The 50,866-nt window shown below is 66.6% G+C and carries 41 protein-coding genes and 1 pseudogene (1 of these 42 running past the window's edge); 17 read left to right on the forward strand and 25 right to left on the reverse strand.

Annotated elements, in window-relative coordinates:
• The 4 genes from BLQ76_RS02525 to BLQ76_RS02540 all read right to left on the reverse strand — a co-directional run.
• Window positions 1-504: the 5' portion of an energy-coupling factor transporter transmembrane component T family protein gene (locus BLQ76_RS02525; RefSeq protein WP_090668360.1), read on the reverse strand. It extends 87 nt beyond the left edge of the window; the window shows 504 of its 591 coding nt (coding positions 1-504); the start codon lies at window positions 502-504; the stop codon falls past the left edge of the window.
• Window positions 501-1,178 carry an energy-coupling factor ABC transporter ATP-binding protein gene (locus BLQ76_RS02530; RefSeq protein ID WP_090668363.1) on the reverse strand — a complete coding sequence of 226 codons (678 nt, stop codon included), beginning with the start codon at window positions 1,176-1,178 and terminating at the stop codon, window positions 501-503. Before BLQ76_RS02530 ends, BLQ76_RS02525 begins: the two co-directional genes overlap by 4 nt.
• The gene (locus BLQ76_RS02535; RefSeq protein WP_090668366.1) at window positions 1,175-1,738 is read right to left on the reverse strand and encodes a biotin transporter BioY; all 564 of its coding nucleotides are present in this window, start codon (window positions 1,736-1,738) and stop codon (window positions 1,175-1,177) included. Before BLQ76_RS02535 ends, BLQ76_RS02530 begins: the two co-directional genes overlap by 4 nt.
• Before the next feature lie 70 nt (window positions 1,739-1,808).
• A complete protein-coding gene (locus tag BLQ76_RS02540; protein ID WP_090668369.1) occupies window positions 1,809-2,666 on the reverse strand; it encodes a D-amino-acid transaminase in 858 nt (285 codons plus the stop codon).
• Window positions 2,667-2,856: 190 nt separating this feature from the next.
• Here BLQ76_RS02540 and xylB point away from each other — a divergent pair, with 190 nt between their 5' ends.
• A complete protein-coding gene (gene xylB / locus BLQ76_RS02545) occupies window positions 2,857-4,317 on the forward strand; it encodes a xylulokinase (RefSeq protein WP_090668371.1) in 1,461 nt (486 codons plus the stop codon).
• A 101-nt stretch (window positions 4,318-4,418) separates the two neighbouring features.
• Here xylB and BLQ76_RS02550 read toward each other — a convergent pair whose 3' ends face one another.
• The 6 genes from BLQ76_RS02550 to BLQ76_RS02575 all read right to left on the reverse strand — a co-directional run bounded on the left by BLQ76_RS02550 (window position 4,419) and on the right by BLQ76_RS02575 (window position 10,170).
• Window positions 4,419-5,531: a branched-chain amino acid ABC transporter substrate-binding protein gene (locus tag BLQ76_RS02550; RefSeq protein ID WP_090668374.1), complete on the reverse strand. Its 1,113-nt coding sequence runs from the start codon at window positions 5,529-5,531 to the stop codon at window positions 4,419-4,421.
• A gap of 150 nt (window positions 5,532-5,681) precedes the next feature.
• Window positions 5,682-6,044 carry a DUF6867 family protein gene (locus BLQ76_RS02555; protein ID WP_090668377.1) on the reverse strand — a complete coding sequence of 121 codons (363 nt, stop codon included), beginning with the start codon at window positions 6,042-6,044 and terminating at the stop codon, window positions 5,682-5,684.
• The gene (locus tag BLQ76_RS02560) at window positions 6,044-6,802 is read right to left on the reverse strand and encodes an ABC transporter ATP-binding protein (protein ID WP_090668380.1); all 759 of its coding nucleotides are present in this window, start codon (window positions 6,800-6,802) and stop codon (window positions 6,044-6,046) included. Before BLQ76_RS02560 ends, BLQ76_RS02555 begins: the two co-directional genes overlap by 1 nt.
• On the reverse strand, window positions 6,799-7,794 hold the full coding sequence (locus tag BLQ76_RS02565; protein WP_090668383.1) for an ABC transporter ATP-binding protein: 996 nt from the start codon (window positions 7,792-7,794) through the stop codon (window positions 6,799-6,801). Before BLQ76_RS02565 ends, BLQ76_RS02560 begins: the two co-directional genes overlap by 4 nt.
• A 4-nt stretch (window positions 7,795-7,798) precedes the next feature.
• Window positions 7,799-9,259, reverse strand: a complete 1,461-nt coding sequence (livM, locus tag BLQ76_RS02570; protein WP_090668386.1) for a high-affinity branched-chain amino acid ABC transporter permease LivM — start codon at window positions 9,257-9,259, stop codon at window positions 7,799-7,801.
• Window positions 9,260-9,267: 8 nt separating this feature from the next.
• Window positions 9,268-10,170, reverse strand: a complete 903-nt coding sequence (locus BLQ76_RS02575; protein ID WP_090668389.1) for an ABC transporter permease subunit — start codon at window positions 10,168-10,170, stop codon at window positions 9,268-9,270.
• A 260-nt stretch (window positions 10,171-10,430) separates the two neighbouring features.
• On the opposite strand from BLQ76_RS02575, the gene rirA reads away from it, so the two are divergent.
• A complete protein-coding gene (rirA, locus tag BLQ76_RS02580) occupies window positions 10,431-10,895 on the forward strand; it encodes an iron-responsive transcriptional regulator RirA (RefSeq protein WP_090668392.1) in 465 nt (154 codons plus the stop codon).
• A gap of 4 nt (window positions 10,896-10,899) precedes the next feature.
• Here the strand turns inward: rirA and BLQ76_RS02585 are convergent, their stop codons facing one another.
• The 3 genes from BLQ76_RS02585 to BLQ76_RS02595 form a co-directional block, all read right to left on the reverse strand.
• The gene (locus BLQ76_RS02585) at window positions 10,900-12,120 is read right to left on the reverse strand and encodes a glycosyltransferase family 4 protein (RefSeq protein WP_090668394.1); all 1,221 of its coding nucleotides are present in this window, start codon (window positions 12,118-12,120) and stop codon (window positions 10,900-10,902) included.
• A 145-nt stretch (window positions 12,121-12,265) separates the two neighbouring features.
• Window positions 12,266-13,660 carry an HlyD family type I secretion periplasmic adaptor subunit gene (locus BLQ76_RS02590; protein ID WP_090668397.1) on the reverse strand — a complete coding sequence of 465 codons (1,395 nt, stop codon included), beginning with the start codon at window positions 13,658-13,660 and terminating at the stop codon, window positions 12,266-12,268.
• 21 nt (window positions 13,661-13,681) lie between these two features.
• Window positions 13,682-15,475, reverse strand: a complete 1,794-nt coding sequence (locus tag BLQ76_RS02595; protein WP_244519443.1) for a type I secretion system permease/ATPase — start codon at window positions 15,473-15,475, stop codon at window positions 13,682-13,684.
• 185 nt (window positions 15,476-15,660) lie between these two features.
• Between BLQ76_RS02595 and BLQ76_RS02600 the strand changes: the two genes are divergently transcribed.
• Window positions 15,661-17,646, forward strand: coding sequence for a M10 family metallopeptidase C-terminal domain-containing protein (locus BLQ76_RS02600; protein WP_090668400.1), 1,986 nt, complete (start codon window positions 15,661-15,663; stop codon window positions 17,644-17,646).
• Between the two features lie 3 nt (window positions 17,647-17,649).
• Here the strand turns inward: BLQ76_RS02600 and BLQ76_RS21925 are convergent, their stop codons facing one another.
• Together BLQ76_RS21925 and BLQ76_RS02610 are read right to left on the reverse strand one after the other, a co-directional pair.
• Window positions 17,650-18,033: a DapH/DapD/GlmU-related protein gene (locus BLQ76_RS21925; protein WP_170842435.1), complete on the reverse strand. Its 384-nt coding sequence runs from the start codon at window positions 18,031-18,033 to the stop codon at window positions 17,650-17,652.
• Window positions 18,034-18,432: 399 nt separating this feature from the next.
• The gene (locus tag BLQ76_RS02610; RefSeq protein WP_090668406.1) at window positions 18,433-21,243 is read right to left on the reverse strand and encodes a beta strand repeat-containing protein; all 2,811 of its coding nucleotides are present in this window, start codon (window positions 21,241-21,243) and stop codon (window positions 18,433-18,435) included.
• 1,028 nt (window positions 21,244-22,271) lie between these two features.
• Between BLQ76_RS02610 and BLQ76_RS02615 the strand changes: the two genes are divergently transcribed.
• The 13 genes from BLQ76_RS02615 to BLQ76_RS02675 all read left to right on the forward strand — a co-directional run bounded on the left by BLQ76_RS02615 (window position 22,272) and on the right by BLQ76_RS02675 (window position 38,480).
• On the forward strand, window positions 22,272-22,952 hold the full coding sequence (locus BLQ76_RS02615; RefSeq protein ID WP_090668409.1) for a class I SAM-dependent methyltransferase: 681 nt from the start codon (window positions 22,272-22,274) through the stop codon (window positions 22,950-22,952).
• Window positions 22,953-23,097: 145 nt separating this feature from the next.
• Window positions 23,098-25,728: a rhamnosyltransferase WsaF family glycosyltransferase gene (locus BLQ76_RS02620; RefSeq protein ID WP_090668411.1), complete on the forward strand. Its 2,631-nt coding sequence runs from the start codon at window positions 23,098-23,100 to the stop codon at window positions 25,726-25,728.
• A complete protein-coding gene (locus tag BLQ76_RS02625; protein ID WP_170842436.1) occupies window positions 25,718-26,899 on the forward strand; it encodes a glycosyltransferase in 1,182 nt (393 codons plus the stop codon). The genes BLQ76_RS02620 and BLQ76_RS02625 overlap by 11 nt, the downstream gene beginning before the upstream one ends.
• Before the next feature lie 54 nt (window positions 26,900-26,953).
• A complete protein-coding gene (locus tag BLQ76_RS02630; protein ID WP_090668417.1) occupies window positions 26,954-27,889 on the forward strand; it encodes a ring-cleaving dioxygenase in 936 nt (311 codons plus the stop codon).
• A 192-nt stretch (window positions 27,890-28,081) separates the two neighbouring features.
• Window positions 28,082-29,188, forward strand: a complete 1,107-nt coding sequence (locus BLQ76_RS02635) for a transporter substrate-binding protein (RefSeq protein ID WP_090668422.1) — start codon at window positions 28,082-28,084, stop codon at window positions 29,186-29,188.
• Complete coding sequence (locus BLQ76_RS02640) at window positions 29,185-29,796, forward strand: ANTAR domain-containing response regulator (RefSeq protein WP_090668424.1); 612 nt, start codon at window positions 29,185-29,187, stop codon at window positions 29,794-29,796. The genes BLQ76_RS02635 and BLQ76_RS02640 overlap by 4 nt, the downstream gene beginning before the upstream one ends.
• A complete protein-coding gene (locus BLQ76_RS02645) occupies window positions 29,777-30,682 on the forward strand; it encodes an ABC transporter permease (RefSeq protein WP_090668427.1) in 906 nt (301 codons plus the stop codon). The genes BLQ76_RS02640 and BLQ76_RS02645 overlap by 20 nt, the downstream gene beginning before the upstream one ends.
• The gene (locus tag BLQ76_RS02650; RefSeq protein WP_090668430.1) at window positions 30,682-31,602 is read left to right on the forward strand and encodes an ABC transporter permease; all 921 of its coding nucleotides are present in this window, start codon (window positions 30,682-30,684) and stop codon (window positions 31,600-31,602) included. Before BLQ76_RS02645 ends, BLQ76_RS02650 begins: the two co-directional genes overlap by 1 nt.
• Window positions 31,603-31,631: 29 nt before the next feature.
• Window positions 31,632-33,266, forward strand: a complete 1,635-nt coding sequence (locus BLQ76_RS02655) for an ABC transporter substrate-binding protein (RefSeq protein ID WP_090668433.1) — start codon at window positions 31,632-31,634, stop codon at window positions 33,264-33,266.
• Entirely contained in the window at window positions 33,256-34,200 is a 945-nt protein-coding gene (locus tag BLQ76_RS02660; RefSeq protein WP_090668436.1) for an acetamidase/formamidase family protein, read from the forward strand. Before BLQ76_RS02655 ends, BLQ76_RS02660 begins: the two co-directional genes overlap by 11 nt.
• On the forward strand, window positions 34,197-35,993 hold the full coding sequence (locus BLQ76_RS02665) for an ABC transporter ATP-binding protein (protein ID WP_090668439.1): 1,797 nt from the start codon (window positions 34,197-34,199) through the stop codon (window positions 35,991-35,993). The genes BLQ76_RS02660 and BLQ76_RS02665 overlap by 4 nt, the downstream gene beginning before the upstream one ends.
• 109 nt (window positions 35,994-36,102) lie before the next feature.
• On the forward strand, window positions 36,103-36,837 hold the full coding sequence (locus BLQ76_RS02670) for a FadR/GntR family transcriptional regulator (RefSeq protein ID WP_090668442.1): 735 nt from the start codon (window positions 36,103-36,105) through the stop codon (window positions 36,835-36,837).
• Between the two features lie 161 nt (window positions 36,838-36,998).
• Window positions 36,999-38,480, forward strand: coding sequence for a GGDEF domain-containing protein (locus BLQ76_RS02675; protein WP_170842437.1), 1,482 nt, complete (start codon window positions 36,999-37,001; stop codon window positions 38,478-38,480).
• 19 nt (window positions 38,481-38,499) lie between these two features.
• Here BLQ76_RS02675 and BLQ76_RS02680 read toward each other — a convergent pair whose 3' ends face one another.
• The 6 genes from BLQ76_RS02680 to BLQ76_RS02705 form a co-directional block, all read right to left on the reverse strand.
• Window positions 38,500-39,663: a Gfo/Idh/MocA family protein gene (locus tag BLQ76_RS02680; RefSeq protein ID WP_090668446.1), complete on the reverse strand. Its 1,164-nt coding sequence runs from the start codon at window positions 39,661-39,663 to the stop codon at window positions 38,500-38,502.
• A gap of 3 nt (window positions 39,664-39,666) precedes the next feature.
• Window positions 39,667-40,416, reverse strand: a complete 750-nt coding sequence (locus tag BLQ76_RS02685; protein WP_090668449.1) for a sugar phosphate isomerase/epimerase family protein — start codon at window positions 40,414-40,416, stop codon at window positions 39,667-39,669.
• A 22-nt stretch (window positions 40,417-40,438) separates the two neighbouring features.
• Window positions 40,439-41,548 (reverse strand): ABC transporter ATP-binding protein, encoded by a 1,110-nt coding sequence (locus tag BLQ76_RS02690; RefSeq protein WP_090669531.1) that lies wholly within the window; start codon window positions 41,546-41,548, stop codon window positions 40,439-40,441.
• Between the two features lie 5 nt (window positions 41,549-41,553).
• Window positions 41,554-42,483 carry a carbohydrate ABC transporter permease gene (locus tag BLQ76_RS02695; protein WP_090668452.1) on the reverse strand — a complete coding sequence of 310 codons (930 nt, stop codon included), beginning with the start codon at window positions 42,481-42,483 and terminating at the stop codon, window positions 41,554-41,556.
• Window positions 42,480-43,370, reverse strand: a complete 891-nt coding sequence (locus BLQ76_RS02700) for a carbohydrate ABC transporter permease (protein WP_210184133.1) — start codon at window positions 43,368-43,370, stop codon at window positions 42,480-42,482. Before BLQ76_RS02700 ends, BLQ76_RS02695 begins: the two co-directional genes overlap by 4 nt.
• A 112-nt stretch (window positions 43,371-43,482) precedes the next feature.
• On the reverse strand, window positions 43,483-44,733 hold the full coding sequence (locus BLQ76_RS02705) for an ABC transporter substrate-binding protein (protein WP_090668454.1): 1,251 nt from the start codon (window positions 44,731-44,733) through the stop codon (window positions 43,483-43,485).
• A 114-nt stretch (window positions 44,734-44,847) separates the two neighbouring features.
• Here BLQ76_RS02705 and BLQ76_RS21605 point away from each other — a divergent pair, with 114 nt between their 5' ends.
• Window positions 44,848-45,903: a LacI family DNA-binding transcriptional regulator gene (locus BLQ76_RS21605; RefSeq protein WP_170842438.1), complete on the forward strand. Its 1,056-nt coding sequence runs from the start codon at window positions 44,848-44,850 to the stop codon at window positions 45,901-45,903.
• Window positions 45,904-45,925: 22 nt separating this feature from the next.
• Here BLQ76_RS21605 and BLQ76_RS02720 read toward each other — a convergent pair whose 3' ends face one another.
• From BLQ76_RS02720 to BLQ76_RS02735, 4 genes and pseudogenes are all read right to left on the reverse strand, one after another.
• Window positions 45,926-47,104: a zinc-dependent alcohol dehydrogenase gene (locus BLQ76_RS02720; protein ID WP_090668460.1), complete on the reverse strand. Its 1,179-nt coding sequence runs from the start codon at window positions 47,102-47,104 to the stop codon at window positions 45,926-45,928.
• Window positions 47,105-47,214: 110 nt separating this feature from the next.
• On the reverse strand, window positions 47,215-47,826 hold the full coding sequence (locus tag BLQ76_RS02725; RefSeq protein ID WP_139183905.1) for a hypothetical protein: 612 nt from the start codon (window positions 47,824-47,826) through the stop codon (window positions 47,215-47,217).
• 214 nt (window positions 47,827-48,040) lie between these two features.
• Window positions 48,041-50,251 (reverse strand): putative bifunctional diguanylate cyclase/phosphodiesterase, encoded by a 2,211-nt coding sequence (locus BLQ76_RS02730; RefSeq protein ID WP_090668465.1) that lies wholly within the window; start codon window positions 50,249-50,251, stop codon window positions 48,041-48,043.
• 87 nt (window positions 50,252-50,338) lie between these two features.
• Window positions 50,339-50,866 (reverse strand): annotated as a pseudogene (locus BLQ76_RS02735) (methyl-accepting chemotaxis protein); the annotation flags it as partial.

Here is a 50,866-nt window from a genome sequence, read left to right on the forward strand (position 1 = left end):
GCGGTCGAGACCTCGAGCCGCCTGCGCCTCGCGGATCTCGCTCGCGAGCGACGCGAGCACCGGCACGAAGCGGATCGCCAGTGAGACGGCCAGGCCGACCCGTGCCGGGTCGATGCCGAACGGGCGCAGGCAGGGCGCGACCAGACGCTCGACCGCATCGGCGATATCGGACGGCCGCGTCGTGGCAGCGGCCAGCGCGGCCATGAGCAGCAACGCGGCCAGTCGCGAGCCGAAGAGCAGCGCGGCCATGGGCCCTGCGAACCAGAGCTGGAAACCCGCGACGAGAACGACGATCGGCAGGCTGGCTCGAAGGGTCCGCCCCGCCGAGCGCCGGCCCAGTGTCATGGCGGTGGCTGCTACCGACAGAACCAGCGCTCCCAGCGACAGCCATACGGACGGAATCAGGAAGAGAAGCGTGCCGGCGAGCGCGAGGCCGGCCAGCTTGGCACCGGCGGGCAAGCGGTGCGCCAGCGTCGATCCGGGTCGGTAGACGTCGGCGATCATGCGTCGGCCAGCCGGCGATAAGCGGCAAGGGCTTCGGCTGGGCCGGCGTCGCAGGCCAGACGTCCCCCGTCGAAGACGAGCACCCTGTCGAAGCCGTCCAGAAGCGCGAGGTCGTGCGTCGCGAGCACGATCGGTCGCCCCGCCGCTTCCACCGCCGCCATCACGCGGCGCGTATTGCGCCGGTCGAGCAGCGTCGTCGGCTCGTCGAGAACCAGAAGGCGGGGCTCCAGAACCAGGATGCCCGCCAGCGCCACGAGTTGCCGTTCGCCCCCCGACAACTCGTGCGTCAGGCGGTCTTCGAAGCCCGACAGTCCGAAGCGATCGAGCATTGCGGCAACCCTGGCGGCGATTTCCGGCTTCGGAACCCCCCGGTTTCGCAGGCCGAACGCCAGATCTTCGGCGACGCTGGGATAAACGATCTGATGGTCGGGGTTCTGGAACAGGAAGCCGACGCTCCGGCGCACCGCCTTCGTATCGGCGATGGTGTCGAGCCCGAAGACGCGCACCCGGCCCGCGCTCGGCAGCAGCAGCCCGTTCAGAAGGCGCGCGAAGCTGGACTTGCCGGAGCCGTTGGCGCCCACGATGCCGATGCGCGGCTCGACCAGATGCAGGTCGAGACCGCGCAGCACCTGTCGGCCGCCGCGCTCCACCGCGACACCGCTGAGTTCGATCATCCGATCCGGCGCGCCGACCGGCGACCGATCAACGGGTAGCTGTTCGATACGGCGACCATCACGGCGGCGGCGAGGGCGGCCTTGATCAGGTCTCCCGGCAGGAAGGCCACCGACCCCCAAGCGGCGGTCGCAAGGGGAGCGCCGGTGACCACGGAGATGCCGGGGATGCCGCAGGCGTAGAGAACCAGGATGCCGCCGGTCGCCGCCGCCAGAAAGGCGGACACGAAATGAAGCCGCGGCAGGAAGCGCTCGGTGACAAGTCCGGTCACGAAGGCCGCTGGCAGCCAGCCGAGGAAGAAGCCGACCGTCGGGCCGGCCAAGACCGCGATGCCGCCCCGTCCGCCCGACAGAAGCGGCAGGCCCGCGAGCACGATCACCATGAACAGAAGGATCGCCAGCGTACCGCGCCGTGCTCCGAGCAGCCCGCCCGCCAGCATCACGCCCATGGACTGGGCGGTGATGGGCACGTTGATGACCGGCACATTCAGAGCCGGAAAGACCCCGAGTACGGCCATCAGTGCGGCGAACAGGGCGATATGCACGATGTCGCGAGTGGTCACGCGGGACTCCCGAATGCGTTGAGGCGCGATCAGGGCTCTAGCTCGTGTCGCAAGCGGCGTCGAGCGTCGGTCAGATCGCGGTGCGCATCGCCTCGTCGAGATACACGCGGCGCAGACGACGAGCGAGGTCGCCCGGCCGCCCGTCGCCGACCCGCACGCCGTCGATCTCGACCACAGCGGTCACGAAGGCGCCCGCCGAGGTGATGAACGCTTCGCGCGCGCCCTGCGCCTCCTCCACCGTGAAGGGCCGCTCCTCGATCGCCAGACCGGCTTCCGCCGCGCCGTGCAGCACGGCGCTGCGGGTGATGCCGGGCAGGATCGAGCGCGACAGCGAAGGCGTCACGATCGTCCCGTCCTGTGTGAGGATATACGCGTTGTTCGAGGAGCCCTCCGTCACGAATCCGTTCTCGGTCATCCAGACATCGTCGAAACCATCGCGGCGAGCCTGCGACTTCGCCATCGACGCGTAGAGGAGCTGCGTGGTCTTGATGTCACGGCGGCCCCAGCGAAGATCGGGCGCGACCGCGACGCGCAGGCCACGCTCGGCCTCGGGCGATTCGAGCGAGGCACGGGTCTGCGTGAAGAGCACGAGGCCCGGACCCGTCTCCGCCGGTGGCCAGATGAAGTCGCGGTCCGCCGCTCCGCGCGACACCTGCAGGTAGACGCTGCCGAGATCGATGCCGTTGCGACGGACGAGCTCACGGTGCAGCGCGAGCAACTCGTCGTCGCCGGCGGGCGACGCCATGTCGAGTTCGGCAAGCGACCGGCGCAGCCGGGCCTGGTGCGCCGCATAGTCCACGAGCTTGCCGCCGATCACGGCGGTCACCTCGTAGACCGCGTCGGCAAACAGGAAGCCCCGGTCGAAGACCGAAATCCGGGCGTCCGCTTCCGGAACGAACTCGCCGTTGACGAAGACGGTGCGCGACATGACTTCTCCTTCAGGCCGACAGGACCTGCGGGAGCTTCTAGCGGTCCGGCCCAAAGACCGGAAGCAGCGAAAACCGGCGCCTCGACCCCGCTTGCTGGTTGCGAGGGCGTGGGGCGGCGGCTAGGCCAGGGGTGGGAGGGCCGGCGCGCATGCCGGGCCGCTTCGTTCTTGAAGGAGCTCCGGCGCTCGTATGGGCCATTACCTCGGACTTGATCTCGGCACCTCGTCGCTGAAGGCGCTGGTGATCGACCAGAACCAGAATCCTCTCGCGACAGCCAGCGTCCCGCTCACGGTCGAGCGCCCGCATTTCGGCTGGTCGGAGCAGTCGCCCGACAGCTGGCTCAAGGCCTGCGAGGACGTGATCGCCATCCTGCGCCGCGAGGCGCCGGACGCGCTGGCAGGCGTCGAGGGCATCGGCCTGTCGGGCCACATGCACGGGGCGACGCTGCTCGGCGACGACGACCAGGTGCTGCGCCCCTGCATCCTGTGGAACGACACGCGCTCCCATGCCGAGGCGGCCGAACTCGACGACGACGAGGCGCGCCGCATCACCGGGAACATCGTGTTCCCCGGTTTCACCGCGCCCAAGCTTCTCTGGGTGGCCCGCAACGAGCCCGAGATCTTCAGCAAGGTCCGGCGCGTTCTGCTGCCGAAGGACTACCTGCGTCTCTGGCTGACCGGCGAGGCGGTCTCGGAAATGTCGGACGCGGCCGGAACGAGCTGGCTCGATACCGGTCAGCGTCGCTGGTCGAACCGGATGCTGGAGCGCACCGGACTGCCGCTTTCCGCCATGCCGAGGCTGGTGGAAGGCACCGAAACCAGCGGGACGCTGCGCGGCGAACTCGCCTCGCGATGGGGTCTCAAGGCCGGCATCGCAGTGGCGGGCGGCGGCGGCGACAACGCGGCCTCGGCCTGCGGTGTCGGCGTCACGCGCCCCGGCACGGGCTTCCTGTCGCTCGGCACGTCGGGCGTCCTCTTCACGGCCAGCGCCGGCTACGATCCGGCGCCCGAAACAGCGCTCCATACGTTCTGCCATGCCATTCCCGGCCTTTGGCACCAGATGGGCGTGACGCTCTCGGCCGCAGGGTCGCTGGAATGGCTCTCGCAGCTCCTGCAGGAGAAGCCGGGCGACCTCGTCGCACAGGCCGGCGACAGGCTCGACGAGCCGGGACGGCTTCTGTTCCTTCCCTATCTCTCGGGCGAGCGCACGCCGCACAACGACGCGGCCGTGCGTGGCGCCTTCGTCGGGCTCTCGGCCGACACGAGCCGGGCCGACATGGTGCGGGCCGTGATGGAGGGCGTTGCGTTTTCGATGCGCGACTGCCTCGACGCCGCCCCGCATACGGGTTGGGTTCGCCAGCTCGTGGCGGTCGGCGCCGGCTCTCGCTCCAGCCTCTGGCTCCGCATCATGGCAAGCGTTCTGGAGACGCCGGTCGCGCTGCCGGCCGCGGGTGACTTTGGCGCCGCGTTCGGCGCGGCGCGGCTCGGCTTGTGCGCGGCGACGGGCGCCGACCCCGACGCGGTGATGACCGAGCCACCGATCGCCGCTCGCTACGAGCCGGACGCGAAGCTGACGGAAGCCTATGCAAGGGCGCATCAGCGCTATCAGGCGCTCTATCCCGCGCTGAAGGCCGCGGCGATCCGCGACTGAGCGAACCGACCAGCCAGTAAAAAGGCCCGGCCGAGAGATCGGCCGGGCCTTTTCGTTGCGGTGACCGACGGAAGAGGGACGCCCTTCCGCCGGACCGATGCTTACTTCGACGCGTCGGCGGTCAGGTAGTCGTACTTGCCGGCCTTCCACTCGTAGATGACGTAGCCCGGCAGCGTGACGTCGCCCTTGCCGTCGAACTTCAGGTCGCCCACGACGGTCGGCAGAGCCTCGGAGTCCAGAACCTTGGTGACGGCCTCGAACTCGGTCGACTGCGCCTTCTTGGCCGCCTCGGCCCAGGCCTGGATCGCGGCGTAGGTGTAGAGAACGTAGCCCTCGGCGGTCTTGCCGGACTTCTCGATCTCCGCGACGATCGGAGCCGCCTGCGGGTTCTTGCGAGGATCGGGCGAGAACGTCATGAGCGTGCCCTCGCCGGCGTCGCCGGTGATCGCCCAGTATTCGTCGGTGACAATGGCGTCGCCCGACATGACCTTGGCGTTCAGGCCCTGCTCCTTGGCCTGACGGGCGATGAGGCCCGCCTCGGTCTGGTAGCCGCCGATGTAGATCAGCTTCACGTCGGCCTGCTTCATGCGGGTGATGAGCGAGGAGAAGTCCTTCTCGCCGACCGTGTAGGACTCGGTCACAGCCGGCTTCACGCCGCCCGCTTCCATGAACTTCATGGTCTGGTCGGCAAGGCCCTTGCCGTAAGCCGACTTGTCGTCGAGCACGGCAACCGCCTGACCCTTGAACTTGTCGGCGATGTAGCCGCCCGCGACCTCGCCCTGCTGGTCGTCGCGACCGCAAACGCGGTAGATGCCGGGACCGGGGCGCTTGTCGGTGTAGTCCGGGTTGGTGGAGGCCGGCGAAATCTCGATGATGCCTTCCTCGGCATAGACCTGGCTGGCCGGGATCGAGGAGCCCGAGCAGAAGTGGCCGGCGACAAATGACACGCCCTGCGAGGCGAACTGGTTGGCGACCGCGACGGCCTGCTTCGGATCGCATGCGTCGTCGCCGATCGAGAGCTTCAGCATCTCGCCGTTGACGCCGCCGGCCTTGTTGATGTCGGCAATGGCCTGCTCGGCGCCGATGCGGAGCTGCTCGCCGAAGGCGGCGTTCTGGCCCGTCATCGGACCGGCGACGCCGATCGTGATGTCGGCGAGCGCGGCCCCGGACAGCATCATGTTGAGGGCCACACCGGCCAGAAGCAGTTTCTTCATCGAACGTTTCCCCTGTTGTCCGGCCGCTTCGGCCGTGCATGGCGGCAACCGGTTCAGGCCGGCGCTCGAAACCGAGTAAAGACGGATTCGCGCAATCCCGCCATAGGCTTCGTCGCTATCCCGGCAAGTTTCTGCACGCCTTCGCGCCGTTCAGGCAGAATGCCCACTGCTTGTGCTAAGGAACCGGTACTGCCCCCGCATCTGCGCGCTTCGCGTCGTCTGCCGACCCACGGCCGCCAGGGCCAATAGCGCGACGAAGTCGACGAGACCGTAGTGCAGCGCGGTGCCGACGGTGGAAAACGGCAGAAAGAACGTCCCGTTGAACAAGGAGAAGTGAAGGAAGCGAATCGCGGCCGTCAGGAGCAGGATGTAGAAGACCATAAGCCCCCAGCCGTCCCATCCGCGCGCCGTCGCCCGGCCGACCGCGAAGGCGAGCAGGCCACCGATCACGAGGGTCACGACCACGAACTCGACCGCTGAAACCTCCCACAGGAGGGCCATCTCGCGTTCCATCAGTGATGTCCTCCCTCGAGATAGGCGGAGCGTACTTCCTCGCGCGCCAGGAGCTCGCGGCCCGTGCCGCTCATGGTGATGCGGCCATTGACCATGACGTAGCCGCGATGGGCGAGGCGCAGCGCATGGAAGGCGTTCTGCTCGACCAGGAAGACGGTCAGCCCCTCGTTGCGGTTGAGCTCGCGGATCACCTCGAAAATCTGCTTCACGATGATCGGGGCAAGGCCGAGCGACGGCTCGTCCAGCAGCAGCAGGCGAGGGCGGCCCATCAGCGCCCGGGCGATCGCCAGCATCTGCTGCTCGCCGCCCGAAAGCGTTCCGCCGCGCTGCGTGGTGCGCTCCTTGAGGCGCGGGAACAGGTCGAAAATCCGGCGGATGTCCTCGTCGAAATGGTCCTGGCCGACGAGCGTCGTCCCCATCTGCAGGTTTTCCATGACCGTCATGCGTCCGAAGATACGCCGGCCCTCGGGGGACTGGGCGATCCGACGGGTCATGATGTCATGGGTCGGGAGCTGGGCGATGTCCTCGCCGGCATAGACGATGCGGCCGGCGCGCGCGCGCGGGTTGCCGCAAATCGTCATCATCAGCGTCGACTTGCCGGCGCCGTTGGCACCGATCAGCGTGACGATCTCGCCGTCGCCGACGTCAAGATCGACGCCCTTCAGCGCCTGGATCTTGCCGTAGAAGGTCTCGACGCCGCGGATCGACAGAAGCGGCTGGGCGGTCGCCGGAGCGACCGGCGTGGCGAGCGCGCTCATCGGGCATCTCCTTCCGCGACATGGGCCTCGGCGATCGCGCCATCGACGTCCCCGCGCTCCAGCTTCTCCTCGACCGCTTCGACCTCCTCATCGTCGACGCCGAGATAGGCCGCGATCACGCGTGGGTCGTTGCGAACCTCGTGGGCGGTGCCGTCCGAGATCTTCTTGCCGTAGTCGAGCACGACGATGTGGTCCGAGATCTCCATGACGACGCCCATGTCGTGCTCGATCAACAGGATCGAGGTGTCGAACTCGTCGCGGATCGAGCGCAGGAGCGCATTCAACTCGGCCGACTCCCGCGGGTTCAGGCCGGCGGCGGGCTCGTCGAGGCACAGAAGCACCGGATCGGTGCACATGGCGCGCGCGATCTCGAGGCGGCGCTGGTCGCCGTAGGACAGGTCGGCGGCCGGATCGTCGGCACGGTCCAGAAGCGCCGTGCGCCGAAGCCAGTCCACCGCGCGGTCCTGCGCGGCCTCCTTGGCGCGGCGATAGCCCGGAAGCCCGAGCAGGCCGGCGATCGTGAAGCCCGATGCCGCCATCAGCTTGTTGTGCTGGGCGACGAGGAGGTTCTCGAACACGGTCATGCCGCCGAAGAGGCGGATGTTCTGGAAGGTGCGCGCGACGCCCGCGACCTCGGTGATCTTGAAGTCCGGCATGCGCTCGAGAAGGAAGATTTCGCCTTCGCCGGTCTTCAGGCTCTTGGCGCCGCCGCGCGTCAGCTCGGCCAGCGCATCGTTGCCGATGCCCCGGCCACGCCGCAGGGCGATACGCCCCTCGGTCGGCTTGTAGAAGCCGGTGACGCAGTTGAAGACGGTGGTCTTGCCGGCGCCGTTCGGGCCGATCAGGGCGGTGATGTCGCCGCGTCCGACCGAGAAGCTCAGATCGTTGATGGCGACGAGGCCGCCGAAGCGCATCGTCAGATGCTCGACGGTGAGCACCGGGTCGCTGGTCCAGCGACCGGCGGCAAGGGGGGCGGAGGTCTGGATCGTCATGGGTTCAGTGGCCCTCGCCCTGTGCGACCATGTCGGCGCCGATGCTCTTGCGTTCCTTGTAGACGGCGGATGGCTGGCGCGAGGACACGAGGCCGCGCGGCTTCCACACCATGATCGCGACCATGGCGACGCCGAACAGCACCATGCGGTAGCGCGAGGGGTCGAAGTCCGATCCGAGGATGTCTTGGATGAAGGTCAGGTTTCGCATCAGCTCGATGCCGCCGATCATCACCAGCGACGCGAAGACGACACCGATCTGCGAGCCGAGACCGCCGAGCACGACGATGGCGAGAATGATCGCCGACTCGAGGAAGGTGAAGCTTTCCGGCGAGATGAAGCCCTGACGGGTGGCGAAGAACGAGCCGGCGAAGCCGCCGAACATGGCGCCCGTGGCAAACGCGGTGAGCTTCACGTTGGTGGTGTTGATGCCCAGCGCGCGGCAGGCGATCTCGTCCTCGCGCAGGGCTTCCCAGGCGCGCCCGACCGGCAGGCGGCGCAGGCGAAGCGTTACGAAGTTGGTCAGAAGGGCGAGTGCCAAGATGATGTAGTAGAGGAAGATGAAGCGATGGATGGCGTCGTAGGGGATGCCGAAGAAGTCGGAGAACGACCCTTCGCCGCGACCGAACTCCAAACCGAAGAGCGTCGGACGCGGAATGCCGAGAAGGCCGTTCGGACCGCCGGTGAACTCACCCCAGTTGAGCAGAACGACGCGGATGATTTCGCCGAAGGCGAGCGTCACGATCGCGAGGTAGTCGCCTCGCAAGCGCAGCACCGGGAAGCCGAGAACGATACCCCAGAGCGCCGCGAAGAGGCCCGCCATCGGCAGGCACACCCAGAAGCCGAGCTCGAAGTTGTTGGCGAGCAACGCGAAGGAGTAGGCGCCCACCGCGTAGAAGGCGACGTAGCCGAGGTCGAGAAGGCCCGCGAGGCCGACCACGATGTTCAGGCCCCACCCGAGCATGACGTAGGTCAGGATCAGGATCGCGAGATCGATCAGGTAGCGGTCGGACGCCGGGAAGAGCGCTTGGATGATGAAGGGCAGAAACAGCGCGACGCCGAGGAACAGGATGCCGAGCACCCGGCCGACCGTGATCTTGCGGCCCGGCGCGGCGACTTTCTTAGTCGTCGTGGCGGAGCGCAGCGACACCTTGCGCTGGAACAGGGCGAGGCTGAGTACGAAGCGAACAACGAAGGCGATGGCGACGAAGGTCAGCCACAGGTCCCAGCGCTGGTAGAGCAGCAGGCCGCCGGGCGCGATGTCGGAGCGGATCGCGACGAAGAAGAGCGTGAGGAGGCCCACGATCGCCGCCGTGATGGTCGCCTCTCGAAGCGCCTTCGGAACGCTGATGACGGTCGCAGGCTCCGGCGTGAACGGCGGCTCACCGCCGACAGCGGCTCGGCGCTCGTCCTGAAGCGCCTGCGCGCCCTCTGGGGTCTGAGTGGAGGTCGGCTGGATGGTCGACATGGATCGTCTCAGACCTTCTCGACTTCGGGACGGCCGAGCAGACCGGAGGGAAGGAAGATCAGCGTGATGGCGAGGATCGAGAAGGCGGCGACGTCCTTGTACTCGACCGAAAAGTAGCCGGCCCAGAAGGTCTCGATCAGGCCGATGGCGAGGCCGCCGAGCATGGCGCCGGGCAACGAGCCGATGCCGCCGAGAACCGCCGCCGTAAAGGCTTTAACGCCGGCAAGGAACCCGATGTAGAAGTCGATCACGCCGTAGTAGAGGAGATACATCGTGCCGGCGACCGCGGCGAGCGAGGCGCCCATGACAAAGGTCAGCGAGATCGTCCGGTCGACGTTGACGCCGAGCAGCGATGCCATCTTGGCGTCCTGCTCGCAGGCCCGCTGCTGGCGACCGAGCGGCGTGCGCGTGATCAGGAGCGAGAAGGCGACCATCAGCACGAGCGTCGTCGCGATGATCAGGATCTGCATGTACGAGATCTGCACGCCGTTCGTGATCATCACCGTTCCGGTGACCTGCGGCGGCAGCGGCTTCACGCGGGCGCCCTGCGTGAGCTGAACGAAATTCTGCAGGAAGATCGACATGCCGATGGCGGTGATCAGCGGGGCCAGGCGGAACGAGCCGCGCAACGGGCGATAGGCGATCCGTTCGATCGACCAGCCCCAGAGCGCGGTGAACAGCATCGCCACGACGAGCATCAGCAGGAGGACGATCGGAAGGAACGTCACGCCGATCGCGGCAAGGAGCAGGAAGACGGTCAGGGCTATGAACGACCCGATCATGAACACCTCGCCGTGCGCGAAGTTAATCATGCCGATGATGCCGTAAACCATCGTGTAGCCGATCGCGATCAACCCGTAGATCGACCCCAACGTCACGCCGTTGACGAGCTGCTGCAGAAAATAATCCATGAACCGCCTGTATCTTGCCGAGCATCGCGCGGCACAGACGGCCGGCTGAAGCGCGCCTGCTGGTGAGGCATGCCCGATTGCATAGCAACGGGTTAGGCGTTCGCCAATCCTTCACGTTGGCGAGAACGTGGATAAATCTTAACCTCTGCGCGATCGATGCCGCGATGCGCTCCCGCTTTCATTGAGTCTGGAATTCTTCTAAACGTGGCGACCACCGCGGTTCGGAGTCGCTTCCGCGTGCGGCCTTGGAGGAGAGCGCCATGCGCCTGACCCGTCAGACGAACTACGCCATTCGCATTCTGATGTACTGCGCGGCCAATCCGAACCGGTTGAGCCGGGTGGGCGAGATCGCGAGTGCCTACAACGTCTCGGAGCTCTTCCTCTTTAAGATCCTCCAGCCGCTCGTCGAGGCCGGCTTCGTGGAGACCGTGCGCGGCCGCAACGGCGGCGTGCGTCTCGGTCGCGCGGCCGATGCCATCACGCTCCGGCAGGTGGCCGAGGTGACGGAAGAAAGCTTTGCCATGGCGGAATGCTTCGAGACCGGCGCGACGGACTGCCCGTTGATCGACAGCTGCGCCTTGAACGCCGCCCTGCGGGCCGCGCTCGATGCATTCCTGGGAACGCTCGATCGCTTCACGGTCGCCAGCCTCGTGGAGGGATCAAGCTCGATCAAGTTGCGGCTCGGGCTTGACACGGTGACCGTGCCCGAGCGCGAGGTGGCCTGACGGGTCAGTTCATCATCCGTTGCATCAGCGCCAGCTGCCGGGGCAGGGTGATGCGTGTCAGATCGTAGTCCTCGACAACGGTGCGGCGCGCATTGCGCCGCATCTCACGGAACCGTTCCGGATACCGCAGCGCCTCGGTGATCGCCGACACCAAGGCCTCGCCGTCGAAGAAATCGACGAGCAGCCCGTTGCGGCCATGCTCGACGACCTCTTGAACCGGCGCCGTCGCCGAACCGATCAGGAGGCAGCCCGTCGACATCGCCTCCAGCATCGACCAGGACAGGACGAAGGGGTAGGTCAGGTAGACGTGCGCGTCCGAGACCTGCAACAGCTTCTTGAAGACGTCGTATTCCAGCCGGCCCACGAAGTGCACGCGCGATGCGTCGGCCACGGGGTTCTGCGCAAGCATGCGCGCCTTCCAGGTTTCGCCCTCGGGCAGCCGCGCGCCGTAGCTGACGCCGTCGCCGCCCACGAGCACCACGTGCGCGGTCGGGTTCTTCTCCAGGATGCGATTAAGCGAGCGCATGAAGACATGGAAGCCGCGATACGGCTCGAGGTTGCGCGCGACGTAGGTGACGAGCGGAACGGAGCCGTCGAACGTCAGCCCATCCGCGAGCGTCACGCTCGGTCTGTCGGCCGGGACGAGAGCGTCGGTGTCGACGCCGTCGTGGATGACCTTCACCTTCGGCCGGAAGATGGCCGGGATGCGACTGTGCTGCCAGGCCGTCGGCGACAGTCCGTAGTCGGTCGACTCGAGGCACGAGAGAATCATCTGGTTGCGCGAGCGCAGCTGGAACTTGAGTTCCGGATTGACCGGAAACTCCGGGTCGAAGCCGACGTCGGACCCCGACGCCGCATAGTAGAATTCGATGTAGCTGAGCAGCGGGACGTCGGGGAACACGTCCTTCACGAACTGCGTCTCGCCCCATCCGCTATGGCCGACGATGAGATCGGGGCGGATGTTCTCCTTCTGCATCTGGATCAGAAGCCGCGCGACCCCTTGTCCGTTCAGGATGCCGTCTTCCAGCGTGCGCAGATACAGGTGCGTCTGAGGGTTGGGCTCGCGATGCGGCTTGTACCCGATGACCTTCACGTCCTGGATGCGGTTGCGCGTCTCCTTCGTGATGAAGAAGAGGCGATTGGTCCCCGCCAGCGCCCGGCACAGATGGAGGAACTGCCCCGGGAAGTTCTGGTGCAGGAAAAGGATCGTCTTGTTCTGGATCATCGCGCGGACTGACTGAGGGACTCTTCGCGTCGGGGTAGCGGCGGGCGGCCCGGTCCGCAAGCGGAAGGTGGCCCGACAAGCGAAGGGCGGGCGAACCCGCCAGGTTCGCCCGCCCTTCGACATCGTTAGCGGGACTGGATCGCCGCTATTCCTCGCGGAAGGCGCGATCCATCGACTGGGAGATCGGGGACAGGATGTAGTCGAGCGCCGTGCGGCTGCCGGTCGGCACCACGATCTCCGCGGGCATGCCCGGGTAGAGGCGAACGTCGCCGGCCATGTGAGCCAGCGACGTGGGGCTCACCTCGACGTCGGCCGTGAAATAGGCGGTGCCGTTCTCGGTGGTCAGGCGGTCGGGCGAAACGCGCAGGATCTTGCCCTCCGCGGCGGGCGTGACGTGCTGGTTGTAGGCCGTCAGCTTGACGTTGGCGACCATGTTCGGCTCGATCTTGGCGATGTCCTCGGGCTTGATCATCGCCTGGACGATCAGCTGCGTGTCATCGGGCACGATATCGAGGATGCGCTCGCCGGCGCCCACGACGCCGCCGTTGGTGAACTGCGTCAGGCCGAGCACCGTGCCGGTGGCCGGCGCGCGCACCTCGGTCAACGCCAGCGTCGCGCGGGCCGACTGGAGGCGCGGGACGATGTTGGCCATCTCGGACTGCACGTCGCTAATGCCTTGATTGGCCTCCGACAGACGGTCCTGGCGCAGACGGTTGATCTGCATCTGCGCTTCGCCCTGCGTCTCGCGGGCCTCGGCGATCTGAGCCTTCAGGCTGCCGGTTTGGCCGCCGAGGTCCACCGAGGCACGCTCCAGGGCGAGAACCTGCGTCTTGGGAGCCAATCCCTTCTTGAGCAGCGAGGCGACGCCCTCCTTCTCCTCCTCGATCAACTCCTGCTGCCGGTTGATCGAGGCGATCTGCACCTCGTAGCCGCTGATGCGCGTGTTGAGCTGGCTGACGCGCTGCTGGAGGATCTCCACCTGCGTGTCGAGGCTCTGACGGCGCGTATCGAAGAGGATGGTCTGGTCGAGCATCAGCTGCTCGATCGACGGATCGTCGCGCCGCTCGGTCACCTCTGCCGGGAAGCTGATCTGGTCCAGCCCCTTGCTTTCCGCCGTGAAGCGCGCCCGGCGGGCCAGAAGGTTCATGTACTGGTTGTCGTAGACCTCATAGGCGGAGCGCGCCTGCACGTCGTCCATGCGCAGGAGAATGTCGCCCTGGTCGACATGCTGGCCATCGCGCACGAGAACCTGCGCGACGATGCCGCCGTCCCGGTTCTTCACGACCTTGCGGCTGTCCTCGACCTTCACGACGCCCGTGGCGAGCACGGCGCCCGAGAGCGGCGCGAAGGCCGCCCAGATGCCGAGACCGACGATAAAGACCGCGACGATCCCCGAACCCAGAAGGATCGGCTTGCGCAGTCCCATGTCGAAGTCGCCACCCTCCGGCTTTGCGGCACCGGGCGGCGGCAAGGCGGCAGTCGTATCGGCGTCGCCCGGTGTGGGCGACTTCGGCGTCTTCCTGAACGCGATCACGGACATGGGTGTCTTCCTTGAACTGGATCAGGAGGAGGCCGGAAGGGCCTTGGGCGCCTGCGCGGGCTGTCCCGCGCCTTGCGCGGCGACAGCCTGTTGCGGCGCCGGCTGGGGCGCCTGCGCGTTCGCGTTGGGTGCCGGGGCTAGGACCTTGGACAGAACCTCGTCGCGCGACCCGAACCGCTCGACCATGCCGTCACGCAGGAGCAGGATCTTGTTGGAGTAGTTCAGCGCCGACATGCGGTGCGAGATGACCACCACGGTCGAGCCCATCTTGCGCAGCTGCACGATCGCCGCGAGCAGAGCCTGCTCGCCCTCGGAATCCAGCGAGGCGTTGGGCTCGTCGAGCACGACGAAGGATGGCCGGTCGTAGACCGCGCGGGCAAGAGCCACACGCTGGCGCTGGCCCACCGAGAGCATCGCGCCGTTCTCGCCGAGCTCGGTATCGTAGCCATCCGGCAGGCGGAGAATGAGGTCGTGGACGCCGGCCATCTTCGCCGCTTCCAGAACGGCCTCGTCGCGGATCTGCGGATTGAAGCGAGCGATGTTCTCGCGCACCGTGCCGGAGAACAGCTCGACGTCCTGCGGCAGGTAGCCGATGTGGCGTCCGATGTTGTTGCGTGACCAGGCGTGCATCTCGGCGCCATCGAGGCGGACCGAGCCGGACGAGGGACGCGACACGCCGATCAGAAGGCGGGCGAGCGAGGACTTGCCGGCGCCCGACGGTCCGATCAGGCCGAGGCAGTCACCCGGCTCCAGCGCGAAGTTCAGGTTCTTCAAGAGCGCCTTGTTGGTGCCGGGGAAGGCGTAGAAGCAGGTCTCGACCGAGAGCTTGCCGGACGGGCGCGGCAGCTCCATGCCGCTTTCCGGCGCAGGGAACTCCTTGAGCAACGCGTTCAACCGATCGAACGCCTGGCGCGAGGCGACGATCGCCGACCACGAGCCGACAGCGCGCTCGACCGGAGCCAGCGCACGAGCCATCAGCATCATCGAGGCGAACATGACGCCGGGGCCCGTCAGGCCGTCGATCACCAGCAGCGCGCCGCCCGCCAGGATCGCGACCTGCAGGAACATGCGCGTGAAGCGGATCGTGGCCGAGATCGAGCCGCCGCGCTCCGAGGCCGTCTCCTGTGCATGGAGCATGGCCAGGCGATCGCGGTTCCAGCGCTGTGCGAGACCGGGCAGCATGCCCATGGCGTAGATGACCTCGGCGTTGCGAAGGCCCGAATCGGTCGCCGAGTAGGAGCGCTGGCCGGCGATGTTGGCCTCTTTCAGCGCCGGACGCGTCACATACTCGTTGGCGAGCGCGAGCCCGAATAGCGCCAGGGCGCCGATCAGCGACAACATGCCAAGGCGCCAGTCGATCGCGAAGATCACGATCAGGAAGATCGGCGCCCAGGGCGCGTCGAGCACGGCGTTCGTGACGTTGCCGGCAAGGCCCTGGCGGAAGGTGTCGAGGTCGCGCAACGCTTGGCTGCGCACGGGGCGGCCGGCGCGAAGGCCTGCGTTCACGACCGCGTCGAGCAGGCGAGGCGCCAGCTTTCGATCAAGCAGCGAGCCGATGCGGATCAGGATCCGCCCGCGCAACTCCTCGAGCGCCGTCATTACGATGAAGGCGCCGACCACCGCCAACGTGAGAAAAAGAAGTGTCGCGACGGACTGAGAGGTAACGACGCGGGAGTAAACCTGCGTCATATAGATGGGCAATGCTAGATAAAGGAGATTGGAGCCGAACGAGAACAGCGCGGCGAAGGCCATAGGTCGGATGCCGGCGTAAAGGGCCGTGCGCATCTCGGGCGCGAGCTGGTTCTGGTTTTGCATACGTCGCCTTCTTACGGTGCGGTCGGCCTTGGCACGGACGGGCTTGACCTTCCAAACACGGCTTCTTGAAGGCCGCGGGACGGTGGCGTGCCCGAGTTCGCAGACCATACAGGCAAAACGGGGAGTTTGGGTACTCTTCCGGTTCAGGAAACAGGCTGCGCCCACAGCGAGAACGAGGACGTGCCATGCCGGCCACCATTGCCACCAATGCCACGGGTCGCCCCGAGCTCGACAGCCTGATCACGGACAGGATCTGGGCGGTCAAGAACCTGACCTTCGGCTTCACCACCTCTGCGCCGGATTACCCGGCCGGCTACGGGCAGGGCGAGCCGAACGGCGCCGCCCCGCTGACGGCTGCCGGGCAGGATGCGTTCCGCGCCGCGCTGACGGAGTGGGCACGGGTCGCCCAACTCGGTTTCACCGAAACCGCTGGGGCAGCCGCGGACCTGCGCATCGGCTTCAATGCCTCGACGCCGACCGCGTTCGCCTACTTCCCGTCAACGCGCGGCGAGGGCGGTGACGTTTGGGTCGGCTCGTACGTGACGGACCGAGGCTTCGAGCGCGGCGGCTACGGCTACATGACGGCGATTCACGAGCTCGGCCACTCGCTGGGTCTCGAACATCCTCACGAGTCCGGCAATGCCGGTATCGCGGACCAGGTGGCTTATAGCGTGATGAGCTACCGCTCCTTTCCCGGCGCGTCGCTCGATGTGGGCTACACGATCGCCCCGACGTCGTTTGCCAGCTCGCCCATGCTCTACGACATTCTTGCCATGCAGACGCTGTATGGCGCGAACTATGCGAACCGCGCGGGCGACACGACCTACCGCTGGGCGCCGGGCTTCACGGACGCCGCGGTTCTCGACACGGCGGAGGGCGGAACCGGCGCGACGGCCCGCGCGGACGCGCGCGTCTTCGAGACGATCTGGGACGGCGGCGGCCGCGACACCTACGACTTCACGGCCTATGCGACGGCGCTGCGGGTCGATCTTTCCCCCGGCGGCTGGACCTATCTCGGCCAGCAGCTCGCTCAGCTCGGTGCGGGCCAGACGCCGCCCGGCAACATCGCCAGCGCCTTCCTGTTCAATGGCGACACGCGATCGCTGATCGAGAACGCGTTGGGCGGCGCCGGTGCCGACGAGATCCGCGGCAACATCGCCGACAACCGGTTGGACGGAAACCTCGGCAACGACACGATCTACGGCGCCGCGGGCTCCGACGTCGTGATCGGCAGCGACGGCAACGACCTCCTGTTCGGCGGCTCGGCCGTCAACGATCCCGGCGACGCGGCGGACATCCTCGATGGCGGTGCGGGCAACGACACGATCTACGGCAACGGCGGCAACGACACGATCTCGGCCTGGACCGGCAACGATCTCGTCTACGGCGGCTACGGGCAGGACGTGATCCGCGCGCAGATGGTGGCGGGCGCGCGAACCGACATCTACGCGGGCGGCGCCTTCGCGGACCCCGCCGACCTCGCGGACCGGGTCGAGGTGCTGGGCGACGTCGGCGGCGGGCAGATCCGCGTCTACGGCAACGGCGGCAACGATTCGCTCGACATTCGCGTCTCGGGCGCGGGCCGCATCGAGGTTTATGGCGGCGTCGGCGACAACGCCGTCCTCGTTCAGGCGAGCAACCTCGGCTCGCAGGTGCTGATCGTGGCCGGCACCGGCGGCGACCGGGTGGATTTGGCCGCCGCCGGCTCGGCCACCGTGATCGGGGGAGGGGGCGGAAACAACCCGGTCGACGGCAACGATACGGTGGACGCCGGCGGCTCCACGGGCCGCCTCACCCTCTATGGCGACGGCGGAGCCGACAGGCTCATCGGCGGCTCGGGCGACGACACGATCTCCGGCGGCATGGGAGCGGACACACTGACCGGCGGCGGCGGGGCGGACGTCTTCGTGTTCATGCGCGGCGAGACCGTGCAGTCCTCGGGCGACACGATCACCGACTTCGGCGCGGGCGACCGGCTGGACTTCGGGGGCGGGGCGGTGGCGGCGGCTTCCGGCACGGCCGCAGCGCAAGGGGTGGGGCCGAGCTATCTGACCACGCTGAGCGGCGCAAACACCTTGGTTCTGGCCGACCTCGACGGCGACGGGCTGCGCGAGACCGCCGTGACGCTGCTCGGCTTCGCCGGCGCGGTGTCGGTGGGAATGGTGGCGTGACGCTCAGCCGAGCTTTTCGAAGCTGAACTGCGTGCCGTTGCGCGTGATGCGGTGGCGGACGGGCGGGATCTCGTGGATCAAGCCCTTCGCCACGCCCTCCGCGATGGCGTCGAGTGCGGCCATGGGGTCGCGCCAGGGAATGGGATGGGTGGTGCGCACGAGATCGTAGCGCCACCAGGGCTCGGCCAGGAGGCGGGCGACGACCGCCGGCTTGAAGCGCGGGCGGATCAGCTTCGCAGGCGCCCCGCCCACGACCGAATAAGGTTCGACGTCACGCGTTACGACGCTGCCGTAGGCAACGATCGATCCGTCCCCGATCGTTACGCCGCCCATGACGGCAGCGGCTGTGCCGATCCAGACGTCGCTCCCGATCGTGACCGGCTTCATCTCATCGTGTTGCTCGAAGGGTCGGGCAGGATTTTGAACGTCGAAGACGTCCTTATAGGGAATGGGGCTGGTCGTCAGCCAGTCGACCGGGTGTTGGGTCGGACCAATCTGGCAGCTTGCACCAATGGAACAGTATCGACCGATGGTCGCTCGCGTCAGCGTGGTCTGCGGTGACGCATAGCTGAACGCCCCGATCGTGCATTCCCGCGCTGTGACACCGGCAATCAACCGAACCAAAGGCTCGTAGGTGAGGCCACCTGGTAGGTCGAGTACATTATCTACGATCAAGCCTCGGTCCCGAAGCCAAGGCAGAAGTGCGTCCACGCTCATGACCAAACCCTAAAGCAAAAGGGGCAGCCGAAGCCGCCCCTTCTAATCACGTACTATGTTCTTCGCAGATTAAGCGACGAAGTCGTCCGTGCTCAGCGTACCGGTGACGCCCGTGACGATGACCGCCAAGTCGTCCGTTGCCGAGAATGTGGTGGCCTCGGCCCCCTCTTCCTGCACGAGGACGATCTGGCCACCGATGTTGAAGAAGGCGGCACTGTCCGTGGTCAGAAGATTGATAGCAGCGTCCAAGCTCGCTACCGACTGTGCATTAGCCGCAGTCGTTCCAACGATCGCGCCACCCGAGGTATAACCGACCGCAGTCACAGTACCGAAGCCGATCGTGTCAACTGTCGAGCCGCCCGCGGTACCGCCGACGTTGAGGTCGGTGATGGTATCGAGCGTGGCAATCGTCGTGCCCTGGTTAGCCGATTCGAAGCGGAACAGGTCGTTTCCATCGCCACCGGTAAGCGTGTCGACACCAGCACCACCGGCAATGCTGTCGTTACCAGCACCACCGATCAGGCTGTCATTGCCAGCACCACCGACGATCGTGTCGTTACCGGCACCACCATTGATGGTGTCGGCAATTGCGCCACCGGTCAGAACGTCAGCACCAGCACCACCGATCAGATTGAACGAACCGTTGGTCTCAGCCGCACCGTTGAACGTCAGAGCGCTGGTTGCATCGAGCGCCGCACCGTTGAAGGTAAGCGTCGAGCCCGCCGAGACGAGAGCATCAGTTGTCGTGATCGCAACAGGCGTAGCAGCCGTCGGAGCAACGAGGTTGATGACCTCGATGTTCGTGACGTTGGTCAACGCATCGGTACCACCAACGCCGTTGTAGTTCAGAACGTCAGTGCCCGCACCACCGTCGATCGAGTCAGCGGTCGTCAGGTTTGCACCGGCAGTGATCGTGTCGTTGCCAGCGCCGGCCGACACGAAGTCGTTGCCAGTGTTGATGACGAACGTATCCGCAGCCGAGCCCGAGTACAGAACGTCGTTGCCCGTCGTGCCAGTCAGGGTCTGCGCCGTTGAACCGAAGTTCGCGAGCAAAAGGCTGGTAGCGGTGACGTTGGTGTTGGACAGGAAGGTATCGGTCGTCTGCGTGGCGTTGAAGCCAACATTGACCAACTGGTTCTGCGCACCCGTGAAGGTGATCGTACGCGCAGCAGTCGTGAGCGTGACGTCGCCAGCAGCATTCACGGCCGCACGGTAATCAGACGCGGATGTGCCGCCGTTAACGAACACCTGCTCGCCGGTCTCGAAGCCGCCGATGGTCTTATTGCCGGCCGTAAGGCCTGCACCACCGCCTGCGCCACCAAGCGCCTGTGCGCCGCCGCCGTCGTTGATCAAGATCCGATCAACGCCACCGCCACCAAAAATGGTGTCGTTGCCGAAGCCGGTCGTGATGACGTCGTTGCCACCGTTGCCGTAGATGAGATCGTTGCTGTTGCCAGCGCGGATCGTGTCAGCACCATCAGCAGAATCGTTCACCGAGTTGCCACCGAGAATGGTGGTCGCACCCAAGAACTGCTCTCCGTTGATGGAGTCGTTGCCCGAACCGCCCGTGATCGATGCGGAAGAGCCAACAACACCGTTGAGCGACGTCTGACCACCGACCAAAACGATCGTGTCGTTGCCAGCTCCACCGAGAACGGTGTTGGCGCCGAGATTGCCAGTCGCGCCGGCCGCACCACCGCTGACCGTGATCAGGTCATCGCCGCCGTTGCCGTAGACGAGGTTGTTGCCCGAACCCTCGATGCGGATGGTGTCCGCGAGGTCGGCCGAGTCGGTGACGCCCGAACCACCGTAAACGGTGTTGTTGCCGTTGCCGGTCACCGTGATGGTGTCGGTATCAGCCGTGCCGCCGAATACGAGGTTGTTGCCGCCGCCGGCGATCGAGACCTGATCGTTGCCGAGGCCGCCGTAGACCGAGTTGTTGCCGGCGCCGGTCACGGTGACGAGATCGTTGCCGCCGTTGCCGTAGATCAGGTTGTTGCCGGTGCCGGTGACGCGGATCGTGTCAGCCAGATCGGTCGTGTCGTTCAGCGAGGAACCACCGTAGATGGTGTTCGCGCCGTTGCCGGTCACCGTGATGGTGTCGGTGTCGGACGTGCCGCCAGCGATGAAGTTCGCGCCGTTGCCGGTCACGTTGATGGCGTCGTTGCCGAGGCCGCCGTAGATCGAGTTGGCGCCTGACGACACGACGTTGATGACGTCGTCGCCAGCGTTGGCGTAAATGGTCGCCGTACCGCCAGCCTCACCGCCGACGAAGCCGACGTTGATGGTGTCGTTGCCGCCGTCGACCGAGTCGGTCGCCGCACCGCCGCCGTAGACGACAGCCGACTGACCAGCAGTCGGGGCGAGCGCGATCGAGTCAGCACCGAGGCCGCCGTAGATCGTGTCCGAGCCAGCGCCCGAGTTGATCGTGTCGTTGCCGGCGTTGCCGTAGATGCGATCGTTGCCGGTGGTCGCGGTGATCGAATCGCCACCGTCGGTCGAGTCGGTGACGCCGTTGCCGCCGAAGATCAGGTTGTTGCCAGCGCCGCCCGTAATGGTGTCACCGCCCTGGAGGCCCAGGAGAATGTCGGCAGCCGCCGTGCCGGCGAGCGTGTTGCCATCGGCGTCGCCGCCGGTGGTCGAGGCGTTGTCGCCGGCGATGAACGTGCCGCCGCCCTGCAGGACGAAGTTGGCGGAAACCAGCTGGTTCAGCTGCACGCCCGTGATCGTCAGCGAGGTCGCGCCGGTCTGGATGACGACGTTGCCGTTCTGGTTCGAAACATTGGTAATCTGCGAAGGCGCGACGTTCAGCGTGTACACGTCTGCCGAGGTGTAGGCAGTCGTGGCGCTGGTCGAGCCGTTAAAGGTCGTGCTGGCCATTGGTTCTCCTGGAGCCCAAAAGTCGGTCAAGGTGCGAGCGTGCACACTGCGCACCCTCCCCTGCATGAAGGCACCTTACCTTTCGGTAACGCACCCATGCCGAAGGACGTATGCATAACGGCATCCTCTAGAGCAAGCGGGATCAAAGGAGAGTCACAGGGCACTACGTAGGGGTGAGGCACATCTGCCACACGAAACGTCAGCTCCGGACAAGGTTCTCCGGTTGCATCGCGTCGGCGGCAAAGCCCTGCGCTGCCGGACTTCCTGTCAGCCAGTAGGCCGGGACACTTCGCAACACGTTGCTGCGCAACGGATACGCCGCTTTGCAGCATCACGATCTGGCGGGATGTTAAATACAGTTTGAACGGATCGAGCTCGCGTCACCGCTGGCCAAGCGACCCTCGCGTTCCAGGATCGGTTGTGTGGCCTTGCTTCCACGCTCTCTGATCGCGCGACCATGCGGAGCGAGGACGCAATCGGTCCTGATTCTTCCTGGGGTGTAGCGGGACGCGCAAACCGACGCCGCAGACGCATTCGGAGGGACGCCCGTTCAAGCGGAGCGGGTAGGGTGCCTGACGCTCAACCGGCCGGACTAACGACGTTGGATCGGTCCTGCTTCCGGCGGCTGGTGTCGGCGAGGGTAACCCTATGGTCGGTCGATAGGCCGAAGCCTGCGGCTCGCTCCGCTTGTGTTCCCTGCATCGCGGCGGGCGCCCCGACGGTGCTCCGGCATGGTGGTGCGTGTCCGCAAGGCGATCTCTCAGGTGGGAAGTAGGATCGCCGCTCCTCGTCCTGCTGCCGCTCGTCCCAGGGTGCCGAAGCGTTGGCGACAGGTCGTGTCGGTGAGCCTCGTTGTTGACCCGCCAGCATCCCGCAAACCGTTCGCACATCGACAGAGCGGTCAGCGCAACGCATACATCGTGCAACCGACCGCTGCCCGTCCCGAACCCGGCGCCGAACGCTCCATGACGTTCCGCCGGAGCCGTGACCGGCAAGCGCTCACCTTCTGCCTTGCGTGCGAGAGACGGATGTCCCTGAACCCATACGACGACGACTTCTCCAAACGGCTGGCGGCGCCGGACGGGCACCGCAACATCATCGGCGGGTTGTGGGACGAGATGGGCGCGCTGCAGCGAGACTATCTCGTGCAGCACGGCTTGCGGCCTGCCGATCGGCTTCTCGACATCGGTTGCGGTTCGCTCCGGGCCGGCGTGGTGCTCGTCCCCTATCTCGAGCCGGCTCATTATTTCGGCATCGACTACCTCGGATCGTTGATCGAGGAGGGCTACGAGCGGGAGATCCGTCCGCTCGGCCTCGCGGATCGTCTGCCGCGCGACAACCTCGCTGAGGAACGTGCGTTTCTGATTCCCTTCGAGGGCATCACGTTCGATGTCGCTCTGGCGCAAAGTGTGTTCACGCACCTGCCCATCAACCACCTGCGCCTGTGCCTCTCGCGGCTGCGTCCGCGCATGAGGGATGGTGGTCTTTTCTTCTGCACCTTCTTCCTGGTGCCCGATCATCTTCAGGCGGGTGAGACCATGCGACAACCCCCGGGCGGCGAGGTCGAGACCTTTTCCTGGCGCGACCCGTTCCACGTCTGGCGGCGCGACATTCTCTTCGCGATGGAGGGGCTCGGCTGGCAGCTGGAGACCGTCGAATCATGGCGCCATCCCCGCGGGCAGGAGATGGCGCGCTTCCGGGCGGTCTAGTTGTTGCAAGTCCGCGGTCAGGATTGACACGTCGGAACTTTGGCGGAATGGACGCAGGGCTCGCGAGGGAACACGCCGTCCCAACCCAGGCCCGCCGTCATCCTTCGTCGCGGGCGGCAGCTCGTTCAGGAAGGCCATCGACGCTTTGACCGATCAGACCGATTCCCCGCAGCCCGCCGGCGTTCTCGTGCTCGGCATGCACCGCAGCGGCACCTCGGCGCTGACAGGTGCGCTCGACCTTCTCGGCATCCCGGCCGCCGGCGATCTGCTGCCGGCCGAGAGCTACAACGAGAAGGGCATCTTCGAGAACCGCGCGGTCAACCTGTTCCACAACCGGTTGCTCGAGGCGCTCGGCTCGCGCTGGGACGACCCGATGCCGGTATCGAACGCGTTTCTCGCAACGCAGGGCGGCGAGCGCTTCGTGGACGAGCTGGCGGGCATCATCCGCGTCGAGCTTCTCGCGCAGAGCCCGATCTTCACGGTCAAGGACCCGCGCATGTCGCGCTTCGTGCCGCTGTGGCGCGCGGCGCTGGACCGCGCGGGTGCGCGGCCGCTGGCGGTCCTGCCGTTCCGCCATCCGCTGGAGGTCGTCGGCTCGCTCGCGCGCCGCGACCGCTTTCCCCGCGCCAAGTCGCTTCTGCTCTGGCTCGACCATACGCTGGCCGCGGAACGCGAGACGCGCGGGATGCGGCGCAGCCTCGTGACCTATGACGGCTTGCTCGCCGACTGGCGCGGGACCGTGGATCGCATCGCGGGCGATCTCGACATCCGCTATCCCGTGGAGCGGTCGCGGGCCGAGTCGCGCCTCGACAGCTTCCTCACGAATGAACTCCGCCATCACGCGGCGCCGCCAGCGATCGGCAAGGCGACTCGTCTCGACCAGCTCACCGGCGAAAGCTGGGACGCCATTCTACGGCTGGTCGGCGACCCGGAGGACGCGGACGCGCTCGCGCGGCTCGATGCGGTGCGCGGCGAGATCGGCACCGCAACCGGCATTCTGACGCCCTACGTCGCCTGGGAGTTTCGCGAGCTGGCGGCCAAGACCTGGGATGCCGAGCGTCTCGCGTTCCAGCTCGAGGCCGAGCAGCGTAGCCGCGAGGAAAATGACCGCATGCGCCTCGAGGCCGAGGAGCGTAGCCGCGAGGAAAGCCACCGCATCCAGCTCGATCGCGAACGCCAGATGCGCTCGGCCCACAACGACGACCGCCGCGCGCTGGCCTTAGCCGAGCGACGTCTCGAACGCACCGAGAACGATCTGCGCGCGGCGATCGGCGAGACGGATCGGCTCCGGCCCTCCGTGCACATGGCCGAGTTGCTGCGCCATGAGATCGAGAATCTTCATCGCGAGGTGCATCGGCGCGACATCGCGCTGGCGGCCCTGCAAAACTCGACCTCGTGGCGCGCCCTGCAGCCGCTGCGCGCCTTCGGAGCCTATGTGCCGCCGGGCGCGCGCACGGCGCTGCGCCGCTCAGCCAAGGCGGCCTGGTGGCTCGCAACCCCCTGGCGCATGCCCGCGCGGCGCCGCGTGATCGAGGCCCTGGAGCGACAGCGCCAGGAAGCGCTCGTCGCTGCCCCGTCTCAGCCCGCAATGGCCCCGCCGCCCCCGCCCGAGCCGCCGCGCATCGTCCGCGAGCCCTCGCTTCTTCCCGAGCGCCCGCCCTTGCGCGTCTTCGAGGCACCGCTCGACCGTCCCCGCTTGTCGATGGTCACCGACAGCATCAACAGCGGCAGCCTCTTCGGCGGCGTCGCGACCGCTTTGATCTTCTGCGCGCTCGCGGCGCGCGCGACCGGGCGGACCTTGCGCATCGTGACGCGCATGCAGGCGCCGCATGCCGCGAACGTCGCGACGATCCTCGCCGAGCACGACATTCCGTTCGACGACAACGTCCAGTTCGCCTTCTGCAACCAGTACGACCCGGACTCGGCCGTGGATGCGGGCGCGGACGAAATCTTCGTGACGACCTCCTGGTGGACGACGCATGCGACGCGCAAGTCGATTCCAGCCGAGCGTATTCTCTACCTCCTGCAGGAGGACGAGCGGATGTTCTATCCGCTGGGCGACGAGCACCTTCTGGCCGGCGAGACGATGGGCGACCCGGCGGTGCGCAAGATCGTCAACACCGAGCTCCTTTTCAAACACCTCGAAGCGACCGGCATCGTCGGCGACCGCGACGCCTTCTTCGAGCCGGCCTTTCCGGAGCGAATCTATCACCCTGAGCCGGCGCCGGACGCGGAACGCAAGCGCTTCTTCTTCTACGCACGTCCCGGCCATGCGCGAAACCTCTTCGAGCGCGGTGTGGCGGTGATCGATCGGGCGATCGAGGAGAATATCCTCGACCCCGACGAGTGGGACATCCATTTCGTCGGCCGCAGCTTGCGCCCCATGCAACTCGCACGGTCGGTCGAGCCGGTCCTGATTCAGGATCTTGCCTGGGGCGACTACGCCGCCTTCGTGCGGGGCGTCGATCTCGGCCTGTCGCTGATGGACACGCCCCACCCGAGTTATCCCCCGCTCGACATTGCGGCTTCGGGCGGTGTGGTCGTCACCAACCGGTGCGGGATCAAGACCGACCTGTCGCGCTATTCCGATGCCATCCTTTGTGCCGACGTGTCGGTGGATGCCTTGGTAAAGGCCTTGCGCGACGGCGTGACGCTTGCGGGCGACCGGAGTGCCAGAGCCAGCGCCCATGCCCGGGCCGGGTTGGCGCGCTCTTGGAGCAAGAGCTTCGCCGGTCCCATGTCGACGCTGTTCCGGGACGGTACGCTTGTTCGTTGATCTGCCGCCGCCCGTCCACCACGTCGAGCCGTGGGGCGAGCCGTTCGACCGCCGGCTTGCGACGCTGCGCCGGGGACGACCACGTATCGCCTACTTCTACGCGGAGCCGGACAACAGCACGTTCCGCTACCGCGTGTTCAACATGATCGAGGCGATCGACCGTGAATGGCCGGACGCCTCGGCGGCCTACTTCACGTTGGCCGACGGCGAGGGGCTGGCGCGCGTCGCCGAAACCGCGGACATCCTCGTCATCTGCCGCGCTCGATACAGCTCTCTTATCGGCGATCTGGTGGCGCGCATCCGGCGCCGAGGCGCTCGTGTTCTGTTCGATGTCGACGACCTCGTGTTCGACACGCGTTATGTCGAACTCATGCTCCATACTCTGGCGCAGCCCGTGAATGAGCCGGCCTGGGACTGGTGGTTCGCCTACACCGCGCGCATCGGGCGCACGCTCGCGCTGTGCGACGGCGCCATCACGACCAACGCGTATCTGGCGGACCGCATCCGCGACGTCGCGCCGATCGACGTTCGGATCGTACCGAACTTCATGAATCCCGCGCAGATCGCGCACTCGCGCAGCATCATGCAGGCCAAGCGCCAGTCCGGCTTTCGACGCGATCACGCCCTGCATATCGGGTACTTCAGCGGCTCGCCGACACATGTCCACGACTTCGGTGTCGCGACCGCGAGCCTGGCCGATGTCCTGCATCGATATCCGGAGGTGCGGCTTCGCATGGTCGGTTATCTCGAGGTTCCGCCCGTGCTGGAGCCGTTTGCCGAGCGCCTCGACCGGCATGCCTTCACGGACTACGTCAACCTCCAAGGCCTCGTCGGGGCAACCGAGATCAACATCGCGCCGCTGCAGGACAATCGGTTCACGAACTGCAAGTCGGAACTGAAGTTCTTCGAGGCCAGCGCGGTCGGCACGGTCACGTGTGCCTCGCCGACCTATGCGTTCGCGCAGGCTATCCGGAGCGGCGAGAATGGCTATCTGGCTCGCGGCTACGAATGGACCGATGTGCTCGCCCAGATGGTCGAAGACCTGATCGAGGGAGGTCAGCGCTACCAGGAGATCGCTGGACGGACGTTCGAGGAGGCGACAGCCCATTATTCGGGGGCTGGCCAGATCGTGTCGATCCGCGACGCCATCCTGAGAGGCGACCAAGCCTGACGTCTGTCCCGACGAGACATGGCGCAAGACAGTGAAACCAACGAGGAGCGTCGCATGGAGCTGACCGGCATCCACCACCTGACCGCCGTGACCGCCGATGCGCCACGTAATCATCGCTTCTACACGCAGGTTCTGGGCATGCGCCTCGTAAAGAAGACGGTGAACCAGGACGATGTGTCCGCCTATCACCTCTTCTACGCCGACGGGCTCGCGAGCCCCGGCAGCGACCTCACCTTCTTCGACTGGCCCGTGCCGCGTGAGGAACGCGGCACGCACGCGATCGTCGAGACGGCCATGCGCGTTTCGGGCGACGCGGCGCTGGCGTCTTGGCGCGAGCGCCTCGTGCAGGCCGGGTATCAGCCAGACGACATTCGCGAGATCGATGGGCGCGCGACGCTGCGCTTCGAGGATTTCGAAGGCCAACGGCTCGCGTTGGTCGACGACGGTGGGCGAGGGGATGCGCATCCCTGGAGCCGAAGCCCCGTTCCGGCTGGCGAGCAGATCAGAGGATTGGGGCCGATCACGATCAGCGTGCCCCAACTCGGTCCGACGGACCGCGTTCTGCGGGAGGTTCTCGGCATGACGCCGGTCCGTCGTTACGCGGCGGACAAAGCCGAAGCGCAGGTCTACGAGATGGGCGAAGGCGGTCCCGCGGCTGAGTTGCATGTTCGCGTCGAGCCTGATGCGCCGCCGGCCCGGCAGGGGGCGGGAGGGGTTCACCACGTCGCCTTCCGCATTCCCGATGCCGACTACGACGCCTGGGCCGACCGGCTGAACGGTGTTCGCTTGCCCAAGAGCGGTCCGGTGGATCGCTTCTACTTCCGCTCGCTCTACTTCCGCGAGCCGGGCGGCATCCTGTTCGAGATCGCGACCGACGGACCGGGTTTTGCCACCGACGAGCCGCTGGATACGCTGGGCGAAGAGCTGTCCTTGCCACCATTTCTCGAGAACCGGCGAGTCGAGATTGAGCGGGGCCTTAAGCCGCTTTGACGGCGGCTGCACGGACCTCATTCAGCAACATGCACAAATCCAAGGCATTCTTGGTTCTCGCATAAAGGGCTTGCATCGTTGCCATTCCAGCCCTAGCCTCTCGTTAGATACCGGCCTCGCCGGATGGCATCAGCGCCCCGTGATCCGCTTGGCAATTCGCCATGGGGACGCGGGGTTTTTTGTTGGAGCGGCATGACGCGCTTGCGCATTCCCTTGGGGCTTCTGTTCTCGCAGAGCGGCGACTATGCGCGGCTTGCGCGCGAGGCGCGCGACGGGGCGGTGGCGGCGGTCGCCGAGGTGAACCACGACCCGGCGGCCGGCGTCGAGTTCGAGGTCTTCGAGGCTGATCCGGAAGGGCGTACGGACCGCTACGCCCCACTTTGCGCCGAGCTTCTGCGCGGCCCTGTTCGTCATATCGTCGGTTGCATCACGTCCTGGAGCCGCAAGGAGGTGATCCCGGTGCTCGAGCGATACGACGCCATGCTCTGGTATGCGCCGCCCTACGAAGGTTTCGAGGCGCACGAGCGGATCGTCTATCTCGGCGCCTGCCCCAACCAGCACATCGTTCCGCTCCTTGCGTATGCGATGCCACGCTTCGGCAGCGATGCCTACCTCGTCGGCTCGAACTATATCTGGGGGTGGGAAGTGAACCGGATCGCCCGCGAGATCGTGGGCGACGCCGGCGGGCGCATCCTGGGCGAGCGCTATCTGCCGATGGGCTATACCGACGTGACGCGGATCATCGAGGAGATTCGCGCGCTCCGGCCAGCCTTCGTCGTCAACAATCTGATCGGTCCGTCGAGCTACGCCTTTCTGGAGGCCTACCACCGCCTTGGTATCGCGGATGCGTCATTCGCGCCGGCCTGCCGACCCGTCCTGTCCTGCAACCTCGTGGAGGACGAGATCGCCGCATTGAACGGGATGGCCGATGGGGTGCTTGTCGCCGGACCTTATTTCCAAACTGAAGGCACACCGTCGTCCGGCGCTCGGTCCGCCTTCATGGCGAGCGCCGCCAGCGCGGTCCAGGTGCTGGCATCCGCTGCGCGGACGGCGGCAAGCCATGCTCCCGAGGCCGTCGCCGCAACGTTCGTCGCGCGGCGCTTTGCAACATCGCTCGGCGAGGTGGCTGTCAATCCTCAGACCCATCACCTTGATCTACCGGTCCGAATCGGCCGCGCTGCGGGCGCGCGGTTCGAGCCGGTCTGGCAGAGTCCGGCCGCGGTCACACCCGATCCGTATCTGTCGCGCTATGACCCACGGGCGACCTCTCGTCGGCCTGCTCTCAGGATCGTGTCATGAGACGCGAACGCATTCCCCATCTGGGCGGCGCGCGCGCTGTCGTCCTGCACAAACCACACCCGAGCTTGGCCGTATTGACCCGGCAACTCGCAGCGATCGGACTGCAGGTGACCGAGTGCTGGCCGGAACCGAACGCCGACGTGCTCGGTGCGGACTTCCTGTTCTTCGACGTCGACCTCGGCTTCGACGCGCAGTTTCCCTGGCAGGCAGGGGAGGCGCCGATGCCGACCATCGCCCTGATCGGCTCCGAAGCGCCGGGCCGGATCGAGTGGGCGCTTTCGCACCGGGCCGATGCGCATCTCGCCAAACCGCTCGGCCAGTCCGGTGTCTATGCCGCGCTTCTGATCGCGCGGCAGGGCTTCGAAGCGCGACGACGTCTTGCTCGCGAGCTCGAGGATTTGCGTGCGCAGGTCGCCGAGCGTCGCGTCGTGGTTGCCGCCGCCCTGATTCTGGCCGGGGCCGGTGCCAGCGAAAGCGAGGCCTTCGGTCGGTTGCGCGCGCTCGCGATGTCCTGGAGGGTCGGCGTAGAGGAAGCGGCAAGACGCGTTTGTGCTGCACGTTCGGCCGAGGTGAAGGGAGGAGAGGCCGATGGAGCCGCTCGCCGTTGACGGCCGGCCGGTGCCGAGCGTCGGCATCCCGCCAACTACCCATGCCCTCGGGCGTCTTCTGTCGCGTCCGCTGGCGGTGGTCGGTCTTGCCCTGATCGTCCTGATCGTCGGAGCAGCACTGCTCGCGCCTTGGATCGCGCCCTTCGACCCGAACGAGCAGTTCTTCGACGGACTGACGGTCGAAGGCGCACCGCTTGCGCCCAACGGCACGTACTGGCTTGGGACCGACCTCTTGGGGCGCGATCTTCTCAGCCGCATCCTCTATGGTGCGCGGACCTCGCTCGTGATCGGCGTCGTCGCCAATGGTGCCGCTCTGCTGATCGGAACGCTGGTCGGGGTCGTCGCGGGATATCGGCGCGGTTGGGTCGGCACGATCCTGATGCGCTTCACCGACCTGATGATGGCCTTTCCGGCCCTGCTTCTCGCGATCTGCCTCGCGGCGATCCTGCGACCGAGCCTTTGGATCGTCGCGCTCGTGATCGCGCTCGTGAACTGGGTTCAGGTGGCGCGCGTCATCTACACGGAAACGACGGCGCTGGCCGAGCGCGACTTCATCCAGGCCGAGCGTTCGCTCGGCGCGAGCGAGACACGCATCCTCCTGCGCCACATCCTGCCGCATCTTCTGTCGACCGTGATCGTCTGGGGCACGCTCGGCATCTCGACGACCGTTCTTCTCGAAGCGACGCTCTCGTATCTCGGCGTCGGTGTTCAGCCGCCCGAGCCCTCATGGGGCAACATCATCTTCGAGAACCAGACCTACTTCCAGGCCACGCCCTGGCTGGTGTTCTTTCCCGGCGCGGCGATCCTCGTCATGGCGCTTGCCTTCAACCTCGTGGGGGACGCGCTACGCGACGTGCTCGACCCGACCGAGCGGGGGCGCGACTGATGCTGCTCTACGTCCTGCGTCGGCTGGTCCAGGCTGCGCTGATCCTTCTCGGCGTCTCGGCCATCACCTTTGCGCTTCTCTACATCCTGCCTGCGGATCCCGTGCGCCAGATCGCCGGGCGCTCGGCCACGGCTCAGACAGTCGCCAACATCCGCGCGCAGCTCGGCTTGGATCAGCCCTTCCTCGTCCAGTACGGTCGCTATCTCGCCGGACTCCTGCAGGGCGATCTCGGCCGCTCCTACCTGCAGCGCACCGACGTCGCCTCGCTGATTGGATCGCGCCTACCGGCCAGCCTCCTTCTCATGGCGGCCGGTATCGCGGCCGAGCTTCTGATCGGTCTGACGATGGGCATGTTTGCGGCCGTGCGTCGGGGCGGCGCGGCCGATCGTGCACTGATGCTCGGCTCCTTCGTCGGCGTGTCGGCGCCGCAATTCGTGGTCGGGCTTCTGCTTCTCTACGTCTTCGGCGTGCAACTGCGCTGGCTGCCCATCTCGGGCTATGGCACGCCGGCGCACCTCGTCCTTCCGGCGTTGACTCTCGGCATCCTGGGTGCCGGCTGGTACTCGCGGATGATGCGGTCCTCGATGATCGAGGTGCTGCGGCAGGACTACATCCGCACCGCTCGCGCCAAGGGTCTGCCGCGCGCGACGATCCTGTTCCGCCACGCCCTGCCCAACGCGATCCTGCCGATCGTCGCGATGATCGGCATCGACATCGGCGTCTTCATGGGCGGCATCGTCGTGGTCGAGAGCGTCTTCGGCTGGCCAGGCATCGGCCAGCTGGCCTGGCAGGCGATCCAGCGGGTCGACATCCCCATCATCATGGGTGTCACGCTCGTATCCGCCCTCGCCATCGTTCTCGGCAACCTCGTTGCCGACCTGATCGCCCCCTTCATCGACCCGCGCATCAAGCTGCGTTGATGCGTTCGAACCCACGGAGACCGAGACCCATGACGCGCAACTGGAAGCAGACGGCGGCCGCGGTCGCCCTTCTCGCCGGCCTCGGTGCCGCGCCGGCCCTGGCGCAGGACGCGGCGCCCACCAACGGCGGCACGATCACCGTCACCTACAAGGACGACGTCGCGACCCTCGACCCGGCCATCGGCTACGACTGGCAGAACTGGTCGATGATCAAGTCGCTCTTCGACGGGCTGATGGACTACGAGCCGGGCACGACCAACCTCGTGCCGGGTCTCGCCGAGTCCTACGAGATTTCGCCGGACGGCAAGGTTTTCACCTTCCGACTGCGCGAGGGCGTCAAGTTCCACAATGGCCGCGCGATGACGGCCGAGGACGTGAAGTACTCGCTCGACCGCGTCACCAACCCGGAGACGCAGTCGCCGGGCGCCGGCTTCTTCGGCTCGATCATGGGCTACGAGGCGGTGTCGAAGGGCGAGGCGAAGGAACTGACGGGCGTCACCATTCCCGACCCGCGCACCATCCGCATCGAGCTGTCCCGGCCCGACGCGACCTTCCTGCACGTGATGGCGCTGAACTTCGCCTCGGTCGTGCCGAAGGAGGCGGTGGATGCGGCCGGTGGCGACTTCGGGCGGCAGCCGGTCGGCACCGGCGCCTTCAAGCTAGCCGAATGGACGCCTGGCCAGCGCGTCGTCTTCGAGCGCAACCCGGACTACTGGCGCCAGGGGCTGCCGCATCTCGACGGCGTCACCTTCGAGATCGGGCAGGAGCCGATCGTGGCTCTGCTGCGCCTTCAGCAGGGCGAGATCGACATTCCGGGTGACGGCATTCCGCCGGCCAAATTCCAGGAGGTGATGGGCAATCCCGAGACCGCCAAGGAAGTGGTCGAAGGTGGGCAGCTTCACACCGGCTACATCACCATGAACGTGAAGATGGCGCCCTTCGATGACGTTCGCGTGCGCCGCGCCGTCAACATGGCGATCAACAAGGACCGCATCGTCCAGATCATCAACGGCCGCGCCAAGCCCGCCAACCAGCCGCTGCCGCCCTCGATGCCTGGCTATGTCGAGGGGTACGAGGGCTACAAGTACGACGTGGCGGCCGCCAAGGCACTGCTGGCCGAGGCCGGCCACGCCGACGGGTTCGAGACCGAACTCTTCGTCATGAACACCGACCCGCAGCCCCGCATCGCGCAAGCCATCCAGCAGGATCTGGCGGCGATCGGCATCAAGGCATCGATCCAGAGCCTCGCGCAGGCCAACGTCATCGAGGCCGGCGGCACCGAGACCGGCGCGGCGATGATCTGGTCGGGTGGCATGGGCTGGATCGCCGACTTCCCCGATCCGTCCAACTTCTACGGACCGATCCTCGGCTGCGCCGGCGCGGTGCAGGGCGGCTGGAACTGGAGCTGGTACTGCAACCCCGAGCTCGACAAGCTGGCGGCGGAGGCCGATGCGATCGTGGATCCGGCCAAGGCCGCCGACCGCTACAAGGCCTGGGGCGCGATCTACACGAAGATCATGGAGGACGCGCCCTGGGTGCCGGTCTTCAACGAGCAGCGCTACACGATGAAGTCGCCGCGCATGGTGGGTGAGGACAAGCTCTTCGTGGATCCCGTCACGATCCCCGTGAACTACGACAACGTGAGCGTCTCCGATGTGCGGTAAGTGCGACTACACGATACACGGTCGCTCGTTCCACTACGGCTGGGACAACACGTTTCCGCCGGCCCAGCACGTCGCGCCGGGCTCGACGGTCTTCTTCGAGTGCCATGACTCCTCGGGCGGCCAGCTGACGGCCGCCTCCACCGTCGCGGATGTCTCGACACTCGACTTCGGCAAGATCAACCCGGTGACCGGGCCGATCTTCGTCGACGGCGCCGAGCCGGGCGACGCACTCAAGGTGACAATCGACAGCTTCGAGCCGTCCGGCTTCGGCTGGACGGCGAACATTCCGGGCTTCGGTCTTCTGGCGGATCAGTTCACCGACCCGGCGCTGACGCTCTGGCGCTACGATCCGAAGACGCTGGAGCCGTCCGCCTTCGGCTCGCACGGTCGCGTGCCGCTGAAGCCCTTCGCCGGCACGATCGGCGTAGCGCCGGCCGAGCCGGGCCATCACTCCGTGGTGCCGCCGCGTCGCGTCGGCGGTAATCTCGATATCCGCGACCTGTCGGCTGGCACGGTTCTCTACCTACCGATCGAGGTGGCGGGTGCGCTCTTCTCGGTCGGCGACACCCACGCCGCGCAGGGCGACGGCGAGGTCTGCGGCACGGCCATCGAGAGCCCGATGAACGTGACGCTGAAGCTCGACCTGGTGAAGGGCGCGAACCTCAAGATGCCGCGCTTCACGACGGCCGGGCCCGTGACACGGCATCTCGACGCCAAGGGCTACGAGGTGACAACCGGCGTCGGGCCGGACCTCATGACCGGCGCACGCCAGGCGGTTGCTGACATGGTGGAGCTCCTGGCAGGCCGCTACAACATGAACCCGGTCGACGCCTACATGCTGGTCTCGACCTGCGGCGACCTGCGCATCAGCGAGATCGTCGACATGCCGAACTGGGTGGTCTCGTTCTACTTCCCGCGGGTCGTTCTGGAATGACGGCGACGGCCGCGTTGGAGGCGGCGGTCGGGGTGCCTGAAAGCCGGCACACCGTCCTCGAGGTCGAGAACCTCACCGTCGATGTCGGCACGCCGTACGGTCGCCGGGCCGTCGTGCGCGATCTTTCGTTCACGGTCGCGCACGGCGAAACCCTGTGCATCGCGGGGGAGTCGGGGTCGGGCAAGTCCATGACCTCGCTCGCGATCATGGGTCTCCTGCCGCGCCCGACCGCGCGGATCGCGAGCGGCTCCATTCGCCTCGGCGGGCGTGAGCTGACGCGGCTCGGTGAGGGGGAGATGCGCGCGGTTCGCGGCGACCGCATCGCTATGATCTTTCAGGAGCCGATGACCTCGCTGAACCCTGTGCTGACGATCGGGCGCCAGCTCACGGAGGCGATCCGTGCCCACCGCTCCGTGTCCGCCGGCGAAGCGCGCCGGCTGGCAGTGGAGGCGCTGGAGGCGGTCCGCATGCCACAGGCTGCCGCGAGGCTCGACCGCTACGCCCACGAGATGTCGGGCGGCCAGCGCCAGCGCGTCATGATCGCGATAGCGCTGGCGCTGCGGCCCGACCTTCTGATCGCCGACGAGCCGACCACGGCGCTCGACGTCACGGTCCAGGCTCAGGTCCTCTCGCTTCTGCGAGACCTGCAACGCGAGACCGGCACGGCCGTCATCCTCATCACCCACGACATGGGCGTCGTCGCCGAGATGTCGGACCGCGTCGTCCTGATGCGGCACGGCGAGGCCGTGGAAGGCGCGCCGACACAGCGCCTCTTCCGGGCGCCGGCGAGCGCCTACGCCCGCGAACTCCTCGCCGCCGTTCCGCGTATCGGCGAGGGCGCTGCACGCCGCCAGACGGTGCCTGCGGTGACCGAACGGGACGAACCGGTCGTGGCCGTATCGGACCTTCGCGTTCGCTTTCCCACCGCCTCCAACTGGTTCGGGCGGCCCGTCGCGGACCTGCATGCGGTCGGCGGCATTTCCTTCCGCATCGCACCGGGTGAAACGCTGTCGCTGGTCGGCGAGTCGGGTTGCGGCAAGTCGACCACCGCGAAGGCGCTTGCGGGGCTGGTTCCCTTTGAAGGCGATATCGTGGTCGCCGGACGCAACGCCGGCGAGCTCGATCGCGCCGGGCGAAAAGCGATGCGGCGCGACGTTCAGATGGTCTTCCAGGATCCCTACGCTTCGCTCGACCCGCGTATGACGGCAGGCGATCTCGTCGGCGAACCGCTCGTGATCCATCGGATCGAAACAACCGCAGAGCGGCGCGAGCGGGTCGCCTCGCTGTTCGAGCGCGTCGGTCTCTCTCCCGACCAGATGGGGCGCTATCCGCACGAGTTCTCGGGCGGCCAGCGGCAGCGCCTGTCGATCGCCCGCGCTCTCTCGCTCGGTCCCAAGCTGATCATCGCCGACGAAAGCGTTTCGGCCCTCGACGTCTCGGTTCAACGCCGTGTCCTCGACCTGCTCCAGGAACTGCAGGCGGAGCGGGGCGTGAGCTACCTCTTCATCTCACACGACATGGCGGTCGTGGAGAACATCTCGGATCGCGTCGCCGTCATGTACGGCGGGCAGATCGTGGAGACCGGCTCGCGCGACCAGGTTTTCGGATCACCCCATCATCCCTACACGCGCCGGCTGATCGAGGCCGTTCCCGTACCCGATCCGACCCGTCGACGGCGCGCGTTCGCGCCTATGAACGAGGCTCATCCCGACCTCGTGCACGCGCGCGGAACGCGCCCGAACGCCGTTCAACTGCGCGAGGTGGCACCGGGGCATTGGTCGGCAGCCGCATGATGTCGCGCGCTTTCCGTGCTGGGCGCCATCCATGCTAGAATAGGGTGAATTTACGACTCAGCACGAGCGCCATGGAGACCAGCCACTGCCCTTCGCCGCCGTGACGCCTATGCCAGCGGTCCGAAACCGCACGCTGCGCCTGCACGGATCCATCGCGCAGGATATCGGAACCGCGATTCTATCGGGGCGCTATCGCCCGGGCGATCTGTTGGCGAACGAGGTTCAGTTCAGCGAACAACTCAAGGTTTCGCGGACCGCTTACCGCGAGGCGGTTCGCATCCTCTCGGCCAAGGGCTTCGTCAGCAGTCGGCCGAAGGCGGGAACGCGCGTCAATCCGCGTGCCAGCTGGAATTTCCTCGATCCCGACGTGCTGCGTTGGATCTTCGAGAACGACCCGGTGGATCCCAGTTTCGTGCGTGAGCTGTTCGAGCTACGCCAGATCGTCGAGCCCTCGGCGGCCGCGCTCGCCGCAGCCCGCCGAACCGCATCGCATCTGGCGGTGTTGGAAGCAGCGTTGCAGGACATGGAAAGTCACGGACTGGCGGTCGAGGCCGGGCGTGTCGCCGACCGGTTGTTCCACGCGACGATCCTGGAAGCCACCGGTAACGGTGCCCTTGGCACCCTTGCCAGCGGCATCTCGGCGGCGGTCCGGTGGACGACCCTTCTCAAGGCGCGAGACGGCCACATGCCCCGGGACCCCATCCCCGAACACCGGGCGGTTCACGCAGCGATTGTGGCGGGCGATCCGGACCGTGCCCACGCCGCCATGGCCGGCCTCGTCGGACTGGCGTTCCAGGACATCAAGGGCATCGACCCGCGCATCGAGCTGGACCGCGACAGATAAACCGCGTCGAGAGGGCATCCCGCGCGCTTCGGCTGATGCAGGAATACCAACGCGGGGTTGCTGAAAACCAGACCTTAAGGTCCACCATGCAATGACTCTTCTCGGGAGAGGGGATGTCGATGTCGGTAGGGGATACGACTGCGGGAGGGGAAGACCGGGCCATGCGGCTCTGGTTCCGCGTCGTCGTATCGTTGCTCTGCATCACGCTTCTTGCGGTCAGCTTCTGGTTTCATTTCGCGGACATGCGGGCGGCCCGTGAGCGGGTGGAACACGAAGCCGTCCTGATGGCGCGAGCGCTCTCGCGACACGCGGCCGATCTGACGAACCTCGTCGATATGCTCCAGTTCGACATGATCCAGTCGGCAGGCCAGATCATGCGCGGCGAACTCGACGCTCCCGGGGCCGAAAGCATCTGGCGCGATCGCCTGCGGCGTCTCGATGCCGTCGAGAGCATCTGTGCGTTCGATCGGACCGGCCGCCTCGTGCTGGCTTCGGGCGAGGAATGCGCCCGTGCGCCCCAACTGGAGTGGTTTCGCCCGTTTCCGGCGATCGCATCGAAGGTCGACCAGATCGGAATGCCGTTTCGGTCTCGCACCGGTCAGGACTGGCTGATTCCAGTCATGGAGACCTGGCAGGACGCTGCCAGGCGGCCCATGGGCATCGTCGTGCTGACGCTGCGCAGCGACTACCTATCCAGCGTCTACAACAACTACGACGTGACGGGTCGTTCGGGGATCGCATTGTATCGCGCCGATGGCGTTCTCCTGTCGCGGTTCCCGATGGTCGATGATCGGATCGGGCGCACCTTCGCCGATACGGAAGCCTTCCGCCCATCCTTGAGCCTGCCGTCGGGGCTGACGTCGGGCCCGTCTCCGATCGACGGGATCGATCGCGTGCGCGCCTTCGAGCGCGTTCCCAATGCCGCGCTCAAGGTCTTCGTGGCTCTGGACGTCGGCGCGCTGGCAGGCTGGAGCGCGACGACGCTCGCGTCGTTTGCGGCGCTCGCGCTTCTGATCGTGTGCGTTCTCGTGGTCAGTCGACAACTCGACCGGCACCTCGCATCGAACTTCGACACGCGCGAGAAGATGACGCTGCAGGCGCGAACCGACGCGTTGACCGGTCTTCCCAACCGCCGCGCCTTCGACGAGGCCGTTGCACGAGAGTGGGCGAACGCCGCAGCGAACGGGACGTCGCTGTCGATGCTCCTGCTCGATGTCGACCAGTTCAAGGCCTTCAACGACACCTACGGCCATCTTTCCGGAGACGCCTGCCTTCGCCGCGTGGCGATCACGTTGCAGCAGGGTACGTTCGAGACGATCGGACATCTCGCTCGTTATGGCGGCGAGGAGTTCGCGCTCCTTCTGATCGACGTGACACCAAGTGTCGCGGTGCTCGTCGCCAACCACCTGCGAGCCAGCGTGCAGGCTCTCCAGATGCGTCACGCCGGCAACAAGGGACACGGCGTCGTGACGGTATCGATCGGCGTCGCGACCCAGGACCTGATGGACGCGCCGGCCGGCATGACGCCGGCCGATCTGATCGCCCGTGCCGATCAGGCTCTGTATCGCGCGAAGAACGCGGGACGGAACCGGGTCGAGTCGCTTCGCGAGACGGACGACGACGTAGTCGCCCTTCGCGCTTGAACGGGCTCGCCTGGGCCTATCAAGCCGCGGTGCGGCGTGCGCTCCGTTCGCCGTCCGAAAGCAAGGCCCGGCGTTCGTCCGGCGTGAACGCCGCCGGCTGCCGGCAATCGTGCCGAAGGCGGACCACCTCTCCGGTTTCCGCCGACCGCAGAATGCCGAGCATCGCCTCGAGAACGTGCAGGCCGAGTTCGCCGCTCGCGCGGTGCGGGCGTCCCGCCTCGATGGCGGCCGCCATCTCCGCCAAACCGAGACCGCGGTAGTTGGCATAGCGCGGAGCGGCGGGCGGATAATTGAGGACCATCATCCGCTCGTCTCCTGCCTCGACGGGGTTCCACGTCTCCCGGTTGTCGGCGATCTCGATCGTGCCTCCGAAGAAGTTCGGATCGGGCACGCGGATCGACGCTCCGGTGCCGTAAAGCTCGATCGGCGTCATGCCGTGCTTCCAGACGTCGAAGCTGGCGAGAAGCGTCACCTGCGCGCCGGACCGGAAGCCGAGAAGAGCGTGGAACGTGGTCGGCGTCGTCACCGGAATGACCTGTCCGACATTGGGTCCTTCTGCCGTCACGGTTCGTTCGGGCAAGCCGATCTGGCCCATCGCGATGACCTGGTCGATGGGTCCGAGCAGCGTGACCAGGGCCGAGAGGTAGTAGGGGCCCATGTCGAGAACCGGGCCGCCGCCCGGCTTGAAGTAGAAGGCCGGCGCCGGGTGCCAGTGCTCCATTCCGCGCGACATGATCGTGGCGACGCCCGAAAGCGTGCGGCCGACCGTGCCGTCCTCCATCAGGCGCCGGGCGGTCTGAGTGCCGGCACCCAGTACCGTATCCGGCGCCGTGCCGACGCGAAGGCCCTTCTCGTCGGCCAGGCGCATGATCGCCTCGCCGTCCTCCAGCGTCGTCGCCAGCGGCTTCTCGCCGTAGACGTGCTTGCCGGCGCGGAGCGCCCGCAGCGACACCTCGGCGTGGGCATCCGGGTTCGTGAGGTTCAGGACGATGTCGACATCCGGGCTCTCGTAGAGCTCGTCGAGCGAGAGAGCCTTCAGGCCGTAGGTCTGGGCGCGCGCCTCCGCGGCTTCCGGCCGGGCGTCGGCGACCGCCGTGAACTGGATGTCGCGGAAGAGCGCGGCGTTGGTGAGGTAGATGTCGGATATGACGCCGCAGCCGACGAGGCCGATACGCTGGACCATGGTTCAGTTCCCCTCGAAGCCGTTCATCGCGCGCAGGCTCGTCTCTGCGAAGCGGCGGAAGTCGGACGGATTGTCATGCTCGGCCACCATTAGGTCGCAGCCGGCAGCCTTGGCGGCTCGCCAGATCGCTGGCCAGTCCATCGTGCCGGTGCCGACATCCGCCCAGCCGTCCTCGTCCGTCTTCTCACCCGCGGGCGCTATGTCCTTGACGTGCAGGGCGTCGATGCGCCCGTTGTAGCGCTCGATCCAGCGCACGGGATCTTCGCCGCCGCGCACGATCCAGGCCGCGTCCGCTTCCCAGGCGATGGTCCCGGACGCCTCCAGGATGTGCTCGATCGGACGGGAACCGTCGTCCAGCGCGCGCATCTCGAAGTCGTGGTTGTGCCAGGCGAAGCGCAACCCCTCCGCCGAGACGCGGTCCGCCATGGCCGCGAGGCGCTGGGCGAAGGCGCGCCAACCGTCCGCATCGTTCGGGCGGTCGGCGGGCAGAAGGTAGGGTACCACGACCAGTCCGATGTTGAGGCGCCGGACGATCTCGAGCGTGCGGTCGAACCGGTTTTCCAGGAGATCGACCGAGAAGTGGCCGCTCGGCACCGAGAAGCCGTTCGCTTGCACGCCCCCGGCCAAGGCGTCGAGGTCCTCGTAGAGGCCGCCGAACGGCTCGACGGCCTTATAGCCGAGCGAGGCGAGCGTCGAGAGTTGATCGGCGAGCGGCGGGAAGTTGCGCGCCGAGTAAAGCTGCATCGAGTTCATGGGCGATGTCCGGTTGGAGATGTCAGAGCCGCTCGCCGCTGGCCGTATCGAACAGCGAGGCGCGGGCGGGATCGAAGGAGAAGCGGATCGTCTCGCCGACCTGGAAGCGTCGCTCGCCATCGGTCCGGATCGAGAACGCGCGGTCGGCAAACCGCGTCCAGACGAGCGTGTCGGCGCCCATCGGCTCCACGACCTCGACAGGTGCTTCGGCCTCGAAGGCGTATTCGCCGGGCCGGATCGAGACGTGCTCGGGTCGAACACCGAGCGTTGCCGACCGGGCGGATGCAGCCGACTGGAAGCCGTAGCGCTCCAGGGGAACGCGAACGCCGGCCGCCTCGAAGACCGGTGCGCCGGCACCGGCAATGATCTGCCCTTCGATGAAGTTCATGGCCGGCGATCCGATGAAGCCGGCAACGAAGAGGTTCCGCGGACGCGCATAAACCTCGGCCGGGGCATCGAGCTGCTGGATGACGCCGCCGCGCATGACGGCGATCCGATCGGCCAGGGTCATCGCCTCGATCTGATCGTGCGTGACGTAGATCATCGTGTTGCCGAGCTCCTGGTGGAGCTTCTTGATCTCGACCCGCAGTTCGGCGCGCAGCTTGGCGTCGAGGTTCGAGAGCGGCTCGTCGAACAGGAAGACGTCGACCTCGCGAACCAAGGCGCGTCCGATGGCGACGCGCTGACGCTGCCCGCCGGACAACTCGCCCGGTCGGCGCTTCAGGAGCGGTTCGAGTTGCAGGAGCTTGGCCGCCGCCGCCACGCGTCGCTCGATCTCCGCCTTCGGCGTCTTCGTCATGCGGAGGCCGAAGGACAGATTCTCGGCCACCGTCATGCGTGGATATAGCGCGTAGGACTGGAACACCATTCCGATGCCCCGCTCGGCCGGCTCCGCCCAGGTCACGTTGCGACCCGAGATCCAGATCTCGCCCTCGGACACGTCGAGTAGACCCGCGATCGCATTCAGGAGCGTGGACTTGCCGCAGCCCGACGGTCCGAGCAGGACCAGGAACTCGCCTCGCGCGATCGCAAGGTCCATGCTCTTCATGACATCGAGCGAGCCGTACTGGATGCCGAGATCCTTGACCTCGACCGCGCTCTCGCGAGCCTCCGCCGCTTTTAGCTGCGTCATCGCGTTCATCCCTTGACGCTCCCGGCTGCGATGCCCCGCACGAACCAGCGGCCGGACACGAAGTAGACGACGAGCGGCACCAGCGCCGTGAGGATGGTGGCCGCCATGTTGACGTTGTAGAGGCGCTCGCCCTGGGTCGAATTGACGATGTTGTTGAGCTGAACCGTCATCGGAAGGTTCTCGCGTCCCGCGAAGACCAGTCCCAGGATGAAGTCGTTCCAGATGCCAGTGACCTGCAGGATCGCGGCGACGACCAGGATCGGCGTCGACATGGGCAGGAGGACGCGGAAGAAGATCTGCCAGAAGCCCGCACCATCCACGCGCGCCGCCTTGAACAGTTCCGACGGCAGGCTCCCGTAGTAGTTGCGGAAGAGCAGCGTCATCACCGGAAGCCCGAAGGTCGTGTGGATCAGGACGATGCCCGGCAGCGAGCCATAGAGGCCGACAGTCGAGAACATGCGCACTAACGGGTAGATGAAGACCTGATAGGGGATGAAGGCGCCGAGCAGCAGGACCGCGAACAGAAGGTTCGCGCCCTTCGGACGCCAGAGCGAGAGGGCGTAGCCCGTCACCGACCCCACCGCGATCGAGATCAGGACGCTCGGCACGAGGATCTGCATCGAGTTCAGGAAGCCGGTCTGGATGCCGTTGCAGGCGAGACCCGTGCAGGCGGTCGACCAGGCGGCACGCCAGGCCTCGAAGGTCAGGTCGGCGGGCCATGCGAAGATCGATGAGACGCGGATCTCGTCCATCGTCTTCAGCGACGTCATCAGCATGATGTACAACGGCAGGAGGAAGAAGAGGGCCGCGATCGCCAGAAAGGCGTAGAGCCCGACCCGACCCGCTGTCAGATGGCGTGGCTTCGGTCCACGAGCCGTCGCCGGAAAGGCCCGACCGGCGACGGGAAGGGCGGGGGACGAGGTGACGACGCTCATGCGTGGGCCCCCGCACGATCCTTGCGAAAGTACTCGACGTAGAGCCAAGGCACCAGGACGCAGAGCACGGTCACGAGCATGACGCTGGAAGCCGCCGTCGCAAGACCGATGTTCTGGCGGCTGAACAGGTAGTCCATGACGAAGGTCGCGGGCATCGACGTCGCCGTGCCGGGACCGCCGTTGGTCAGCGCGATCACGAGATCGTAAACCTTCACCACCGCGATCGAGAGCAGCACGACGGACGTCACGATCATCGGCTTGAGAAGCGGCAGGACGATCGAAAGGTAGAACCGCCAGGCGGGTACGCCGTCGACGCGGGCGGCCTTCCAGAGTTCCTGGTCGACCCCGCGCAGACCCGCGAGCATCAGCGCCATGACGAGGCCGGACGCCTGCCAGACGCCGGCGATGACGACCGCGTAGATCGCCATGTCCCGCTGAACGCTCCAGTCGAACGAGAAGCTCGTCCATCCGAGGTCGCGCACCGACTTCTGAATGCCGAGCGTCGGGTTCATCATCCACTGCCAGATGAGGCCGGTGACGATGAAGCTCATGGAATAGGGATAAAGGAAGATTGTGCGCAGCCCGTCCTCGGCGCGAATGCGCTGGTCGAGGGCGACCGCCAGAAGAAAGCCGAGCACCAGGCATATGCCGACGAAGAGCACGCCGAACGTCGCGATGTTCTGCAGCGACACAAGCCAGCGGGCGTCGTTGAACAGCCGGGCGTACTGGTCCGCGCCCACGAAGTTGTTGACGGGCAGAAGCCTCGAGCTGGTCAGCGAGATCCAGACGGTCCAGGCCATCGTGCCGAGATAGGCGAAGACGACCACGAGAAGGGCGGGGATCAGCGCAAGGCGCGGGGCCCAGGCGATCTTGCGTCTCTGTGTCACGAGGGACCTCCAACGCGAGCGGGAAACGATCCGGCGGCGGGGGAGGGCCGCCGCCGGACGGCGGACATCGGAACGGCTGTGGAGGTCGCGAACGGACCTCCGAGGCGAACCGTCAGTCGGCGGAGCCGATGATGTCCGCGTAGGTCGCGACGAAGTCGTCCGCACTCGCCGAGGGGTTGGAGAAGAAGTTCGTGATCGCGTCCTGCAACTGGCCGGTCGTGTCGGCCGAGATCATGTAGGTCGCGGCCGGAACCTGCTTGGCGGGATCGCGCACCTCGGACACGCCCTTCTGGGCGCAGGCGTCCATCTTCGAGGTGTCGACATCCGTGCGGACGGGGATCGAGCCCTTCACGTTGTTGAACTCAATCTGCGTTTCGGGATCCAGCATGGTCTTGGCCAGGAGCGCCTGGGGCGTCGTCGGCGTATCAGATCCGTTCTTCGGGAAGACGAACACGTCGCCGCCCATGACGTAGCCTGCGTCGCCCGGAACGAGCGCGCAGCCCGCATCCTGGCCGGGCGTCATCTTGGCGTTGATGAAGTCGCCCTTGGCCCAATCGCCCATGATCTGGACGCCGGCCTTGCCCGTGATCACCATCGCCGTGGCGTCGTTCCAGTTGCGGCCCGGCGCGCCCGCGTCGACATAGTTGCGCAGCTTCGCGAAGTCCTCGACCGACTTCTTGAACTCGGGCGAGTTGACGAGCGCCGTGTCGTGGTCGCGGAAGATCTTGATGAAGTTGTCCTTGCCCACGTGGCCGAGCAGGAAGGCGTCAAAGACCAGCGTCTCCTGCCAGGCTTGACCGCCCCAGGCCATGGGCGTGACGCCGGCAGCCTTGAGCTTGTCGAGGGCGGCAAAGAGCGCGTCAAACGTCGTGGGCGCTTCGGTGATGCCGGCCTTCTGGAACGTGGCGGCGTTGTAGAACATCCAGTTCTGACCGTGGATGTTCACCGGCACCGCATAGAACTTGCCATCGCGCGAGGCGGCGTTGACGATCGCCTCCGGCATGACCGACGTCCAGTTGCCTTCCGTCGCGACGCTGGACATGTCGGCCAGGAGGTCCTGTCCCACGAGGTCGTCGAACTGACGGCCGGTGTTGAACTGAGAGGAGGCCGGCGGATTGCCGCCGATGATGCGGTTGATCGCGGCGGCGCGGGCGGCTTCGCCACCGGCCACGGCCGAATCGACCCACTCGCCGCCACCGGCCTTGAACCGGTCCGCGAACACCTTGACGGCCGCGGCCTCGCCGCCGGACGTCCACCAGTGCATGACCTCGGCGCGCTCCGGCGACTGGGCTCGGGCGGGACCAAAGGCCGTGATGGCCAGAAGGGCTACGCCCGCAAGGGCGCACGTCGTCCGCAATGTCATGATCGTCTGTCTCCCAGCGTTTCGATCCGGCGGCTCGTGACGAGCTCATTTGTAATCGATTACAATCTCAGGCTAGACTGGACCGAACGCGGTTGGCAAGGGGGGAACACAACTGTGAGCGGTTCGGCAGCGGAGGCGGCGAGGGATCCCGTCCGGACCGGGAGCGCGGTCACGATCACCGATGTCGCGCGCGTTGCCGGCGTTTCGACGGCGACCGTCTCGCGCGCCTTGGCGCAGCCCGACAGCGTGCGTGGGCCGACGCGCGCCCGTGTGCTGCAGGCCATCCGCGAGCTCGGCTATGTCCCGAACGCCGCCGCCCGCAGCCTGCGTCGAGGCCGAACGCGCACCGTGTTGATCGTCGTGCCGAAGCGTGCCAACCCGCCCTTCTTCGCCGAGGTTCTGCGCGGCATCGATGTGACGCTGGCGGCGGCCGGCTACTCGGCGATCATGGGCAATCTCGATGAGGACGGCGCGCGTGAACGCCAACTGGCGGAGCTGGTTTTTTCCGGTCATATCGACGGCGTGATCGTCCTGTCGGGCATTTTGCCGCGCATCGACGATCGCTCAATTTTGGAGGCCGCGATCCCGATCGTCAGCGCCTGTGCTCCGATCGACCAACGCGGCTACAGCGTTCTGACGGACGAGGGCGAGGCGATCGTCGCGGCCCTGCACCACTTGATCGAACTCGGTCACCGCCGTTTGGCGCACCTCGCCGGCCCGGACGGCAACTTCAACGCCGAGACCCGCTGGAACGCGCTCAAGCGTTTCATGAGCGGCCAGACGGAGCCCGGCATCACGCTCGAGAAGTTGCAGGGACAGTTCACCTTCGAAGGCGGCGAAGAGGCGGCCGCCGCCTTTCTGGCCCTCGACCCCGCCCCGACGGGCGTCGTCGCCTGCTCGGACGAGGCGGCCATCAGCTTCATGAAGGCTCTACGAGCGGCAGGGCGGCGTGTGCCCCAGGACGTATCGATCGTCGGATTCGACGGGATCGAGTTCGCGGACTATTGCGAGCCGGCGTTGACGACGGTGTGCCAGCCGCGATTCCTGATCGGCGAAACCGCGGCACGGCAACTTCTCGCCTTCCTGGACGGCAACGGGCCGACGGAGCGGCACGTCGTCCTGCCCAACCAGCTGCGCGTTGCCGGATCCAGCGCGCCGCCCCCGGCCTGAACGCCGGAGGCGGAGCGATGCGTCAGCCGTGCGGTCGGATCACGACCTTGGTGCAGTTGTCCTTCTTCTCCTGGAACAGCTTGTAGAGTTCCGGGCCGTCTTCCAGGCTGGTCGAGCGATGGCTGATGATGAACGAGGGGTCGATCTCGCCGCGCTCGATGCGCTCGAGCAACGGCTTCATGTAGCGCAACATGTGGGTCTGACCGGTCTTCAACGTCAGACCCTTGTTCATGAGAACCCCCATCATGACCGGTCCGACCGGACCCGCATAGACGCCGGGCATCGACACGACACCGCCGGGACGGCAGGCGATGACCGCCTGGTTGAAGGCGAACGGCCGTTCCATGGAAACGGTCGCCGACATCACCGCCGACGAGACCTTCTGCGCCAGCGTGTCGGCACCGTGCGACTCCATGCCGACCGCCTCGATCACGGCGTCCGGCCCCTGGCCGGCCGTCATCTCCATCAGGCGGTCCTGGATATTCTCGTCGCCGAAGTCGATCGTCTCCGCGCCGGCCTGCCGGGCCAGCGCCAGGCGCTCAGGCACGCTGTCGATCGCGATCACGCGCTCGGCTCCCAGCATCAGGGCGCATTTCACGGCCAGGACGCCGACCGGACCGCAGCCCCAGATGGCCACCGTCTCGCCGCCCTTCAGGTCGCAGTTTTCGGCGGCCATGTAGGCGGTCGGGAAGATGTCGGAAAGGAAGAGGACCTGCTCGTCCGACAGGCCCGGCGGTACGACGAGCGGCCCGACGTCGGCGTGGGGAACACGCAGGTACTCGGCCTGTCCGCCGGCGAAGCCGCCGGTGATGTGCGAGTAGCCGAAAAGACCGGCCAGGGGGTAGCCGAACTGTTCCGCCTGCATACGGCCGTTGGGATTGGTGCGCTCGCAGCAGCTCCAGTTGCCCCAGCGGCATTGACGGCACTCGCCGCAGCAGATCGTGAACGGAACAACGACGCGATCACCGACCTTCAGGCGGCTGGCGCCCCGGCCCACCTCCACGACCTCGCCCATGGTCTCGTGACCGACGATATCGCCGCTCTTCATGGTCGGCATGTAGCCGCCGTAGAGGTGGAGGTCGGAACCGCAGATCGCGCAGGCCGTGACCTTGATGACGACATCGCGGTCATCCTCGATCTTGGGATCGGGGACCGTCTCGCATCGCATGTCGCCCTTGCCGTGCCAGGTCAGCGCTTTCATCGGCCTACTCCGTCTGCCAGATTGGGTCCGACGGACGGCGTCCTGGGCCTAGCGCCATCAGGCGCGAAAGGCCGTGTGGCGCTCGATGGTCTGCCGTCCGTCTCGCGGGATCAACCGGTGGTTTCGGGCAGGGTTCCGGGCTTGTTCGCGTCGCGGCTACGCGGTGCCGCTGCCACGCGCCGGACCGATCGGACGTCGCGGATGGCTACGTCTGGCGACCTGAAGGCCATGCCGGTCGCAAAGAGCGCGAGGTAGAGGTAGGCGCCGAGTTCGAGCGTTTCCTCGATCTCGACGAGAATGCGGTGCTCAGCGAGTTCCGCCAGTCCCAGAAGCACCGCCGCAAGAGCGACGGGCCAGACCCACAGGATGTTGCCGAGATCGACGACACGACGCCACGGCGCATGCTTAAGCAGCAACACAAGCGCACAGATCGTTCCAGCACCCACCGCGAAGACGGCCTTAGCCGGGCGCGTCGCGCAGATGCCGCCCTCGTAGAAGGCACTCTCACAGGCCGGGATCTCGCGTTGCAAGGCCAGCAGGCAAGCCAGGATCAGGACGGCGCTGAAGACGGCTCGCGCCCCCGACGAGCGAACCAGGGCGTGGGCGAACAGGATCGCCGAAAGGCCGAGAAGCGCCATCTGCGGGGTTTCGATCAGTCCGTTCTCCCGAAACACGGACGGCCAAACGACGAGGAGCGTCTCGCCGAAAAGCGGCGCGGCCACCAGAATCAGTAGAAACCCTAGTGCCCAGGAAGCGAAGCTGGGCTTGGCCGTGTCAGGCCAGTCAATCAAATGCGAGCGCGATGCCATCTGGGAGCGACCTATTCCTGCGCTTCCCGACATGCGTTGCGAAGCTTTCGTGACGGAGCATAGGCCGGGACGAAAGCGGAATCCACGACATTATAGGGCTTGCTTATTGCCTCGGTTTGCGGGCGCTCTAACGCGGTGTCCGATGCGACGCAGCCACCAGCGGTTCGTTCGCGACCAGGAAGCGCGCCTCGAATTCCGCCGCTGGTACCGGCCGTCCGAACAGATAGCCTTGACCTTCCGGACAGTGACGTCGAACGAACTCCGCCTGCGCCGGCGTCTCGATCCCTTCTGCGATCACCTCGAGTTCGAAGCCCTCCGCAAGGCGCGCGACGGCTTCAATCACCGCCATGGCCGATCTCTGGTTGGACAGGTCGCTGACGAAGGAGCGATCGATCTTGAGGCGCGAGACCGGGAACTCCCTGAGCATCGTCAGCGAGGCATATCCCGTTCCATAGTCGTCGAAGGCGATCCCCACGCCAAGGCGGCGCAGGTCTTCGAGAATCGCGGCGATCCGGCCCTCGTTGCGCAGGATCGTGTTCTCCGTGATCTCCAGTTCGAGCGCCTCCGGCGCTAGTCCGAAGTCCCGCAAGGCGGTCTGAACCGTCGACGAGAGGCCGCTGGCTCGAAACTGAGCCGCGAAGAGGTTGACGCCCATGCGGAAGCGCTCGCCGCCGCCCGGTTGCCATAAGGCAGCCTGCGCGCAGGCTGTGCGCAAGATCCATTCTGACACGGGTACCGCGAGCAAGCCCTCCTCGATGGTCGACAGGAAGGCTGCCGGAGACAGGACGCCGCGTTCGGGGTGGTTCCAGCGGATCAATGCCTCCGCTCCCACGACGGCACCGTCAGCCAGCCGGACCTGCGGCTGATAGTAGAGTTCGAATTCGCCCCGCTCCCAAGCCTGCCGAACGCTCGATGTCAGGGACACGCGCGAGCGCTCCAGCGGCCGCAGATCCGGCGTGAACAGACGCACTGCCTGCTTGCCCTCGCTCTTGGCTCGATAGAGCGCTAGATCGGCATCCGCCATCAGCCGCTCGACGTCCCACCGCCCGCCTGCGCCAAGCGCGACACCACAACTGGCGCCGATGTAGACGCCGCGCTCGCCGACCTCGATCGGTTGCTCGATCTCCCGGATCACAGCATTGCCCAAAGCCGCGGCCGCCAGCGGATCGGCGCAATCCTCAAGCACGGCCACGAACTCGTCGCCGCCGAGCCGAGCTGTCAGACACTGCGGTGTCGCAAGCGCCTCCAGACGTCCGGCGACAACGCGCAGCACCGCATCGCCGGCCGCGTGACCGAGGCTGTCGTTGACTTCCTTGAAGCCATCCAGATCGAAGAGCAGGACGGCGCAGGCGGCCTGACGCCCGGCGATTGACGCGATGTGCTTCTCGAGAGCGCGCCTGTTCGCCAAGCCGGTCAACGGATCGAAGCTTGCCTCGCGTTGCAGGCGGGTCTCCGCTTCGACCCGGTCCGTGATGTCCCGGATGATGGCACCGAACCGGTGCTCTCCGGCTTCGGTCCAATGGGACAACGAGAGTTCAATCGGAAACTCCGTCCCGTCGCGACGGCATGCCGATACGGTCACGAGCGAACCGATCAGCCGCGTCGGCTCGCCACGGATCGCGGCGGCAAATCCCGCTTCGTGCATGGCTCGCATTCGGGGCGGCACGATCATCGACAACGACCGGCTGATCGCCATCTCGGCGGGATATCCGAACATGCGCTCGGCGGCCGTGTTCCAGGTCAGAACGCGGTTCGCGCCATCCGCACAGACGATCGCATCTGCCGACGCACCGGCCACGGCATCGAAGCGACGCCGGCTGCTATCGGCCGCGATCGCGGCCCGACGCGCTTCGAGACGCTCCATGGCCATCGCAGCGAGATCACGCAGCATCGCTTGTTGCGCAGGTCCGAAATCGTGACGCGAGCGCGTATCCTTGATGCAGAAGCTGCCGATCGCATGCCCGTCTTCGGCAACGAGCGGGGCTCCGGCGTAGAACCGGATGCCCGGCTCACCTATCACCCATGGCGAGTTGCGAAACCGAGGATCCGCCGACGCATCGGGGACCACCAGCACATCCTCCTTCCGGATGGCATGCGTGCAGAACGAGCCATCCCGATCCGTCGAGCAGACATCCAGACCAACCCGGGCCTTGAAGAACTGATGATCGGCCGCGACGAACGAGATCGCGACGATTGGAACATCGAACACATGCTTCGCATGCCGCACGAGCAGGTCGAACGCCTCTTCCGGCTCCGACGCCAGGATGCGGTAGCCAGCGAGGGTTCGCAGTCGCCCCGGCTCGTCGTCGGGAAGGGAGTCGGTGGCTGGACGGGACATCGCCGCTCGCAGATCGGATGGGTCATTGTATAGCGCCGCCGGCTATTGTTTCGGCCGGCGGCACCGCGATCCCGATGGGGAAGTAGCTCAACCGGTTCGGCGCACGAAGTCCGCATCCTGGTCCAGTTTGAGATCGATGCCTTCGTCGGAGGAGCGGTTCGGCACGCCCTCTCGTGGCTGAGTGCCGGAGAACGCTAGGGCTCTCGCCTGCAGGCTGCGCACATCGCTCGACTGTGCCGGAGCGGGTGCCGTGTCGAGGGACGAGCGGGCCTCCAGTTGAAAGAAGGCGGTTCGCTGGTTGAGGCTGCTGGCCTCGCCCGACAGGGCTTCGGCGGTGGCGGTCATCTCGGTGGCGGCGCCGGCGTTGGCCTGCGTCACCTGGTCGAGCTGCACCACGGCCTGGTTGATCTGCTCGATGCCCACCGACTGCTCGCGGCACGCCGCCGAGATCTCGGCCACCAGCTCCGTGGTCTGCTGGATCGCCGGCAAAAGCTCGGCCATCTTGCGGCCCGCCCCGGCCGCCGTGTCGAGCGTGCCCGACGACAGCGTCCCGATCTCCACCGCCGCCCCTTGCGCGCGCTCGGCCAGCTTGCGCACCTCGCTCGCCACCACCGC

Origin of the sequence: Aureimonas jatrophae (genome assembly GCF_900104035.1) — a bacterium.
GTDB lineage: Bacteria > Pseudomonadota > Alphaproteobacteria > Rhizobiales > Rhizobiaceae > Aureimonas > Aureimonas jatrophae.

Bases quoted from the DNA above. Each gene is read 5' to 3' on its own strand.
- BLQ76_RS02530 (WP_090668363.1), bottom strand. From the start codon at position 1,178: ATGATCGAACTCAGCGGTGTCGCGGTGGAGCGCGGCGGCCGACAGGTG.
- BLQ76_RS02540 (WP_090668369.1), bottom strand. From the start codon at position 2,666: ATGTCGCGCACCGTCTTCGTCAACGGCGAGTTCGTTCCGGAAGCGGAC.
- xylB (WP_090668371.1), top strand. From the start codon at position 2,857: ATGGGCCATTACCTCGGACTTGATCTCGGCACCTCGTCGCTGAAGGCG.
- BLQ76_RS02550 (WP_090668374.1), bottom strand. From the start codon at position 5,531: ATGAAGAAACTGCTTCTGGCCGGTGTGGCCCTCAACATGATGCTGTCC.
- BLQ76_RS02555 (WP_090668377.1), bottom strand. From the start codon at position 6,044: ATGGAACGCGAGATGGCCCTCCTGTGGGAGGTTTCAGCGGTCGAGTTC.
- BLQ76_RS02560 (WP_090668380.1), bottom strand. From the start codon at position 6,802: ATGAGCGCGCTCGCCACGCCGGTCGCTCCGGCGACCGCCCAGCCGCTT.
- BLQ76_RS02565 (WP_090668383.1), bottom strand. From the start codon at position 7,794: ATGACGATCCAGACCTCCGCCCCCCTTGCCGCCGGTCGCTGGACCAGC.
- livM (WP_090668386.1), bottom strand. From the start codon at position 9,259: ATGTCGACCATCCAGCCGACCTCCACTCAGACCCCAGAGGGCGCGCAG.
- BLQ76_RS02575 (WP_090668389.1), bottom strand. From the start codon at position 10,170: ATGGATTATTTTCTGCAGCAGCTCGTCAACGGCGTGACGTTGGGGTCG.
- rirA (WP_090668392.1), top strand. From the start codon at position 10,431: ATGCGCCTGACCCGTCAGACGAACTACGCCATTCGCATTCTGATGTAC.
- BLQ76_RS02585 (WP_090668394.1), bottom strand. From the start codon at position 12,120: ATGATCCAGAACAAGACGATCCTTTTCCTGCACCAGAACTTCCCGGGG.
- BLQ76_RS02590 (WP_090668397.1), bottom strand. From the start codon at position 13,660: ATGTCCGTGATCGCGTTCAGGAAGACGCCGAAGTCGCCCACACCGGGC.
- BLQ76_RS02595 (WP_244519443.1), bottom strand. From the start codon at position 15,475: ATGCAAAACCAGAACCAGCTCGCGCCCGAGATGCGCACGGCCCTTTAC.
- BLQ76_RS02600 (WP_090668400.1), top strand. From the start codon at position 15,661: ATGCCGGCCACCATTGCCACCAATGCCACGGGTCGCCCCGAGCTCGAC.
- BLQ76_RS21925 (WP_170842435.1), bottom strand. From the start codon at position 18,033: ATGAAGCCGGTCACGATCGGGAGCGACGTCTGGATCGGCACAGCCGCT.
- BLQ76_RS02610 (WP_090668406.1), bottom strand. From the start codon at position 21,243: ATGGCCAGCACGACCTTTAACGGCTCGACCAGCGCCACGACTGCCTAC.
- BLQ76_RS02615 (WP_090668409.1), top strand. From the start codon at position 22,272: ATGTCCCTGAACCCATACGACGACGACTTCTCCAAACGGCTGGCGGCG.
- BLQ76_RS02630 (WP_090668417.1), top strand. From the start codon at position 26,954: ATGGAGCTGACCGGCATCCACCACCTGACCGCCGTGACCGCCGATGCG.
- BLQ76_RS02635 (WP_090668422.1), top strand. From the start codon at position 28,082: ATGACGCGCTTGCGCATTCCCTTGGGGCTTCTGTTCTCGCAGAGCGGC.
- BLQ76_RS02640 (WP_090668424.1), top strand. From the start codon at position 29,185: ATGAGACGCGAACGCATTCCCCATCTGGGCGGCGCGCGCGCTGTCGTC.
- BLQ76_RS02645 (WP_090668427.1), top strand. From the start codon at position 29,777: ATGGAGCCGCTCGCCGTTGACGGCCGGCCGGTGCCGAGCGTCGGCATC.
- BLQ76_RS02650 (WP_090668430.1), top strand. From the start codon at position 30,682: ATGCTGCTCTACGTCCTGCGTCGGCTGGTCCAGGCTGCGCTGATCCTT.
- BLQ76_RS02655 (WP_090668433.1), top strand. From the start codon at position 31,632: ATGACGCGCAACTGGAAGCAGACGGCGGCCGCGGTCGCCCTTCTCGCC.
- BLQ76_RS02660 (WP_090668436.1), top strand. From the start codon at position 33,256: ATGTGCGGTAAGTGCGACTACACGATACACGGTCGCTCGTTCCACTAC.
- BLQ76_RS02665 (WP_090668439.1), top strand. From the start codon at position 34,197: ATGACGGCGACGGCCGCGTTGGAGGCGGCGGTCGGGGTGCCTGAAAGC.
- BLQ76_RS02670 (WP_090668442.1), top strand. From the start codon at position 36,103: ATGCCAGCGGTCCGAAACCGCACGCTGCGCCTGCACGGATCCATCGCG.
- BLQ76_RS02675 (WP_170842437.1), top strand. From the start codon at position 36,999: ATGCGGCTCTGGTTCCGCGTCGTCGTATCGTTGCTCTGCATCACGCTT.
- BLQ76_RS02680 (WP_090668446.1), bottom strand. From the start codon at position 39,663: ATGGTCCAGCGTATCGGCCTCGTCGGCTGCGGCGTCATATCCGACATC.
- BLQ76_RS02685 (WP_090668449.1), bottom strand. From the start codon at position 40,416: ATGAACTCGATGCAGCTTTACTCGGCGCGCAACTTCCCGCCGCTCGCC.
- BLQ76_RS02690 (WP_090669531.1), bottom strand. From the start codon at position 41,548: ATGACGCAGCTAAAAGCGGCGGAGGCTCGCGAGAGCGCGGTCGAGGTC.
- BLQ76_RS02695 (WP_090668452.1), bottom strand. From the start codon at position 42,483: ATGAGCGTCGTCACCTCGTCCCCCGCCCTTCCCGTCGCCGGTCGGGCC.
- BLQ76_RS02705 (WP_090668454.1), bottom strand. From the start codon at position 44,733: ATGACATTGCGGACGACGTGCGCCCTTGCGGGCGTAGCCCTTCTGGCC.
- BLQ76_RS02720 (WP_090668460.1), bottom strand. From the start codon at position 47,104: ATGAAAGCGCTGACCTGGCACGGCAAGGGCGACATGCGATGCGAGACG.
- BLQ76_RS02730 (WP_090668465.1), bottom strand. From the start codon at position 50,251: ATGTCCCGTCCAGCCACCGACTCCCTTCCCGACGACGAGCCGGGGCGA.